This is a genomic window from Treponema sp. OMZ 790, assembly GCF_024181285.1.
Taxonomy (GTDB): domain Bacteria; phylum Spirochaetota; class Spirochaetia; order Treponematales; family Treponemataceae; genus Treponema_B.
Genome location: NZ_CP051201.1, coordinates 865,073 through 921,373 on the forward strand (window position 1 = coordinate 865,073; position 56,301 = coordinate 921,373).

Sequence of the window (56,301 nt, forward strand, 5' to 3'; positions counted from 1 at the left end):
TGACACAGATGAAACAATAGAACATATTGATAACGATGTGAAAAATATTTCTGAAAATAATATTGCTATTTGTTGTCGTGCTTGTAATTCCAGTAAAGGAAATAGATTGTTACATGAATGGTTGAATACAAATTATTGCAAAAAGAGAAATATCAACATTGAAACTGTTTCAGATGTGATTAAAAATATCTTGTGGTAACATTTATGAAGAATCCAGTTAAGCTAAATTTGTATGGATTCTCTTATGATGTAACCCTTTTTTTGTATTTGTAAAATCAGTTCATAATATGCTAACATAAAAACTATAGATTTGTATAGCATATAATTATTGCTGGTCTGAGAGATTTTGAAGATATAATAATTCAAAATAATCTCGTTATTATGGAAATAAAACCTAACACCCGCTTCAACCTGACATTTGTTTTGTCACGAAAGTTGCTGGAAGCGGTCGCTGCTAACGCAGTTCCCTTTTTTATGCAACTTTCGCGCCAACTTTGCCTTAACGCTTACGCTTCGGCAAAGACACAAATGCAGGTTAAGCGAATGTTGAACGGACGCTGTGCGTCCGTTCAACGGGGCGGCGGAACATCCGCCTGTTGTCCGGCGCATAGCGCCGTCCAACACGCGAATTAAGCTGACGGCGAAGCTCAAAAGCCTTTCGGCTTTCTCGCTTCTTGCAGCTTATCCGCCGCCCCGTTAGACTGATGCCTTACGGCGTAAGGAGCTTTAAATGATGTTATTTGATGAGGACGTGTCTTTAAATGATGGTATATCGTTAGCTGATATGATTTCGATTTATAGAAAAGCAGGATGTCCACAAAAGACAGAAACATTTTTCCTGCATAATATTGACGAAATACGGGCTAAAAAGTACAGATCATTTTCTGCACCTTTGCAAAAGGATATTGATGCTTTAAAAAAAGACGATAAGGTCGAACTTTTTTATGAATATTTTGATTCTAACAAAAATATAAATGAAAGATTTATAGTTCAAATAAAGGAACGGGATGGAAACATTTTTTGTGGAAGGTTGCTTAATGAACCATTGTATAGTGATGTAATAGAAGGACAATATATTTGTTTTATGAAATATAATATATCCTGTATTATTGGAAAGCTTGATTATGATTTAAACTCGACAGGAACTATCAGTTATGAATCATTCAAAAAAAAGATGATCAATATCGCTATTAAGATTAAAGAACTAGAATCAAAAAGTGATAGTGGCTGGAGATTTTTATATGGAAATGAAACGGAAGAGTATTTAAAAAATAAAGAAAATACACATGAATTTACTCTTGATGAAATTTTGTATATAGAACCACTGCTTGAGCATGTATTAGGAAAAGAAAATAAAATCTATATATATGAGAAATCAATAAATGATTTTATAGCAGTTTCTGAGAAAGAGATATGTGATGAAATAAAAAATCATTATATAAAAAAAATCTAACAATTGTTTCAAGTTGACATTACCTTTTGCTCGTGTTTTTGCTATCACTCGGCTATGCCTCGTTCCTTACGCAAAAACGCGCACCAAACCTTCGTTTCGCTCAGGTACGGCAATACAGCTTAAACAAATGTTAGATTGACCTGCCTAAAGGCAGGCAGGTGCGGAACCGACCTATAACATTTATTTCGATCAAAAAATAAATTTATAAAATCGTAGGAGGATTTTATGGCAAAAACAACAATAAAGCCTGGAAACCCATACGCAGGAGAAGGCGGACGGATGCCGTCTACAACAGGCAATCCAAGCGGCGGTAATCGCGGAAATAATCCGCCAAGTAGTGGAAAAGGCTCTTCTTCCGGAAATTCGGGCAAGAAATAATCGTTATTTAGAACAACAGATAAATAATGATTAGTTGATAGCTTTACGGCGGAGTAAACCCGCCGTTTTTATAATATACTTGTAAATATACTTGATTTTTGTAATAAAATGTTTTATACTTGTGTATAAGAGGTGCGAATATGCCGCAATTATCATTGTATGTTACGCAAGAGCAGCTTCTCAAAATTGAAAACGAAGCTCATGCAGAAAAAATGTCGCTTTCAAAATGGGCCGTAAGCAAAATTATGGAAAGAATAGAACCGCATTATCCGGAGGGCTGGGCTGATTTGTTCGGTTCTGTTGCTGATTCGTCATTCACCAGACCTGATCAGCCAAAGCATGAAAAGCGAGAGACTTTTTAATGTATTTTATAGACACAAATACTTGCATTTACTTTATGAATGGCAAGTTTCCATCTGTTCGGGAAAGATTCTTGTCGGTTTCACCGAAAGAGATAAAAATTTCTTCAGTAGTAAAAGGAGAACTTTTGCTAGGCGCATTTAAAAGCCGGACAAGGGAAAAGACTACAGAGAAAGTGGAAAAATTTTTAAAACCGTTTGAAATTGTGGATTTTACAGACAAAATGTCTTATGAGTATGCAAAAATCCGAAAAGATTTGGAGCTTGCAGGTACACCGATAGGTGCAAATGACTTACTTATTGCCGCCGCCGCAGTATATCAAAAAGCGACTCTTATTACTCACAATGTGGCTGAATTTTCAAGAGTAACCGATTTGAAAATTGAAGATTGGGTAGAAGAATGAAAACCTAACACTCGCTTCAACCTGACATTGCGGACAAGCCGCAAATGCAGGTCAAGCGAATGTTAGACCGATGCCTTACGGCACGATAAACTGTAACCGTGAAAAATAGTATGTATTATTTTATAAATTAAAGCGTAAAATCCAAATTAAAAGCTTAGGTTCTCTGAATAAAGTTGTGTTTTATTATAATATTTACTTAATTAAGGAAAATAAAACTTTTATCTGAGAATTTTAAAACTCATTAAGTAAATCGACAAAATAAAAGTCTTTCGGACGGTCTGGTAATTATAATAATTAACTTAGTAAGTAAAATAAAATTTTATCTTAGGATTTTAAAACTTATTAAGGAAATCAATGAATTATAAGTCCTTCGGACGGTCAGGGTATTTATAACAATTATTTGCTAAGTAAAGTAAAATTTTAGCCTTATAGTAAAATTGTTGATTTTTTAAATTTAATGATGAAAAGCTGTATAGGTTAAAAAATAAAGTCTAATTGTTAAGAATAAGCTTATATTTTTAAGATAATATTATTTATAAAAGTTTAGTTTTGTAAATAATAAAGCTTTATAGTAAAATTTTAAGTTTATTTATTAAATATAGTAAAAAAAAGCAAAATAGTGTAAAATTAAAAGCACAATTGTTAATATAAGCGGTTAAATAAAATAAAAGTGTCTAACACTCGCTTCAACCTGACATTGCGGAGTAGCCGCAAATGCAGGTTAAGCGAGACGTTAGAATGACGCTTCGCGCGGAGCAAAAAATAATATTACAATCATATGGACTGGGAAAATATTTAATTTCTGATAAAATTAGTGGCAAAATGGACAATTTTATAAGAAAATGATTTTTCGTTATATGATATGTAAAAGTAGAATGATATTCTATGGACAATTAGATAGTATTTATAATGATTTTATTATTGGTGACTATGTAATTATTTCAGTTGCTATATTATTTGATTGTCTTGAAACAAAAAGCGTTATAACATGCGATTAAGATAGTTAAATGGTTACAGTGGATATACTTTATAGGCAACTTGCAATATTTGTTGCCGATATGCCTAATCCTTATAATAAATGGTCATCAAAATCCCTTAATCAAGGTTTCGCATACCGGAAAGGATCTGTTTCATTTGATACAATTGAAGACGGTGAGTTTAAAATATTTATCAATGAAAAAGATAATTTAAAGATTAATGATATAATTCGAAAAATAATTGTTCCGTTAAAAACCAAAAATGGTTTTGAGCTTGGGTCAATTATTTCCACGATTAAAATTGATGCAAAACCAGGAGATTATTCAATTGAATATAGTCTTTATAAAAATAAAATAATTCATATCCAAATACGAAAAGAAGTTATCAGCCCAAAAATACTAATAATGCAAGATAAAGATGATATACAAGATATAGAACTTTTTTTGAATGAAGAAAAAGCTTAAAAAATATTCTAACACCCGCTTCAACCTGACATTGCGGAGGAGCCGCAAATGCAGGTTAAGCGAATGTTAGGTTGACCTGCCTGAAGGCAGGCAGGTGCGGAACCAGCCTATAACATTTATTTCGACTGAAAAATAAATTTATAGGAGATTTTTATGGACGAATTTGTAGAACGCCTTGCAGGTATAGGAATTCCAGCATTGGTTTTTATAATCGTAATGAGTAGTACCGGTCTTGCAGGTGCAGCAGCAGTAACATCGACATTGGCATTACTTGGTCCCGGTGGAATGATAGGTGGAGTTATAACATTAATAGTTATAGGAGCCGGTTCTTCAGTAATAGCCAAATATGGGTATGAAACTATTATTTCTGCAACTTGTAAAAAAATAATGGAAAAAGAACATCTTTCAAAAGATGATATGTGTGCAAGGATAGATTCATATTATATTACTAAAGGCTTACGAGAAAAAATAAAAGCAAAAATTAGAGAATCATAAGTTTTGGTTTTCTCCCTATGATTATATGAAAATTCATAGGAGTTTTACTGTTTTATTATAAAAAAGTATTTATTATAGACATAAAGGTATTATTATGGTATAATAAAACCATTAAGGAGATGCATATGCCGCAAATAGTACCAATTCGCGACTTAAAAAATACGAGTGCGATTTCAAATCTTTGTCATGAAACAAATGAGCCGATTTTTATAACAAAAAATGGCTATGGTGATATGGTTATTATGAGTATGGAAACATATGAAGGAAATGCTTTTTTTAATGATCTTTATAGTAATTTGGAAGAAGCAGAAATAGATTTGCAAAACGACAGGGTTTCCGATATTGATGAGGCTATAGAGGAGATAAAAAGTCGCTATGATTTATGATATTCAAATCACTGATAAGGCAAAGAGAGATTTGAATGAAATTGTAAAATATATAAAAGAAATACTTGTAAATCCAGACGCTGTATCAAGTTTATTAGATGATTTTTTTAGACAAAAATCTTTTTTAGCTGAAAATCCATATATGTTTCCTCGATGTTCTATTTTGAAATTACATAAGAAAGGGTATCATCGTTTTATATTTAAGAATAATTATATAGCATTATATTTAATTGATGATAATAAAAAAGTAGTTACTATAATGCATATATTTTATGCAAAACGTGATTATGGAAAATTATTATAAATACCTAACACCCGCTTCAACCTGACATTTGTTTGTCATAAAACTTGCTTAATGTGCCTTTTCGGCACCGCAAGTTTTACGCCAACTTTGCCTTGCGCTTCGCGTCGGCAAAGGTACAAATGCAGGTCAAGCGTTAGTTAAGCAGACCCTTCGGGCGGAAGATAATATGAATGAAGAATATTTATCACGAATTAAAAAAGCTCAAAATGAAGATGCGAAAATGCAGGTATTCAGTGAAATAATCGTAGAGAATACACTAAAAAGTAAAAACATTGAATATACTAAAGATAAAAAAATAAATGGAAATAAGGATGTGGATTTTCAAGTTAATTATGACAATTGGATTTACAATATTGAAATAAAGACACCTGGATTTATTAGGCGATTAAATACGGATATATTGTATTATTCTGTTGATTATCGTATAGATAATTTTGATCATAATCTAATTAAAACCGAGATTATTCCAAATTTATATAATAAGACTTCTGATAAGATGAATTATAAACAATACAGTATATTAACAAGGGAGGATTATCGACTTGAAGAATATTTGAAACTAATGAAAAGCAAAATAAATAAGGCTGATCATACTACGAATGTATTATTTATTTCTTTATATGACAGTCAGCATCTATGTGAATATTTCAAATTACTTGCTGATACCAATTCTTTAATAGACAGAATACTTAAGCATCGAGAATATGAAGATATTCACATAATCATTTTAGTTTGTTTTATAAAAAAAATTAAAGATAGTTCATATAATGATGAATTGTGTTTGGATGGAACAGATTGTTTCTTTTATGAAAATATGCATTCAAATCAGTATCATAAAGATGAATATATTTCAAAGCATACAAATCTTCTAAACATATTTCCCAATTTTACACTTTTTTTTAATTCTGAGTATGAAAAGTATAGATGTGCTGAGCTATCAGCTCAAAGGCTATTTCCAATACATATAATAGAATATTTAAAAAATAACCAGTATGTAAAATTTCAAGAAGATAATATCGAAAAATATATTGGATCAACTTTTCAATGTTCAATTAAAACAATGTTTCTGGAAAACAGCAATATAAGATATATATTTATTAGAGATGCCTAACACCCGCTTCAACCTGCCATTGCGGATGAGCCGCAAATGCAGGTTAAGCGAATGTTAAGCAGACCCTTCGGGCGGAAGATAATATGAATGAAGAATATTTATCACGAATTAAAAAAGCTCAAAATGAAGATGCGAAAATGCAGGTATTCAGTGAAATAATCGTAGAGAATACACTAAAAAGTAAAAACATTGAATATACTAAAGATAAAAAAATAAATGGAAATAAGGATGTGGATTTTCAAGTTAATTATGACAATTGGATTTACAATATTGAAATAAAGACACCTGGATTTATTAGGCGATTAAATACGGATATATTGTATTATTCTGTTGATTATCGTATAGATAATTTTGATCATAATCTAATTAAAACCGAGATTATTCCAAATTATATAATAAGACTCTGATAAGATGAATTATAAACAATACAGTATATTAACAAGGGAGGATTATCGACTTGAAGAATATTTGAAACTAATGAAAAGCAAAATAAATAAGGCTGATCATACTACGAATGTATTATTTATTTCTTTATATGACAGTCAGCATCTATGTGAATATTTCAAATTACTTGCTGATACCAATTCTTTAATAGACAGAATACTTAAGCATCGAGAATATGAAGATATTCACATAATCATTTTAGTTTGTTTTATAAAAAAAATTAAAGATAGTTCATATAATGATGAATTGTGTTTGGATGGAACAGATTGTTTCTTTTATGAAAATATGCATTCAAATCAGTATCATAAAGATGAATATATTTCAAAGCATACAAATCTTCTAAACATATTTCCCAATTTTACACTTTTTTTTAATTCTGAGTATGAAAAGTATAGATGTGCTGAGCTATCAGCTCAAAGGCTATTTCAATACATATAATAGAATATTTAAAAATAACCAGTATGTAAAATTCAAGAAGATAATATCGAAAATATATTGGATCAACTTTTCAATGTTCAATTAAAACAATGTTTCTGGAAAACAGCAATATAAGATATATATTTATTAGAGATGCCTAACACCCGCTTCAACCTGCCATTGCGGATGAGCCGCAAATGCAGGTTAAGCGAATGTTAGGCGGATTGCCCAATGGGCAACGAGAAAAAAATGAAAAAAATATATTCATTATAGGATTTATGTTTATGGGATTAATATCATGTTTTGTTAAAACAAGAGAAGAAAAATTTTGGAGTTGGTTTTGTAAAAAATCACAATTAATATATAATTATGAGGCAAGTCAAGAAGAAATTTTTGATGAACTTCAAATTCAATTACATAAAATAAATCCCGATCTAACATTTGAAATTAGTTCTGTAAAAAATGGAAAAAGAGAGTTTATAATTAGTGCAGATGGAATATTAGATGCATTTCCTGCAGTAGAAAAATTGTATTCATTAAAACCGGAATTATCAGAATGGACTTTTATTGAATTCCGCCCGAGAAGAAAAATAGAGAATTCAATTAAAATAGGAGATAAAGAACTTCATCCAAATGATGTAAGATTTATGTTTATAAACGATGAAGATAAAAGTAAAGTAGGGATTGTTCTTTTTTGCAATGGATATACTGAGAATGAATATGACATTTATAGTCGAATTGGTTTTTTATTTCTTGATGAATGTCTAGGAGAATATGATGTAGAAAAATTTATTGGAACAATAATAATACAAGGTTTTGATAGTGAATATTTTAACGATTCAATAAAAATAGATTTTTTAGCAACTGAGTTTGATAAAATAAAAGCAAATATAATTAAATAGTATCTAGTTCGATTTGAAAATAACGCCTAACACCCGCTTCAACCTGACATTGCGGACGAGCCACAAATGCAGGTTAAGCGAATGTTATGTGGGCACCCCTTAGGGTGCAAGGATTAAAATAAGAAAAATGAAATTAGTTTTTTCAAATATTTATTTTTATTCCATTTTAGATGAAGAAAGTTTTGAATTTTATTTAAAAAATATATCAAATAAAATTGAACGAATTGGTTCTAAAATAATTATTCAAATAGAAAAAAAATCTTTAACAAAAGAAAAGCTAAGAAATATTTTTGGTTTAATAGAAAGATATTGTATTACCGTTGACAATATAGAAGACTTAATTTCAAATAAAAATAAAGACTACATTCTTAATCCTGCTATGTTTTGGTATAAATATTTTACTAAAAAATAAACTAATGACTTAGATAATTAATATTTATTCTATTTCTATTATTCTATTGATTGTTTTATTTTGATTTTTTTATTAATTTTGTAATTTATTATTTACTAAAAAAATAAATAAATGTTGTATAGCTCAACAAGGTGAATTGCATAATATTAAAAGGCTAGAAAAAATAAAAAATACAATTATTATATTTTTATTATGTCTATGTGTAAAAACATATTTTATAGATAAAAGTAGTGAATTTAGAAAAATTCAAATATTATAACTAGTGCGTTAGAAGAATATAATGATTATATAGGAGAAGAAGTTTTCAATTATAGAGGAATTTGGAAAGGAGTTTATATAATTGAATATAATACGAAATAACACATAACACCCGCTTCAACCTGACATTGCGGACAAGCCGCAAATGCAGGTTAAGCGAATGTTAGACGGATTGCTCATAGAGCAACAAAAAGGAAAAAATGAATAGATTTTATAAAGTTTTCAATTTAGGTTTATTTATATATAATCTTTTTATAATCGTTGGAATAGCGTTAGCGGTAAGTGCATCAAATGTTGATTTTATGATGTATTATTTAGCTCTTAACGGCGATAGGGTATTTTTTCAATGGAGTATTATATTTATTTTATTTTTAATTGCATTTTTGTTTTATCTTAAAAATAGTGTTAATAGAAAAATGTAATATTTTCAATAACTGTAATAAACTATTATCTTACGTATCTTTGCATGTTTACACATACACCTGATGTTTTCACATTCTCTGATGTAATATTTTTCACAAAAAGATTTTTTTTGCATATGCCTTTAATGTATTACTAGTTTATTTTGCAAGGATTATCATATATCATTGCAGCAATAGTAAAGAATAAAAAACAATTACGGGAATTTAGAATAAACACTTGATTAAGTGTTTATCGACTAATTTTTTTATGGGTAAGTTTATTACCTTTTTTATTATTTGATGAAACTAATGCAATACATTTAAAAGAATTTATTATTGGACTTATATTAGTTGCTTTAATTTGCTTTATTATTAGTTTTATGATAGAATTACCAATAGATTTTATTTTAAGCAAGGACTTATCTAAAGGCGAGCGTTAGACACTCATCTTCGGTAGAGATAATAGTATGAAAACAATAATTTATAAAACACCAGAAATAGATTTCTATACTTATTTAAATGATTGGCTTCCATTCGTTTGTGACGATCCATCAAAATATAATTTTGCATTAACTGAAGTTGAAACAAATTGTAACCAATATTTACTTGATGAATGGAAACTGCAAAAAGAAAGTATTGAATATTGGATCCCGGGAACTGAATTAGAAAGACTTTCAAAGGAGACAAAAATACAATTTATTTGGGCTGTATTTTCAGCGATACCAAAAAAATATTCAATCGAAGAACTTTCAGTAGATAATAATTTTTACATAGATGGAAATAGTAATATATGCAAAGATGTAAATACAAAATATATACATGAAGCAATATTTGAAATTGTAGCATTTGATAGTTCTTTTTTTATAATACAATCAGACGATAATGAGATACATAATAGATTTAAAGAAAAATATGAGAATGCAAAAGACATAAAAGAAATCGTCTAACACCCGCTTCAACGCTGACATTTGTTTTGTCATAAAACTTGCTTAATGTGCCTATACGGCACCGCAAGTTTTACGCCAACTTTGCCTTACGCTATACGCTTCAGGCAAAGACACAAATGCAGGTCAAGCGAATGTTAGACCGATGCCTTACGGCACGATAAACGGTAACTTTGAAAATGGAGTGCATTTTTTGTAAATTAAAGCGTAAAACCCAAATTAAAAGCTTAGGTTCTTTGAGTAAAGTTGTGTTTTATTATAATGGCTACTTGGATAAGGAAAATAAAACTTTCATCTTAGTTTTTTTAACTTGGTAAGGAAATCAACGAGTTAAAAGTCCTTCGGACGGTCTGTGTTTATAATAATTATTTTCTAAGGAAAATTAAAATTTATCTAAGTATTTTAAACTCGTTAAGGAAATCGACAAAATAAAAGTCCTTCGGACGGTCTGGTAATTATTATAATTATTTGTTAATGAAAATACAATTTTAGCTTTATAGTAAAATTGTTGATTTTTTAATTTAATGATGAAAAGCTGTATAGGTTAAAAAATAAAGTCTAATTGTTAAGAATAAGCTTATAATTTTAAGATAATATTATTTATAAAAGTTTAGTTTTGTAAATAATAAAGTTTTACAGTAAAATTTTAAGTTTATTTATTAAATATAGTAATAAAAAGCAAAATAGTGTAAAATTAAAAGCATAATTGTTAATATAAGCGATTAAATAAAATAAAAGTGTCTAACACCCGCTTCAACCTGACATTGCGGAGGAGCCGCAAATGCAGGTTAAGCGAATGTTAGACAGATGCCTAACGGCACAATTAACTGCAACTTTGAAAAAGTAGTGTGTATTTTTTTGTAAATTAAAGCGTAAAACCCAAGTTAAAAGCTTAGGTTCTTTGAATAAAGTTTTGTTTTATTATAATATCTATTTTGATAAGGAAAAATAAACTTTCATCTGAGGATTTTTAAACTCGTTAAGGAAATCAACAAAATAAAAGTCCTTTGGACGGTCTGTGTTTATAATAATTATTTTCTAAGGAAAATAAAGTTTTATCTGAGTGTTTTTAAACTTTTTAAGGAAATCAACGATTTAAAAGTCCTTCGGACGGTCTGTGTTTATAATAATTATTTTCTAAGGAAAATTAAAATTTATCTAAGTATTTTAAACTCGTTAAGGAAATCGACAAAATAAAAGTCCTTCGGACGGTCTGTGTTTATAATAATTATTTTCTAAGGAAAATTAAAATTTATCTAAGGGCACCTCTAAAAACCCCCTTTAAAAAAGATTAAAAAGATGATAAAATGAGGTATGAAACAAAAAGGATTATTTGATGAAGAAGATCGTTTAAGAGTATTAAGCAAGTTAGGAGATAGTCTTGAAAAATTAAACGAAAAAATAAATTGGGAAATATTCAAACCACTATTAAAAAAAGCATTAACCAAAGAGCCAAAAGGTTTAGGCGGAAGACCTGCATACGATTATGTACTGATGTTTAAAATAATAATCTTACAAAATTATACAACATAAGTGATGATCAAACGGAATATCAAATAAACGATCGGCTATCCTTTATGAGATTTTTAGGATTGGAATTAAAAGATAAAGTACCCGATGCAAAAACAATATGGCTTTTAAAGAAAAACTCATTGAAGGAGAGTATCAAAAAGTTATTTGAAAAGTTTGGAAAAGAATTAGCTAGAAATAACTTAATAGGAAAGAGGGAACGATAATAGATGCGACAATAGTAGAAGCTCCGATACAGCATAACAGCAAAGATGAAAATGAACAAATCAAAACGGAAAAATCCCTGAACAATGGCAAGAAGCAAAAATAAGGCAAAATTATCACAAAAAGACTGTGATGCTAGGTGGACAAAGAAGCACAAACGTAGCTATTACGGTTATAAAGATCATATAAAAGTAGATAAAAAAAGTAAGCTTATATTGAAAGCGACGGTAACAGCAGCCAATGTTCATGATAGTAGAGAGTTAAAAAATTTAGTTGAAAGGGAAGATGAAAGATTATACGCAGATAGTGCCTATATAGGAGAAGAAATAGACAGGATTTTAAAAGCGAAAGGAATAGAAGGGCAAATTTGTGAAAGAGGAGCAAGAGGAAAACCTCTTACTAAAAACCAAAAAATCGGTAACAGAAAAAATCAAAAATACGGGCGAGAGTAGAACATGTATTTGGCTTTATGATAAACTCAATGAAAGGTATCTATGTAAGAACGATAGGATTAGCTCGTGCAACATTTTCGATAATAATGATGAACTTAACATACAACTTATGCCGATATTGCTATCTAAAGAAATAAAATGAGGGAGCATATAGGTAATAAAATGAAAAGTAAGGGAACTAAGATAAAGAATCCAAGTTTTACACTAGACAATTTATAAAAAAGCTACTAAAATAATAAATAGGTACACTAAAAAATAGGTTTTTAGAGGTGCCCCTAAGTATTTTAAACTCGTTAAGGAAATCGACAAAATAAAAGTCCTTCGGACGGTCTGGTAATTATTATAATTATTTGTTAATGAAAATAAAATTTTAGCTTTATAGTAAAATTGTTGATTTTTTAATTTAATGATGAAAAGCTGTATAGGTTAAAAAATAAAGTCTAATTGTTAAGAATAAGCTTATAATTTTAAGATAATATTATTTATAAAAGTTTAGTTTTGTAAATAATAAAGCTTCATAGTAAAATTTTAAGTTTTTTTATTTATTAAATATAGTAATAAAAAGCAAAATAGTGTAAAATTAAAAGCATAATTGTTAATATAAGCGATTAAATAAACTAAAAGTGTCTAACACTCGCTTCAACCTGACATTGCGGAGTAGCCGCAAATGCAGGTTAAGCGAATGTTAGACCGATGTCTTACGGCACGATTAACTGTAACTTTGAAAAATGGGATGCATTTTTTTGTAAATTAAAGCGAAAACCCAAATTAAAAGCTTAGGTTCTTTGAATAAAGTTGTGTTTTATTATTATCTACTTGGATAAGAAAAATAAATTTTTATCTAAGAATTTTAAAACTTGCTAAGTAAATCAACAAAATAAAAGTCCTTCGGACGGTCTGGTAATTATAATAATTAACTTGTTAAGAAAAATAAACTTTTGTCTTAGGGTTTTAAACTCGTTAAGGAAAACAACAAATAAAAGTCCTTCGGATGGTCTGGTAATTATAATAATTAACTTGGTAAGGAAAATAAATCTTGTATCTTAGGATTTTAAAACTTATTAAGGAAATCAATGAATTATAAGTCCTTCGGACGGTCATGGTGATTATAATAATTAACTTGTTAAGGAAAAATAAAGTTTTATCTTAGGATTTTATAACTCGTTTAGTAAATCAACAAAATAAAAGTCCTTCGGACGGTCATGGTAATTATTATAATTATTTGCTAAGTAAAGTAAAATTTTAGCTTTATAGTAAAATTGTTGATTTTTTAATTTAATGATGAAAAGCTGTATAGGCTAAAAAAAGTCTAATTGTTAAGAATAAGCTTATAATTTTAAGATAATATTATTTATAAAAGTTTAGTTTTGTAAATAATAAAGCTTCATAGTAAAATTTTAAGTTTTTTTATTTATTAAATATAGTAATAAAAAGCAAAATAGTGTAAAATTAAAAGCATAATTGTTAATATAAGCGATTAAATAAACTAAAAGTGTCTAACACCCGCTTCAACCTGACATTGCGGAGTAGCCGCAAATGCAGGTTAAGCGAATGTTAGGTTGACCAGCCTAAAGGCAGGCAGGTGCGGAACCGACCTATAACATTTATTTCGATCTAAAAATAAATTTATAGGAGGCCAAGTATGGCTAGAAAGTATCATGAGTGTCTCGATGATATTGGTAATCGGATTATTGAAGTAGGATATCGAAAGGCTAAGTTAAATGGAACAAAACCAATTGATGAAATTAACAAACGTTGGGAATCTATGTTTGGTACGATATATAAACATACCCCAAAGCGACCTAAGACAGATGGTTTATCTAATTTACTTTCAAAAGTCTTAGAAAAGTTTTAGGAGGTGTTTTATGTCTGATACTACAACTTGTATAAAATGTGGAGCTGAAGGAGCATACTTTGATGGTTGGTGTTATGTTTGCGAGGAATGTGGTTACGAATGGGGTGATCAAGAAATAGATGATGATGATGATGATGATGATGATGATGATGATGATGATGATGATGATGATGATGATTAGGTAAGTTTATTTACCTCTGTATGATTACATTATGATATGATGTAATCATACAGTTTCTGGGTAGAGTAATTTTTTTATCGATATTAGCAATGACTTTCGAATTTAAATTATTAAGATGCAATTAAAGTATTATGTAGTAAGCTTTTTATAGAAGCATACAAGATTTATTAAAATAAATAAGTAAATTAATATTGAAGTATATATAGAATTAAATTATTATAGAAATAGTATTACATTATATAAAAACTTAATATTATTTAAATTTAGAAAAATAAAGTTAAATAATAGTATAAAAAATGAAAGTAATTAATGAATAATACTTTTATATGTTTTGATATATTATTATAAAATATAAGAATTGCAATGGATAAGTAAAGAGTTATAAAAATTTTATATATTAAATATAAATGAATGTATGAAGTATTATAATAATTATTTTAAGTAAAAATGGGGTAGAATTATTTTTTTTTCTAAAATTATAGTATATTATTAAATAATTATATACCTAACACCCGCTTCAACCTGACATTGCGGACAAGCCGCAACGCAGGTTAAGCGGTAGTTAGACAGATGCCTTACGGCACAATTAACTGCAACTTTGAAAAAATGGTGCGTGTTTTTTGTAAATTAAAGTGTGTAAAACCCAAATTAAAAGCTTAGGTTCTTTCGAGTAAAGTTGTGTTTTATTATAGTGGCTACTTGGATAAGGAAAATAGAACTTTTATCTGAGAATTTTAAAACTAGTTTAGGAATTCAACGAGTTAAAAGTCCTTCGGACGGTCTGGTAATTATAATAATTACTTTCTAAGGAAAAATAACTTTTATCTGAGTGTTTTTAAACTTTTTAAGGAAATCGACGAGTTAAAAGTCCTTCGGACGGTCATGGTAATTATTATAATTATTTGCTAAGTAAAGTAAAATTTTAGCTTTATAGTAAAATTGTTGATTTTTTAATTTAATGATGAAAAGCTGTATAGGCTAAAAAAAGTCTAATTGTTAAGAATAAGCCTATGATATTTTATAAAAGATTAGTTTTGTAAATAATATAGAATTATAGTTAAATAAATAGTTTTTAGTATATGCGTTAAGTAATATGAAAGTTATATATGCAAATAATAAAGCTTTATAGTAAAATTTTAAGTTTTTTATTTATTAAATATAGTAATAAAAAGCAAAATAGTGTAAAATTAAAAGCACAATTGTTAATATAAGCGATTAAATAAAATAAAAGTGTCTAACACCCGCTTCAACCTGACATTGCGGAGGAACCGCAAAGCAGGTTAAGCGAATGTTAGATTGACCTGCCTAAAGGCAGGCAGGTAATGGAACCAATCAAAACATTCCTTCGACAAAAAATAAAATGATTGCAGTAAAAAAGGATACTGCAAGAAGGAAGGATTAAAGATGAAACAGAAAAAAATAGTTTCAATGATTGGAACGCTTATATTAGCACTGATAAGCGTTGTATTAGTTGTTGGCTGCTCAACAGTAAGACCTATAGAAACAACAGCACAATTTCCAGCTGATGGAAGTAAGTATGTTATATTAGGTAGAGTAGAGTATAAAGGTAAATTGTCAGGATCCGGAGGTGGATACACAAAATTGCTTGAAGTTGCAAAAGAAATGTATCCTAAGGCTGATGATGTTGTTAATGTAGTCATTGATGGACGAGGAAAGAAAGGTAATTATGATTACATAATTCTTTCAGGTATAGCAATTGACTATGTTGAAGTAAAGTAGAATATTCATAGGAATAAAAAAGTAGTTTACATATAAAAGTTCCATAAAACGTGTAAACTACTTTTTAGCTATGTATTTAAAAATAATTTAGTAAAGAAATCTAACACTCGCTTCAACCTGACATTGCGGAGGAACCGCAAATGCAGGTTAAGCGAATGTTAGATTGACGCTTCGCGCAGAGGAAAAAATGGGAAAAATAATTGATTTTTTTGAAAAGAATGTAAAGCTCATTTTAGGAACTATTTTTGTTGTTTGCATCTTGAATTGTATTATTTGTATTTGCAAAGATATAAAACTACCAGAAGTATTATTAGGTTTTGTAATAAGTATCGGATTTTTCTTTATTGCATGGGGAATAACTTTTGTAGTTTTAGGTTTTCAAAAAATTAATCCATTCTGCCCAGAAGCAATTTTTAAGTTTTTTTGTTACTTCATTATAATAATGAGTGCACTTGGTATTATCTTTGGAATAATAAATGATACAATTCTTTGTTTAATCAAAGATAAAAACGATGTATTTCCTTTTGCATATTCTACATGTCCATTAGGTTTTATTTATGGAAGCATTTTTTTATATAGAAAAACTTTTGGTAAAGATAAAGAAATTGATGTGAAAATAAATATCGAAATTCCAGATGAAAGTAAAAAGAAAAAAATCATAAAATATGCTGTAATATTTGTAATTGGTTTTATTGGTGCTATAATTGTATGTATCTCTGCTTTTTCATTATTTAAAAACTCTGAGCCATATAAGTATTCACTGGAGCTTATTGAAAATAATCAGGATGTTATGGAATATCTTGGAGAAGAATATAAACTTCCAATTATAATTAGCGGTTCTATAAGTACAAATCAAAATGGAACAGGAAAAGCATCTCTTTCGTACAAAATAAAAGGGAAAAATGGTATTTCAAGAGTATATATCGATGCTGAAAAAGAAAATGGAATTTGGAAATATAACAAAGTGATTTTTTATAAAGAGAAAGGAAAAGCAGATTCAATAGATTTGCTTTTAAATAAAGAATAATAACCTAACACCCGCTTCAACCTGCCATTTGTTTTGTCATAAAACTTGCGTAATGTGCCTATACGGCACCGCAAGTTTTACGCCAACTTTGCCTCGCTATACGCGTCGGCAAAGCCGCAAATGCAGGTCAAGCGAATGTTATGATGACGCGCTAACGCGCGCAAAAAAGAAAAACATATTAAATGCAAAGAAATATTTATATGAAAGTAGTATATGAAACTAATGGAAAAGGATTTCTTGGTTGGATAGAAAATCTCCCTGGTGCCTATGTTCGAGGAAAAACAATAGAAGAAGCACGAAATAAATACGAAAGAGAAATTAAAGAATATAAACAATGGTTGGATATAGAAGTTAGTGAACTTGGTAAAATTTATGAAATAATTGTACATAGTGATTTGATGATTGAAGATGCTGATAGTAATGTTATTCTTGAAGTAGAGAAGAAAGAGTATGAGAATGAAAATGATTTTTATCATGAATGTGAGTTAGCATTGTTATCAGCAAAAAAGGTTGATAGTGTATATAGCAAATGTAAGAACAAAAATGTAATCGATGATAGTAAAGTGAGGAAAACATTTTATGGAAATGTATATTCTACAATATTTGAACAATATAAACATATATGTAATGTACAAAAATATTACTTAGGACAAGTAGATTTAGAAGCCGATATTGATCTTGATATCATAAAAGGAAGAAAAAATTGTATTGATGAATTAATAAAAAAATACAAAGAAGATGGAAATAGAGTATTTAAGAATGATGAAGAAGATTGGTCTATTAGAAAAGTGCTGCGGCGATTGATTTGGCATGATAGAATTCATGCCAAATCAATGGAAAGAATGGAATATAATATTACTAATAAACAAATTTAACATTCACTTATAAATTATCAGTGCATTAGAACAATAGTAATAATTTAAGTTTTGATTTATAAAAATTTAGGTATATGCGGGGATGTGCGGTAATAAAAGGCGATTATTTGATAGATAAAAGAAAAAATTAGCATATATTCATTTAATATATTAAATATTTTTATTTATCTATTGACAAATATGCACTATAATGCATATAATATAATTATGTGGAAAGTTAATGTAACGGAAGAATACGAAGAATGGTATAAATCTTTGGATAAGGATAGTATGTCAGAGTTGTACTATTTGACAGAACTTTTGAGATTAAATGGTCCTGAATTAAGCCGTCCATATGCGGATATTATCCATGGTTCAAAGAAGATAAAAAATTTAAAAGAATTAAGAGGCCGAACTTCTGAAACAGTTTTAAGAGTTTCTTTTTTCTTTGATAAGGAAAGAAAAGCAATTTTGCTTATAGGTGGGGATAAAAAAGGTGTAAATGAAAAGAAGTTTTATAAAGATTTAATAAAACGATCGGAAGAAATTGCTGAAAAATATGGATATATTTAGGAGGTTAATATGAAAGATGCGTTTGAAATGATGGAAAGATATATGAGTGAGGAAGAAGTAAATAAAGCAAAATTGAAAGCAGAAAGAGAAAATTTTTCAATCAAATTAGCTAGGATTAGAGAATTACAGGAACTTACTCAAAGCGAGATTGCAAATTTTAGTCAATCATCTGTTTCAAGATTAGAAAAAAGAAAGGATATAAAGCTATCAACACTTATTGATTATATTGATAGTATTGGAATGGGACTAGAAATAAAAATATATCCTAAATTAACTAATTCAAAAGTAAAAGAGGAAGTTTTATTAAGAACATAAGATATCCTAACATCCGCTTCAACCTGACATTGCGGAGTAGCCGCAAATGCAGGTTAAGCGAATGTTAGACCGATGCCTTACGGCACGATAAACTGTAACTTTGAAAATGGAGTGCATTTTTTGTAAATTAAAGTGTAAAACCCAAATTAAAAGCTTAGGTTCTTTGAGTAAAGTTGTGTTTTATTATAATGGCTACTTGGATAAGGAAAATAGAACTTTTATCTGAGAATTTTAAAACTAGTTTAGGAATTCAACGAGTTAAAAGTCCTTCGGACGGTCTGGTAATTATAATAATTAACTTGGTAAGGAAAATAAATCTTGTATCTTAGGATTTTAAAACTTATTAAGGAAATCAATGAATTATAAGTCCTTCGGACGGTCATGGTGATTATAATAATTAACTTGTTAAGGAAAAATAAAGTTTTATCTTAGAATTATAAAACTCGTTTAGGAAATCAACGAAATAAAAGTCCTTTGGACGGTCATGGTGATTATTATAATTAATTTAGTAAGTAAAATTAAAGTTTTAATGTTTGATTTTTAAAGATTTAGTAATTAAAAGCTATATAGGTTAAAAAATAAAGTCTAATTGTTAAGAATAAGCTTATAATTTTAAGATAATATTATTTATGAAAGTTTAATTTTGTAAATAATAAAGATTTATAGTAAAATTTTAAGTTTTTTTATTTATTAAATATAGTAATGAAAAGCAAAATAGTGTAAAATTAAAAGCATAATTGTTAATATAAGCGATTAAATAAAATAAAAGTGTCTAACACCCGCTTCAACCTGCCATTTGTTTTGTCACGAAAGTTGCTTGACGGTCGTCTACGGCTCCCTTTTTTATGCAACTTTCGCGCCAACTTTGCCTTACGCTATACGCGTCGGCAAAGCCACAAATGCAGGTTAAGCGAATGTTAGACGGATTAAATATGGAGAAATTATGCAGAATATAGCCATTGTATTAGTTGATTTTGATAATATTGATTATTCATTACGAACAGACTTACACCTGTTAGAAAACAGGTTGTTTTCAGCAGTATCGAAGATACAAAAATATGATGAGATAAATCTTCGGTTTTACGGTGGCTGGGATTATCAGAAGAAAGTATCTCGTTCCGCAGCATCAATTTCACCTTGGATTCATAGTTTTCCACACGTTATTAATCATACTGTGCTAAATGCAGAAATTGCAAGGTCATTGGCTTTTGAGAAAGTTAATCTTCCATTCACATATAGGTGTAGAAAAAAAAGAATAAATATTCAAGTTGATACATCACAAATTTGTGTTTCAAATAACACTTGTGATCTGTTTCGTATAAATCAAATTTTTGCGAATAAAAAATGCTCAAAATTGGGTTGCAACAAGTTATTAAATGAAGCGTTTCTGATTAATGAACAAAAACTGGTTGATACAATGATTGCTACAGATTTGCATTATTTTTCTACGCTATATAAAGATCACATTTTTTTAGTATCATCAGATGATGACTTTGTTCCCCCCATTCGATATTTATGTAATATGGGGTACAATATTAAAGTCATTCATACTCACCCGGTGCCATATCGCTATAAAAAAGATTATACCAAAAATATAGAGTCATTTATTGATGAAAGGAGCTTATGATGGATCATGATAAATTTATTGAAGTAGTATCTAACTTTTCAGTTTCAGAGCCTAGTATCAAAAAAGATGATATTTTATTAGAACTTGCAAGTGGTGAAATAATTAATATTAAAATTAAACTTTCAGAAGATAGTTCTGTTGAAAAAGTGATTGATGAAAATAATACTGAATTTACTCCAGAAGTATGGATATCTGAACGATTAGGAAGATTATCAACATTATCTCGATCAATGTTATCAACTTTAAGAAATAATATTGCTTTTGTATCTCCTGAAGTTGATTATGATCTTCATTGGGCTATCAGTGATCAACCAGAAGAAGGATTCTCCAGTGCATGTGATATCTTAAAAAAGATTGTTGATACAAAAAATCCATGGGAAAGCCATATCCTTTATATTACGTCTAATGCAGGTGAGGGAAAGACAACTGTCCTTGAAAAAATGGCTCTTGATTATGCTAAAGACTATAAACCAGGGAAAGGTAAATTAATTGTACCGATAGCACTGTCTGGGAAACCATTTATAAGATTTGATGATCTAATAATAGGAACATTAGCTAATCGATTTAAGTTTACCGGTTTCTTCTATGATTCTTTCATTTCTCTTGTTAAAATGAATATGATTATTCCGGCTTTTGATGGATTCGAAGAAATGTTTGTAGAATCTCCCTCAGGAGCTGCTATTAGTGCAATGATCGAGTTTATTAAAGAAATAAAAGGAAAAGGAACTGTATTAGTTGCTGCCAGATCTGCTTATTATGAATATCAAAATCTTACAACCCAAGCTAAATTATATGATGCTATATCTTCATATCCAGTTGCTTTCTCGAAAATAAAAATAAGAAGATGGAATGAAAAGCAGTTTGTGGATTATGGCAAAGGATGTGGATTTATAACAGAGGATTCATTATCACTATATTCATCGATAAAGGGAATATTTGGTGAAAACCATCCTATATTAACGAGAGCTGTACTAGCCAGTAAACTATATAGTTCATTTGAAGAAACAAAAAATATCAATGACTTATTATCAACAGCTTCAAGTGACTATAATGAATTTTATTATAAATTTGTTTATGCAATAACTGCACGAGAAGCGAACAAGTGGCTAACAAAGAAAACAACTATTTCCATTCCTGTGTTAACTCTTGATCAACATATAAAATTGTTATCTATGATTGCACGTGAGATGTGGACTGCTCGTTCTGAAATTTTAAATAAGGATGTAATCGATATGCTGGCTGATCTTTTTATCGAAACAGAGAAATTAGGTGCAGACGAGGCCTGGCAAATAAAAAACAGAATTAGAGATCATGCAATACTCAGAATGACTGATTCAAATAAAAACTACTTTGAATTTGATCACGAAGATTTTTATCACTTTTTCTTGGGAGAAATGCTAAGTGGCCTCATTATAAATAAAGACTACAGCGATCTTTTTAATATCATGAGACGAAATAGATTACCAAAGGGAGCTCTAGATGCTTGTGTATATAAATTGCATAATAGAATACCAGAAAACATACTTTCGGACATCAGTGAAAAAGCCCAGCAGGAACAGCGATCATCTTATGCTAGAGAGAATGCTTCTTATTTAATGCTATTATTAAATAATTTATTAAATAAGCATGTAGAAATATCGGGTATTAGTTTTGAAGCAGAGCCATTAAACAGTATAAACATTTCTGATGTTTGTTTTAATGAATGTATTTTTACTGCTCTAAAAATATCAAAAATAAAAGAAAAAGTTATGTTTAACAACTGTAATATCATTAAACTAGAAATCGATTCTAGTGATAAAAACAATGTGCAAATAATTGGAAGTACAGCTATTAATTCACTTCACAACATACTTGAAGATGTTGTCGAGTATTCTCCAAGTATGATTAGATCAATATTACAATCTAAATACGGTTTTTCTTTTATTAGGAAAGAAAATTCTCTTTTTGAAGAAATAGAAGTAGCACAATCAGATGAATTGATTCAATTATTTGAAAAAATTATAAGAATGTTTTTTAACCGGATTGAGATCAATTCTGATATTCTTAAACTAAAACTCGGTACTGCAAAGTATAAAATATTTTGGGAAAATATTTATCCGAAAATTAAAGATATTGTATTAGATGAAGTGCCGTACAGAGGAGGTGGTACACAAAAACGGATCAGAATAATATGTCGTATGGAAATAATACAAAAAGCTTTAGAGACAGCAGAAGGAGATTTTGAAAAACTAATAACATTTATTTCGAATACTAAAAAGAAAACTGTCTAACACCCGCTTCAACCTGACATTTATTTTGTCACGAAAGTTGCTTGGACGGTCGCCTACGGCTCCCTTTTGATGCAACTTTCGCGCCAACTTTGCCGCCGCTATGCGCGTCGACAAAGGCACAAATGCAGGTTAAGCGAATGTTAGATGGATGCCTAACGGCACAATTAACAAAAGTAGGGTGTATTTTTTTGTAAATTAAAGTGTAAAACCCAAATTAAAAGCTTAGGTTCTTTGAGTAAAGTTATGTTTTATTATAATATTTACTTGGATAAGAAAAATAAATTTTTATCTAAGAATTTTAAAACTTGCTAAGGAAATCAACGAGTTAAAAGTCCTTCGGACGGTCTGGTAATTATGATAATTACTTTCTAAGGAAAAATAACTTTTATCTGAGTGTTTTTAACCTTTTTAAGGAAATCGACGAGTTAAAAGTCCTTCGGACGGTCTGTGTTTATAATAATTGCTTTCTACAGAAAATTAAAATACATCTAAGTATTTTAAACTCGTTAAGGAAATCAATAAAATAAAAGTCCTTCGGACGGTCATGGTAATTATAATAATTAACTTGTTAAGTAAAATAAAACTTTTATCTAAGGATTTTAAAACTAGTTAAGAAAATCAACGAAATAAAAGTCCTTCGGACGGTCACGGTAATTATTATAGTTATTTGTTAAGTAGTAATAAAATTTTAGCCTTACAGTAAAATTTTAAGCTTTTTTTATTGAATATGTAGTAATAAAAGCGAAATAGTGTAAGATTAAGAGGATAATTGTTAAGATAAGTGGGATAGGTAAAATAAAATCATCTAACACCCGCTTCAACCTGACATTGCGGACGAGCCGCAAAGCAGGTTAAGCGAATGTTAGACGGACGCCCCAAATTGGGGCGCAGAAAATAAATTTACCCATTCAATTTGCCTTTTTTGTTGTTTAAATACAGGCATAGAATATTGAAAAATGGAGAATTAATAAATGAATGAAAGCAGAATAAAAATTTTGAAAGAAGAAAATATTAACAAAGCACTTTTTAAGCTGGGTATTCCTATGGTTATCAGCTTGTTAGTAGCAGCTTTATATAATGTTGTAGACACATACTTTGTGTCTGGATTGGGAAAAGAGGCTGTTGCCGCTGTTTCTGTTGCATTTCCAATTCAACTTATTTTTCTAGGTATAGGCTTAACATTTGGTGCAGGAGCAGGTTCTTATATATCAAGATTACTTGGAGGCAATAATAGAAAAGAAGCAAATGTTGTAGCTACAGTTTCTCTATTTTCCAGTATGATTTTAGGAATAATAACATCTATTGCATTGTTTGGTTATTTAGAGAGTGTTTTGAGATTCATGGGCGCAATTCCCTCTATTATGGAACTTTCAAAATCCTATACAGACATATTTATAGTGGGTGGTGTTTTAGGAGCAATCAATGTAACACTTGGGAATTTGGCTGTTGCACAAGGAGCTGCTAAAATTTCTTTAAGAGCTATGATTATAGGCTCTGTATCAAATATGATTTTAGATCCAATATTCATATTCGGATTGAATTTAGGAGTAAGAGGTGCTGCTATTGCAACACTAATAGCTAGAGTGATAACAAGTATGATATATGTTATTTACTTTATAGGAGATAAAAATTTAATTGAAATAAAAGTATATAATTTCAAGCCTACTATTGCGATTTACAAAGAGATCTTGAAGATAGGAATTTCCATGTTAATACTTCAGCTCTTGCAAACCATATCCATGAGCAAAATATCCTATGCCGTTTCTTTCTATGGCGAAGAAGCAATTGCTGCAATGGGTATTGTTCTTAGAATTGTAACATTGGGAGCAAATATTGTATTTGGATATATGAAAGGTTTGCAACCCTTAGCAGGTTTTAATTATGGAGCAAAAAATTATGGACGAGTGCAAGAAGCTATAAAAGCGAGCATTAAATGGACAAATATATTTTGTGTAGCGTGGACTCTGGTAATCTATGTATTTGCATCAAATATATTATCTATATTTGGAACTGATGAAGGCGTGATAAGTATAGCAATTCCGGCATTAAGAGCGGGTGTAATAATGTTTGTAACATTTGGATTCCAATTTAGCTACTCTACATTGTATTTATCTATAGGAAAAGCATTAGACGGAGTATTTTTAAATTCATTAAGACAAGGAATTGTATTTATACCTATCATTTTATTGTTGCCTAAATTTATGGGATTGAATGGTGTGATATATGCTCAAGCAATCTCAGATTTATTGACAACGATAATCACAATTCCTTTTGCTGTTAGTGTTCATAAAAAATTGAAATTGAAAACAAAGGGAAATTTATCATTTTGAGATAGATATAGCAGAAAAAATTAAGAAGCGTCTAACACTCGCTTCAACCTGACATTTGTTTTGGCACGAAAGTTGCTTAAGGCGGTCATTGCTAACGCAATTCTCTTTTTTATGCAACTTTCGTGCCAACTTTGCTGACGCTATACGCTTCGGCAAAGACACAAATGCAGGTTAAGCAAATGTTAGATTGACCTGCCTAAAGGCAGGCGGGTAACGGAACCAATCGAAGCATTCTTTCGACGAAAAATAAAAATAATTGCAATGAAAAAAGACATTGCAAGAAGGAAGGTCGAAATGAAACAAAAAAGATTGGTTTCAATGATTGGAATGTTGGTAGTACTTATTAGTGCTTTATTTATGATTACAGGGTGTCCCAATAAACCTTTAGGAAAACCTCAATATACAAAAGAAAATTTTGTATTAAAATTTAAGAATGAAAGCGGCAAAAAGTGTTATGTAGAAATAAGTGGTCGCTCATACTCTACAGAAACAGTTATTGCTAATGGTGAAAACTGGGAGAGTTCTTTTGATTTTCCGCCTGTATTAAAAACTGAAATACCTAGTGATGGCACCGAAAAATCCATAACTGTTAAGGATGTTGTTGTAAGTGGAAAAAGTCCTAATCTAGGCTACTTCTATAATCCAAGATTTACCATTGAAGTGATATCTGATAGTTCTATGTATAGGGGTAAGCTGGAGGATTTTAATAGTAAATCAAAAACTCAATATACAGGAGGAACTTTCCACATAAAATTAGACGGAAATACCTTTAAACTTGATTTTATAAATTAAAAACATAAGAGGAAAGTATAGCTATGAGTAAAGGTAAGCCAATAAAACCGGCTGATACTCAATCAAATATGCAAAATCCGAATAAGGGTACAGCCGGTACAAATCGTCAGTATGACCAAAATTAAGGTAATCCTGGCGAACAGCTAATCCAAATAGAAAAGGGAAGTAATTTTAGTATATGTAGTAATAAGTTCCGTGATTATTACATATACCATTTATTTATTGGTTAATAATAAATCTAACACCCGCTTCAACCTGACATTGCGGAGTAGCCGCAAATGCAGGTTAAGCGAATGTTAGACAGATGCCTTACGGCACAATTAACTGCAACTTTGAAAAAATGGTGCGTGTTTTTTGTAAATTAAAGTGTGTAAAACCCAAATTAAAAGCTTAGGTTCTTTCGAGTAAAGTTGTGTTTTATTATAGTGGCTACTTGGATAAGGAAAATAGAACTTTTATCTGAGAATTTTAAAACTAGTTTAGGAATTCAACGAGTTAAAAGTCCTTCGGACGGTCTGGTAATTATAATAATTACTTTCTAAGGAAAAATAACTTTTATCTGAGTGTTTTTAAACTTTTTAAGGAAATCGACGAGTTAAAAGTCCTTCGGACGGTCATGGTAATTATTATAATTATTTGCTAAGTAAAGTAAAATTTTAGCTTTATAGTAAAATTGTTGATTTTTTAATTTAATGATGAAAAGCTGTATAGGCTAAAAAAAGTCTAATTGTTAAGAATAAGCCTATGATATTTTATAAAAGATTAGTTTTGTAAATAATATAGAATTATAGTTAAATAAATAGTTTTTAGTATATGCGTTAAGTAATATGAAAGTTATATATGCAAATAATAAAGCTTTATAGTAAAATTTTAAGTTTTTTATTTATTAAATATAGTAATAAAAAGCAAAATAGTGTAAAATTAAAAGCATAATTGTTAATATAAGCGATTAAATAAACTAAAAGTGTCTAACACCCGCTTCAACCTGACATTGCGGAGGAGCCGCAAATGCAGGTTAAGCGAATGTTATGCTCACATGCTACTGGTGTGGTTGCTAAAGAAAAAGTACGAGACTTTCGTCGCTTGTAAAAAAAGTAATTTTAGATGGAGATTAAATGATATTTAAAGAAATCAAAAAAGGTTCAACATGGGTTGAAGTTGATTATATGGCAACATGGAAATATGGATATGATTTTATTCTGGATGCCGTTCAAGTTTTAATCGATATGGATTTCAAAGATAATACCCAAAAAGCAGCTACTTTTTTTATTGCTGGAGCCCCCGATGAAGATCATATCGAGGAATTAAGAAAATCAAACCTTAAAGTAAGAGAATGTCCTGTATTTCAAAAAGAATGCGGGGGAATTTCGATTGCAGGAAGCAGCTCATTTATGGAGGTCTCATTTCAAATTTGTTTCTTTAACCAGACTAATGTTATTAAATTGTTTTGTCCGGTAAAAGAATACTTCGAAAAAAATGGCGATCGGGTCTTTGATAACTATCTTAATAGTATTGAAATAAAAGCATATTGTGCAGATACAGAAAGAAGAATAAGAGACGAATTGAAAATAAATTAAAGAAATAAGGCACATAACATCGTTTTCAAAGCCGACAAACCGGTCAAGCCGGTTTGCGGTTTAAAACAATGTTAGATTGACCTGCCTAAAGGCAGGCAGGTAATGGAACCAATCAAAACATTCCTTCGACAAAAAATAAAATAATTGCAGTGAAAAAAAGGACACTGCAAGAAGGAAGGATTAAAGATGAAACAGAAAAAAATAGTTTCAATGATTGGAGCATTAGTTTTAATAATTAGTGCAGTAGTGTTAATTACAGGTTGTCCTAATAAGCCGGCGGAATATACAAAAGAAGATTTCGTTTTAAAATTTAAAAATGAAAGCGGTCAAAAGTGTTATGTGGAAATACACGGTTGGTCATACGATAAAATCAATGTTCACGTTAGTTTTCCTGATGTGTTAAAAACTGAAATACCTGTAGGCAGTGAAAAAAATATAACTGTTAAAGATGTCGTTGTAAGCGAAAAAACTTCTAAACGAATTGAGCCATATAATCAACATTTTATGATCTTAGTGGTGTCTGACAGTCCTATGTATAGCGGCAAATGGCACAATTTTGATAGTAAATCCAAAACTCAATATACAGAAGGAACTTTCCATATAAAACTAGAAGGAAGCACCTTTAAGGTTGATTATACAAACTGATAATCAATCAAATATGCGAAAACCCAATAAGGTATAGCTGGTACAAATCGTCAGTATGACCAAAATTAAGGTAATCCTGGCGAACAGCTAATCCAAATAGAAAAGGGAAGTAATTTTAGTATATGTAGTAATAAGTTCCGTGATTATTACATATACCATTTATTTATTGGTTAATAATAAATCTAACACCTGCTTCAACCTGACAAACGGGACTGAGCCCGTTTGCAGGTTAAGCGGATGTTATACGGACGCCCGCTGGGCGCTGTGATGGGATAATAAATGAGAAAAATTACAATTATATTTATATTATTTTGTATAGTATTTGTTTCATGTTCACAAAAACAAATTCCATTTAACAAAAAACAATGGGTGAGAGAAAAAAATCGATTTTATATGACCGATTCGCTTATTAAAAATTTAAATGAAGATAAACCGAAAAGAGCTGAAATATTTGATTTGCTTGGAACACCAGAACTTGAAGGACGAATTAAAGATACAGAAGTCTCTTATTGGTTAAAATCTGATGGTTTTCTTGCTATGTGGGAATTATATATTTATTTTGATGATAATGGAAACTTTGAATCCGCTGTGGTTGCATATGCCGATTAAAAAACAAAGAAGTATCTTTTCAGTAAGTCAAGATCGCTGAAAAAATAAATTGAACTTTAAGATTCAGCTTAAAAAGCTTTCTTACATCACATACTCACCGCTTTTATGAAATATTTTGTGTGAAATATTTTGTGTTGACAAATACATAAAATAGTATGTATAATATAGATGTATATGACATTTGAATGGGATGAAAATAAAAACTCTGAAAACATACGGAAGCATCAGGTTTCTTTTGAAAAAGCGCAGGATACTTTTTTTGATGCAAACCGTATGATTTTAGAAGATATAAAGCATTCCAGTTCTGAAAAACGTTATTTTTGCATTGGAAAAACAGACGAAGGAATTTTGACAGTGCGTTTTACAATACGCGGTCAAAATATTAGGATTTTCGGCGCAGGCTATTGGCGCCAAGGAAAGAAACTCTATGAAGAGCATTTACAGTAACCCCGAAAAAGCAGTAATGGAAGCATTGGATTCTGCCATTATTAGTGGCGGATTTTCTTCCTTCACCAGCAGAGCTTATAAAAACAACAAAGAAAAATAACAATCTCAATAGATTCTGATTGTATTAGTTTTTTCAAAGCAGAAGCAAAGAAAAATAATACAAAATATCAGACTATGATGAATGAAGTACTTTCTCAGTATGCAAAGCATTATGCGGTAAATTGAATTGTAGAATAGAACAATCGTATAACACCCGCTTCAACGCTGACATTGCTGTGCAATGCAGGTTAAGCGAATGTTATACGGATGCCTGAAGGCACAATTAACTGCAACTTTGAAAAAGTAGGGTGTTTTTTGTAAATTTAAGGCTTAAAACTAAAATTAAAAGCTTAGGTTCTGTGAGTAAAGTTTTGTTTTATTATAATATCTACTTGGATAAGTAAAAATAAGCTTTCATCTGAGTATTTTAAACTCGTTTAGGAAATCAACGAAATAAAAGTCCTTCGGACGGTCTGGTAATTATAATAATTAACTTACTTAGGAAATAAAAATGAGTCTTATAATAATATTTTTTTTATTGATAATTTATATTCCGTTTCTTTTTATTAAAGATGAAAAAAGTAAATTATATTTCAGAATAATTGTGATAATATCAAATATATGTTTAATGCTTTTATCAATATTTTCTTTTCAATTATTAAGATGTTTAAGTGTTATTGGAGTACTTATATACTTTTATTTATGTATGCTAGTTATAATTTTAAACATCTTATTTGTTATAACAAACATTATAAAACTAAAAAATAAGGGATTATTTTTTAATACCAATTGCGTTTTCTATTTTCTTTAGTTTTTGATTATAAAAATCAGTTATCGGAAAGAATTGCTTTAAAATTGAATTTAAAAATATAAAAATGAGCTTGATAGTTATATTACGAATAATGTAAAAATGAAAGTATACGAATATTTGATAATTATGTAGGAATTATATGGGATCCTGGTTTTAGATACATATAGTGTTATAATTTATGATAAAATAATAATTTAGATATTTTATATGATTCATCTGAAGATATGTTTGAGGATAAAGAAATGTATAATGAATTTAAAAAAGCTTTTGAATATGAAAAAATTGTTAATTTAATAAAAATTGAGGATAACTATTTTAGATGTAATATACATCAGTAAACGATTGCGTATAACACCCGCTTCAACCTGACATTGCGGAGGAGCCGCAAATGCAGGTTAAGCGAATGTTAGATGGATGCCTAACGGCACAATTAACAAAAGTAGGGTGTATTTTTTTGTAAATTAAAGTGTAAAACCCAAATTAAAAGCTTAGGTTCTTTGAGTAAAGTTATGTTTTATTATAATATTTACTTGGATAAGAAAAATAAATTTTTATCTAAGAATTTTAAAACTTGCTAAGGAAATCAACGAGTTAAAAGTCCTTCGGACGGTCTGGTAATTATGATAATTACTTTCTAAGGAAAAATAACTTTTATCTGAGTGTTTTAACCTTTTTAAGGAAATCGACGAGTTAAAAGTCCTTCGGACGGTCTGTGTTTATAATAATTGCTTTCTACAGAAAATTAAAATACATCTAAGTATTTTAAACTCGTTAAGGAAATCAATAAAATAAAAGTCCTTCGGACGGTCATGGTAATTATAATAATTAACTTGTTAAGTAAAATAAAACTTTTATTCAAGGATTTTAAAACTAGTTAAGAAAATCAACGAAATAAAAGTCCTTCGGACGGTCACGGTAATTATTATAGTTATTTGTTAAGTAGTAATAAAATTTTAGCCTTACAGTAAAATTTTAAGCTTTTTTTATTGAATATGTAGTAATAAAAGCGAAATAGTGTAAGATTAAGAGGATAATTGTTAAGATAAGTGGGATAGGTAAAATAAAATCATCTAACACCCGCTTCAACCTGACATTGCGGACGAGCCGCAAAGCAGGTTAAGCGAATGTTATGTGGATGCACCAGTGGTGCACGATGTTGAATTATAGGAAAATATATGGGTATAAGTGAAATTTTTTCCAGCGAATTGTATAATGTAGAGAAATTTTATGAATATTTCTCTGAAGAAGATATAAAAAACATCCCGTTTGATTTATATAATTTAATTGATATAGAACAAAAATATGAAAATCAATTTATATTTCAAAATTTTGTTGTGTTTTTTTCTGATTTATATGTTAGTTTAAATATTAATGATAAGGATTTTAAATATATAGATTCAAAATTGGATGAAATTGATTTTTCTCAGAAGTTTTCAGCATATTTGTATTCTGATTTTTTAATAAAGAAAGAAGGGGCAATTTTTGTATTTGCAAAAATGAGAAAGAAAAGTAACTGTAAATACTTAGAAACAGCATTTATTAATGAATATTATAAAAAAAATCCTATATTAACTGCTAGATGCCTTAGGGAATTATTCTACTTGGGAAGTAATAAAGCAAATGAATATGAAAAATTACTTTTTGAAAATATTGATGTAATTAATTTTATTACAATTATTTTGCTTTATGATAAAGATCTTAGTGAAAGAGTATTAGAATTATATAAAAATGAAGAATTTTTAAAAAATATAAAAATTAGCGACATTGAAGATTTTATTATGAGTTTTGAAATATTCATAATAAATTTGTTGGGTGTAAATAAGATAAAAGATTTTAAAAGAGATGAATATATAAATAGTTTTAATTACTATATAAAAATATATGGTTCTTATGAAGTAAAAGATTTTAATTCATTTTATAAAAAAAGTTTTCAGGAATTGAAAATTAACACATAACACCCGCTTCAACCTGACATTGCGGAGTAGCCGCAAATGCAGGTTAAGCGGTAGTTATGTGGACTGCCCTCCGGGCAGCATTCGTTAAGCGTGAAAGTTTATAACCTTCTATAATTTAAATAATAAAATCTATTGGAGCTTTTTACTTTCTCTTGGGACTATATAAAAAATAAATTTTGTGATAGAATATTAGCTGAGGTAAAGAGATGATAAATGTTTTTATTGATGAGATTACGCCTTGTCTCAGTGATGCTAAAACAGGCGAGCTCGTTCAAACAGAGGTTATACAAATTATTCGAAAATCTTTTTTGAAAAAGTATAATAAGAAAAATGGATGGTATACAGACTGGGATAAACTTATCGATGATAATGAAGTTTATGCTCTCGTCGTGGAAGGCTCTGTTGATATACAAGGACTGGTTTCTATTGTAAAAGATGAGGATGCAAAAGCATGTTATATTTCATGGATGTGTGCGAGTCCTGAAAATAATCATCAAATTACAAAAGAAATTAGATATAAAGGTGTTGGCGGACATTTGTTTGCTATTGCTGCGAAAAAATCAATCGACTTTGGTTTTGACGGAATGATGTACGGATTTGCAGCGAATAAAATTTTACTTGATCATTATGTCGAAAAATTTAATGCTGAATTTATCGGAATTCTTCATCCGTTTCAATTTGCAATAGATGAAGAAAATGCAAAAAATATAATGGAGGTTTATACTTATGATTGGACTGATGAAAAATTATAAAGAAAGTTTAAAAGATACACCGCAACCAATATTGTTGTCTGAAATGAAAAATAGCATCGATTTGAAAGCGTTATTTTCTTATGCAAAAGCAAACAATATGAAAGTTTCTGAATTATCAGAAACTGATAAGAAAAAATTTGTCAAGACTAGAGGTCTATTATAGTTTAAATGTAATGTAAATGAACTAGTATTTAAATACTAAAAACACATAACACTCGCTTCAACCTGACAATTGTTTTGTCACGAAAGTTGCTTAGAGGCGGTCATTGCTAACGCAATTCCCTTTTTTATGCAACTTTCGCGCCAACTTTGCTGACGCTTACGCGTCGGCAAAGACACAAATGCAGGTTAAGCGAATGTTATGTGGACTGCCCTTCGGGCAGCTTCTTTCATGGGTAATAGTCTTAAAATCAAAAATAATGTATAATACCTAGTAAAAATTAATTTTCGGGTGTAAAAATGCAAAATACTAAGTCCATAAGATTTATAGATTTATTCGCCGGAATTGGAGGTATTCGAATTCCATTTGATGAACTTGGATATAGTTGTGTCTTTTCTTCCGAATGGGACAAAAATGCCTGTAAAACGTATACTGCAAATTTTGGTGATATTCCCTGCAGGTGATATCACAAAAATACCGGCACAAAATATTCCTACCCATGATATCCTCTTAGCGGGTTTCCCTTGTCAGGCTTTTTCAATTATGGGAAAAATGCAGGGGTTTAATGATACTCGAGGAACGATGTTTTTTGAGATTGAAAGGATTCTCTCTTATCATAAACCTAAAGTAGTTTTATTGGAAAATGCAAAACAACTTACAACTCATAACAAAGGAAATACTTTTTAAAGTTATTTTACAAAGGCTTACTCAATTAGGTTACCATTTGAAATATCAAGTATTAAATGCTCTTGATTTTGGTTTGCCGCAAAAAAGAGAAAGAATAATAATTATTGGTTTTTTGGATAAAAATCAATCAAATAAATTTAATTTTGATTTTGAAAAAAAAAGATTACAGTCTTGAAAATATCTTGGAAAATGAAAATCAAATTGATAATAGTTTCTATGCCTCTCCTGAAATTCGGAAAAAACGTCTAGCAATGACTGAAGACAAAATTAAATTTTTCCCTTCTGTATGGCATGAAAATAAGTCCGGTAACATATCAATTTTAGATTATTCATGTGCATTAAGAACTGGAGCATCATATAATTATCTTTTAGTAAATGGAGTACGCAGATTTACTCCAAGGGAATTGCTTAGATTACAGGGATTCCCAGATACTTATAAAATTGTTGTTTCTACACAAGAAATTAGACGGCAGACAGGAAATTCTGTAGCTGTACCAATGATTAGAATGGCAGCAAAGAAAATAGATTTAATTTTACGAGGAGAAGAAAATGGAGCAACATCCGAAACTTCGAGATTCCAAAAGACTGACAACAAAAGAATTATATCCGCTTAATATTTTCCCAAATAATTTAATAACTGAAATTGGAAGTTATTTTGTTTATCTCTTATATATAGGACGAACTGACATCACTGGAGCCGATTGGAGTAATGCTTTTGCGCAAGCGATAAAAGGTATGCATTTAGACTCTCCTGTTGGTATTGCTGATGTTGTGCTAAATAAAAATTGCTGGTCAATGAAAACAGTCAAAAATCCTTCTCCTTTTTCTGCAAAAAACATTCGTCTTATAAGCGGTCGTTGCTCTCCGGATTATTCATATGGAATTACCGACCCGCATAAAGATGTTCAGAAAACGGGAGAAGCTGTTTTAGGAATTTGGAATGAACGAGTAAATATTGCAAATGATCATTATAGTCAATTACGAACTTCTATATTGGTGCGGAGTAATGATTTACTTTCATATAGTTTGTTTGAAGAAGAAACTCTTAGGTATAGAACAACAGATTATCATTGGGATGTAAATAAAAACGGAAATTTAATTGAGTTAGATAAAAGAGAAAGACTTTGTTTTACATGGCAACCCCATGGTTCACAATTTACAATACATACAGAAATTCCTGATAGTGCTGTAAAATTCACGATAAAACAACCTCCGAAACTTGAAAGAAAGGATATTTTAGAAAAAATTCATTTTGACAATTCTTGGATAACAATTATAAAATAGATATCACATAACACTCGCTTCAACCTGACATTGCGGAGTAGCCGCAAATGCAGGTTAAGCGAATGTTAGTTGGACATTGCTAGCGCAATGCATTTTTTGGATTACTGTACTAATTATCGTTTTTTGTGTAAAATTACAAAAAGGATTTATTCATAAGACACTATGATAACAACGAATATATTATCGGGAGATTGTCTGGAAAAACTAAAAGCATTACCCAACTCTTCCGTCGACCTTATTGTTACCTCACCTCCTTATGCCGATCAGCGGAAAAATACGTATGGCGGTATAAAACCGGAGAAATATGTATCATGGTTTCTTCCGATTGCTGCGGAGCTTTTTAGAGTTTTGAAAAATGACGGTACTTTTATTCTCAATATAAAAGAAAAGGTTCAAAACGGGGAACGCAGCACGTATGTTCTTGAATTAATCTTGGAAATGAAAAAGCAAGGCTGGTTATGGACAGAAGAATTTATTTGGCACAAAAAAAACTGTTATCCCGGAAAATGGCCGAACAGGTTTAGGGATGCGTGGGAGCGTTTGTTACAATTCAATAAAATAAAAAAATTTAATATGTATCAAGAAGCTGTAATGGTTCCTATGGGAGATTGGGCAAAAAATAGGCTTAAAATTATCGGAAGTCGATAAAATACGGGACAACTCAAAAGTCGGAAGCGGTTTTGGAAAAATATTTCAAATTGGCTTGAAAGAGATAGGGCATATCCAACCAATGTCCTTCATTTAGCCACTGAATGCGGTAACAAAACCATAGTGCTGCATTCCCTGAAAGTTTGCCTGAATGGTTTATAAAATTATTTACTCAAGAATATGACACTGTCTTGGATCCTTTATGGGATCGGGTACGACAGTCTTTGTTGCAAACCGTATGAACCGTCATGCGATAGGAATTGATATTGTAGATGAATACTGTGAAAAGGTACAAAAGAAAATCAATGAACAAGAGATAATGTTGTTTGAACGTGAGGTTAACTATGGGTAGTTTGAGCATAGATGACGTAAAAATATATGTTGAAAACCATATTGGTACCTTTCATAAAAAGAGAATAAGCAGTTTAGATAATTTAAAACTATCGACAATCTTAAAAAGAAAGAATCCGTATCTTTTTAAAGCAAAAAATATTTTAACTGCCGAACAGATTGTATCCGGATTTTTAAATGCTCATATTTCCTCAAATGAAGAAACAATCTTTGGCGACTGGCTTGAAGGACTTGCTCTTTTCATTAACTCTAAAGTGTATGGAGGTTATAAATCCGGTATACAAGGTATTGACCTTGAATTTGATGATAAGAATACACGTTATATTGTCAGTATAAAATCGGGTCCTAATTGGGGTAACAGTTCTCAAATTAAGAAAATGATTGCCGATTTTAAAACAGCTAAAAAGACATTACGGACAAGCAACTCTCAGTTACATATTGTTGCAGTGAACGGCTGCTGCTACGGTAAAGAAAAGAATTATGATAAAGGTGATTATTTTAAATACTGCGGTCAGCAATTTTGGGAATTTATTTCAGGAGATGAAAATTTATATATTGATATCATTGAACCGTTAGGATTTAAAGCAAAAGAAAAGAGTGATGAGTTTATGCAGTCATATACACAGATGATAAATAAATTTACCGGAGAATTTATCCAAAACTATTGTTTATCTTCCGGTGAAATCGACTGGAATAAAATAGTAAAATTTAATTCTGCAAAAGAAAAATAAAAATGGTTATCAACTAACACCCGCTTCAACCTGACATTGCGGAAGAGCCGCAAATGCAGGTCAAGCGTTAGTTAGATGGATGCCTAACGGCACAATTAACAAAAGTAGGGTGTATTTTTTTGTAAATTAAAGTGTAAAACCCAAATTAAAAGCTTAGGTTCTTTGAGTAAAGTTATGTTTTATTATAATATTTACTTGGATAAGAAAAATAAATTTTTATCTAAGAATTTTAAAACTTGCTAAGGAAATCAACGAGTTAAAAGTCCTTCGGACGGTCTGGTAATTATGATAATTACTTTCTAAGGAAAAATAACTTTTATCTGAGTGTTTTAACCTTTTAAGGAAATCGACGAGTTAAAAGTCCTTCGGACGGTCTGTGTTTATAATAATTGCTTTCTACAGAAAATTAAAATACATCTAAGTATTTTAAACTCGTTAAGGAAATCAATAAAATAAAAGTCCTTCGGACGGTCATGGTAATTATAATAATTAACTTGTTAAGTAAAATAAAACTTTTATCTAAGGATTTTAAAACTAGTTAAGAAAATCAACGAAATAAAAGTCCTTCGGACGGTCACGGTAATTATTATAGTTATTTGTTAAGTAGTAATAAAATTTTAGCCTTACAGTAAAATTTTAAGCTTTTTTTATTGAATATGTAGTAATAAAAGCGAAATAGTGTAAGATTAAGAGGATAATTGTTAAGATAAGTGGGATAGGTAAAATAAAATCATCTAACACCCGCTTCAACCTGACATTGCGGACGAGCCGCAAAGCAGGTTAAGCGAATGTTAGGTTGATGGTTTTACTAGAGCTGCTGGATTGGAGGTATATAATGAAACGCACTTTCTTACTAATCATGACTTTGCTCGCACTCGCAGCGGTTTCTGCGGAAGAACAAAAATGTTTCGGTGAAAAACCGCACGCCGACACCGTGGGCGACATAGTGTTTGCAGACGGCACAGCGATGGCGTGGCGAGAGGGGCTTTCCTTCACCGATGAGCAAAAAGCGGCTGCAATCGCAGTCATCTTTTATGTGGGAACGGAATGTTCCAACGACGGGCGAAAGCGGATACTTGGTGTGGGATTAGTCCACTCTAATGATTATGTCAGATGGTGTGATAGTGATGCATGGGCATACTGCGAATATATTAAACCGATAGAATGCTCCATAAACGGCTATATCGGTAAATACACTTTTGAAGGAGATACCGACGGAAGCGATAACCTTGAACAAATCGGTGCATGCCTTTCTACGCGGGCTCAGAATCTTACGGACGACGAAGTCGCTTATTGGTATCCGGCAGGAAGACCTTTTGATGATACGGAAAATGAAAGCCTTTACCCTGCATTCTACTTTGCAAAAAACTATGCAAAACAAAGCAAAAGTCATGTCTACGGAACGCGCTACGAGAAAGGCTGGTATCTTCCATCGATTGCGGAACTGTTCCAGATATGGAAAAACAAAGAAACTGTGGACGCTGCGATACGGCTTTGCGGAGGAGATGAATTTGGAGAATGGCATTATTTGTCATCGACACAATTTATCGACAAAACAGATTATACTCACGAACTCTACTTCTTTACGGGAAGTGAGCATGGAAGAGAAAAAGACTTTGGAGAATTTGTCTGCGCAATCCGCGAATTTGACGGACGGTAAAATATGGAGCTGAAGTGTTTGCAAACGAAGAAATACAACTATAAGGCCGGTAAAATAACAGCCTAACAATCTAACAATATTTTCAAAACCGAGAATTCAAGGTTTTGTTTGCGTTACGGTTTAAAACAATGTCAGACGGACGCCTCCGGCGTGCTGATTTTTAGGAGAGAAAAAATGAAAAAAATAATTGTATTTTTATTCTTAATATTTACTTCAATCCCGGCTTTTGCTTATGACTATAGAGAAATTATTTTCGGAAATAATTATAAAAATATCAAAGAATGTACGGATGACAAAATATTAAAATATTTTAAAAGTCAAAAAAGCATAAAAGATGGGGATGATGGAGATAAATATGTACGTCTTTTTGAAGAAAATTATGAAAACGGAACTATCTACCGTCTTTTAACAAGTTATGAAACTTTGAATGATGAAAATCTATCAAAAATATATGAAAATAAAACGAGACTCAGACAATGGGTTTATATAAAAGTTAATGGGAATTTTCATGAAATATCATCTGAATATATTTATATACTGATATCAGGAGACGGCACGGTAAGGAGCTGGGATGAAGACAATTATGGCAATGTATCCGTTATAGAGCGAAATAATAAAATCATAGGAATACTGGAATTCAACACTGCCAAGCGTGAAATATTTTATTCTGATATTTCAGATGAAGGTGAAACTGATGATTCGGATAACTATAAAATCCGGGAGACAACCGAACGTTCTACTTCAGCAAATTTTAAATATTGGAAAGATTTACAAAACGGAGCTTTTTATGAAAACCGGTCGGGAGATGAATGTTTACATTTAATAAGGGAAGATGCGGAAATTCCTGTAATTAATATCAATTATTCATATCCGCTTATTGATAAAGTACGTCCGTTTAAATATACAATTCAAAATGCTTTTGACGGCAATCCCGCAACGAGTTATGTAGAAGATACGGAAGATGACACAATAAAAATTTCATTATATTCAAAAAATCTTAGTTCAAAATGCATAAAAATGAAAATCATAAATGGCTATGCACAAAATGAAAGGCTTTATAAAAACAATAATCGAATAAAAGTTATTGATTCATTGAATGAAAAATCTGCGGCAGTTATCTTAAAAGATGAAAATCTTGAACCGCAAATTGTAAATTGGATTGATTATGGTTTTTATGTAAAGGAACTTTATAAGGGAAAAAAGTATAATGATACATGTGTTGCCGAATTGGATTTTCAATCGGAAAATGGAAATTGGATATTTGAAAACTAATCATCTAACACCCGCTTCAACCTGACATTGCGGACAAGCCGCAAATGCAGGTTAAGCAAATGTTAGACAGATGCCTAACGGCACAATTAACTGCAACTTTGAAAAAAATAGGGTGTATTTTTTAATACATAAAAGTGTAAAATCCAAATTAAAAGCTTAGATTCTTTGAGTAAAGTTATGTTTTATTATAATATTTACTTGATTAAGGAAAAGAAAACTTTCGTCTGAGGGTTTTAAACTCGCTAAGGAAAACAACAAATAAAAGTCCTTCGGACGGTCTGGTAATTATAATAATTAACTTGTTAAGGAAAAATAAAGTTTTATCTTGGGATTTTATAACTCGTTTAGTAAATCAACAAAATAAAAGTCCTTCGGACGGTCATGGTAATTATTATAATTATTTGCTAAGTAAAATAAAATTTTAGCCTTATAGTAAAATTGTTGATTTTTTAAATTTAATGATGAAAAGCTGTATAGGTTAAAAAAAGTCTAATTGTTAAGAATAAGCTTATAATTTTAAGATAATATTATTTATAAAAGTTTAGTTTTGTAAATAATAAAGCTTTATAATAAAATTTTAAGTTTATTTATTAAATATAGTAATAAAAAGCAAAATAGTGTAAAATTAAAAGCACAATTGTTAATATAAGCGATTAAATAAACTAAAGGGCACCTCTAAAAACCCCCTTTAAAAAAGATTAAAAAGATGATAAAATGAGGTATGAAACAAAAAGGATTATTTGATGAAGAAGATCGTTTAAGAGTATTAAGTAACTTAGGTGATAGTCTTGAAAAATTAAACGAAAAAATAAATTGGGAAATATTCAAACCACTATTAAAAAAAGCATTAACCAAAGAGCCAAAAGGTTTAGGCGGAAGACCTGCATACGATTATGTAATGATGTTTAAAATAATAATCTTACAAAATTATACAACATAAGTGATGATCAAACGGAATATCAAATAAACGATCGACTATCCTTTATGAGATTTTAGGATTGGAATTAAAAGATAAAGTACCCGATTCAAAAACAATATGGCTTTTAAAGAAAAACTCATTGAAGCGAGTATCAAAAAGTTATTTGAAAAGTTTGGAAAAGAATTAGCTAGGAATAACTTAATAGGAAAAGAGGGAACGATAATAGATGCGACAATAGTAGAAGCTCCGATACAGCATAACAGCAAAGATGAAAATGAACAAATCAAAAATGGAAAAGTCCCTGAACAATGGCAAGAAGCAAAAAATAAGGCAAAATTATCGCAAAAAGACTGTGATGCGAGGTGGACAAAGAAGCACAAACGTAGCTATTACGGTTATAAAGATCATATAAAAGTAGATAAAAAAAGTAAGCTTATATTGAAAGTGACGGTAACAGCAGCCAATGTTCATGATAGTAGAGAGTTAAAAAATTTGGTTGAAAGGGAAGATGAAAGATTATACGCAGATAGTGCTTATATAGGAGAAGAAATAGAGAGAGTTTAAAAGCAGAAAGGAATAGAAGGACAAATTGTGAAAGAGGAGCAAGGGAAACCTCTTACTAAAAACAAAAATCAGTAACAGAAAAAATCAAAAATACGGGCGAGTAGAACATGTATTTGGCTTTATGACAAACTCAATGAAAGGTATCTATGTAAGAACGATAGGATTAGCTCGTGCAACATTTTCGATAATAATGATGAACTTAACATACAACTTATGCCGATATTGCTATCTAAAGAAATAAAATGAGGGAGCATATAGGTAATAAAATGAAAAGTAAGGGAACTTAAGATAAAGAATCCAAGTTTTACACTAGACAATTTATAAAAAAGCTACTAAAATAATAAATAGGTACACTAAAAAATAGGTTTTTAGAGGTGCCCTAAAAGTGTCTAACACCCGCTTCAACCTGACATTGCGGAGTAGCCGCAAATGCAGGTTAAGCGAATGTTAGGTTGACCTGCCTGAAGGCAGGCAGGTGCGGAACCAGCCTATAACATTTATTTCGACTGAAAAATAAATTTATAGGAGATTTTTATGGACGAATTTGTAGAACGCCTTGCAGGTATAGGAATTCCAGCATTGGTTTTTATAATCGTAATGAGTAGTACCGGTCTTGCAGGTGCAGCAGCAGTAACATCGACATTGGCATTACTTGGTCCCGGTGGAATGATAGGTGGAGTTATAACATTAATAGTTATAGGAGCCGGTTCTTCAGTAATAGCCAAATATGGGTATGAAACTATTATTTCTGCAACTTGTAAAAAAATAATGGAAAAAGAACATCTTTCAAAAGATGATATGTGTGCAAGGATAGATTCATATTATATTACTAAAGGCTTACGAGAAAAAATAAAAGCAAAAATTAGAGAATCATAAGTTTTGGGTTTTCTCCCTATGATTATATGAAAATTCATAGGGAGTTTTACTGTTTTATTATAAAAAAAGTATTTATTATAGACATAAAGGTATTATTATGGTATAATAAAACCATTAAGGAGATGCATATGCCGCAAATAGTACCAATTCGCGACTTAAAAAATACGAGTGCGATTTCAAATCTTTGTCATGAAACAAATGAGCCGATTTTTATAACAAAAAATGGCTATGGTGATATGGTTATTATGAGTATGGAAACATATGAAGGAAATGCTTTTTTTAATGATCTTTATAGTAATTTGGAAGAAGCAGAAATAGATTTGCAAAACGACAGGGTTTCCGATATTGATGAGGCTATAGAGGAGATAAAAGTCGCTATGATTTATGATATTCAAATCACTGATAAGGCAAAGAGATTTGAATGAAATTGTAAAATATATAAAAGAAATACTTGTAAATCCAGACGCTGTATCAAGTTTATTAGATGATTTTTTTAGACAAAAATCTTTTTTAGCTGAAAATCCATATATGTTTCCTCGATGTTCTATTTTGAAATTACATAAGAAAGGGTATCATCGTTTTATATTTAAGAATAATTATATAGCATTATATTTAATTGATGATAATAAAAAAGTAGTTACTATAATGCATATATTTTATGCAAAACGTGATTATGGAAAATTATTATAAATACCTAACACCCGCTTCAACCTGACATTTGTTTGTCATAAAACTTGCTTAATGTGCCTTTTCGGCACCGCAAGTTTTACGCCAACTTTGCCTTGCGCTTCGCGTCGGCAAAGGTACAAATGCAGGTCAAGCGTTAGTTAGGCGGACAGCTCTACTAGAGCTGCTTTGGGATAGGAGGAAATATGGCACGGGCAAGAAATAAAGATGATTTGCTTAAATTTGCAGCGGAAAATTATTCAAAATTGATGGATATTATTTCTAAAATGACTGAAAATCAAATGAACACGCTTTTTGATTTTTCCGGCGATAAAAGCAAAAAAGAAGCTCATTGGGAGCGCGATAAAAATGTTAGAGATGTCTTGATTCATTTGTATGAATGGCATCAACTTATGTTGAAATTCATAGAAAATAATGCTGACGGAAAAAGTAATATTCCGTTTTTGCCGGATGAGTATTCTTGGAAAACCTATGGAGCAATGAATGTCATGTTTTGGAAACGGCATCAGAATACAAGTCTTGAAAGTGCAAAAGCAATGCTAGCGGAAAGTCATAAAAAGATTCTTGCACTGGCTGAGAAATATTCAAATGAAGAGCTTTTTACGAAAAAATATTTTTCATGGACAGGAACAACTGATTTAGGTTCATATTTTGTAAGTACGACTTCAAGTCATTATGACTGGGCTATAAAAAAGATAAAATTGCATTGTAAAAAAATTGTATAAAAGTAAATATACACGAGAAATGTGCTAAAGATTGCAGAGTAGTGATGCATTCCTGTTATTTTTTATGTCATGGTAATATAGTAGAAAAATTATCAGAATAATAGTATAATCATAGGCGGTAAGGAGGTTGTTGATGGTAGAAACAGCTCTTAAAAAAAAAGCGATGGATTATTTTGCAATGCTTGATAACGAACAGGCACGGATGGTTATTTCATATATGGAAACAATTGAATGTTCCTCTGAAAAGCGAAATCGTACTCTTGCCGACCTAAAGGGTAAAATTCAGTTTGCTGATGGATATGACTATAAAGCAATGCGGAGTTCTTAATGGTTTTAGTAGATACTTCTGTGCTGATAAACTTTTTTCGTGGCAGGGAAACTGTTGGTACAGCATATTTTGAAAAATTGCTTGAGGAACAAAAACATTTTTGTATCAATGAATTTATTTATCAAGAGATTTTGCAGGGCTCAAAAGACGAAAAAGAATTTGCTATTTTGAAATCTTATTTAATTGATGTACCGTTATATTCGCTAAAACTCGGTATTCAATCCTTTTAAAATGCTGCTTGGTTGAATTTCCGTTGTCGTAGAAAAGGTGTTACAATTCGTAGTACGGTAGATTTGCTGATTGCAGAAACTGCGATTGAAAATAATATTCCGCTTCTACATGATGATGACGATTTTGCAAATATGGCTCGAATTATTACGGAGTTAACGCTGGCTGTGTAGATAAAAACGCCTAACACCCGCTTCAACCTGACATTTGTTTTGTCACGAAAGTTGCTGGGGGGGGGCGCTCGCTGCTAATGCAGCTCCCTTTTTATGCAACTTTCGCGCCAACTTTGCCTTACGCTATACGCGTCGGCAAAGGCACAAATGCAGGTTAAGCGAATGTTAGATTGATTGACGGCAATGCCGTCAACATTGGTGCAAGAATATGAGAAAATCAATATTTGAAACTGTCATTCATAGTAACATAAAAAATATTTGGAAAATAATAACCGATAATGAACATTATTCGTGGCGGAGTGATATTTCAGAAATAAAAATTATTGAGCCTCATCATAAATTTATAGAAGTATCAAAAAATGGCATACAAACAGTTTTTACAATAACAGCAATAAAACCATATAGTTTGTATGAATTTGATATGGAAAATAAATATTTTAGAGGACATTGGATTGGTCATTTTTATGAACTTTCAGAAAAAGAAACAAAAATAGTGTTCACAGAAATCTTGAATATAAAAAATCCTATTATGGAAATACTTTCATATATATGTATGAATTTAAAAAGTATGCAGAAAAAATATGTTTCGGATTTGATTAAAGAATTGGAAAAACAAAAAGTATCAACTACTTGAAATTATACATATAATGCGTATAATAAGATTAGATATAAAATGACGGTAAAAGAAATAGAAAAGATACTAAAAGCAGATGGTTGGTATTTTGTGGCATCAAAAGGTTCTCATAATCAATATAAACATGCTGTAAAATCAGGAAAAGTTACGGTACCGAATCATAGGGGAGATATACCAATAGGAACAGTGAAAGCAATTTTAAAGCAGGCAGGTCTGAAATAAGGATGATGGAGGAATATAAGATGAAATTAGCATATCCGGCAATTATAACATATTGTGAGGAAGATAATAGTTATAGCGTAGAATTTCCCGACTTGAAAGGCTGTGTTTCCGGAGGATTTTCTCTTATAGAAGCGATAGAGATGGGAATAGATGCGGCATCGGGTTGGATTTTAACGGAAATCGAAGAAGGAAATGCTGTACCGAAAGCAAGTGAGCCTAGAAAAATAAAACTACCTGATGATAAGAGTTTTATAAATATGCTTATTTTAGATATGGATTCGTACAGTGAAAAATATTCAACTAAATGCGTGAGAAAAAATATAACGCTTCCTAAATGGGTGAATACGCTTGCAGAAAAAAATAATGTGAATTTTTCACAATTATTACAGAATACGATAGTAGAAAAATATGTAGGTGCTATGTAAAAGTATCTAACACCCGCTTCAACCTGACATTGCGGAGTAGCCACAAATGCAGGTTAAGCGAATGTTAGACAGATGCCTAACGGCACAAATAACTGCAACTTTGAAAAAGTAGGGTGTATTTTTTTGTAAATTAAAGTGTAAAACCCAAATTAAAAGCTTTGGTTCTTTGAGTAAAGTTATGTTTTATTATAATATTTACTTGATTAAGGAAAATAAAACTTTTATCTAAGGATTTTAAACTCGTTAAGTAAATCAACGAGTAAAAGTCCTTCGGACGGTCATAGTAATTATAACAATTATTTGCTAAGTAAAGTAAAATTCTAGCCTTATAGTAAAATTATTGATTTTTTTAAATTTAACGATGAAAAGCTGTATAGGTTAAAAAATAAAGTTTTATTGTTAAGAATAAGTTATAATTTTAAGATAATATTATTTATAAAAGATTAGTTTTGTAAATAATATAGAATTATAGTTAAAATAATAGTTTTTAATATATGCGTTAAGTAATATGAAAGTTATATATGCAAATAATAAAGCTTTATAGTAAAATTTTAAGTTTTTATTTATTAAATATTGTAATAAAAAGCAAAATAGTATAAAATTAAAAGCATAATTGTTAATATAAGCAGGATAGGTAAAATAAAATCATCTAACACTCGCTTCAACCTGACATTGCGGACAAGCCGCAAATGCAGGTTAAGCGAATGTTAGATGGATGCCTAACGGCACAATTAACAAAAGTAGGGTGTATTTTTTTGTAAATTAAAGTGTAAAACCCAAATTAAAAGCTTAGGTTCTTTGAGTAAAGTTATGTTTTATTATAATATTTACTTGGATAAGAAAAATAAATTTTTATCTAAGAATTTTAAAACTTGCTAAGGAAATCAACGAGTTAAAAGTCCTTCGGACGGTCTGGTAATTATGATAATTACTTTCTAAGGAAAAATAACTTTTATCTGAGTGTTTTAACCTTTTAAGGAAATCGACGAGTTAAAAGTCCTTCGGACGGTCTGTGTTTATAATAATTGCTTTCTACAGAAAATTAAAATACATCTAAGTATTTTAAACTCGTTAAGGAAATCAATAAAATAAAAGTCCTTCGGACGGTCATGGTAATTATAATAATTAACTTGTTAAGTAAAATAAAACTTTTATCTAAGGATTTTAAAACTAGTTAAGAAAATCAACGAAATAAAAGTCCTTCGGACGGTCACGGTAATTATTATAGTTATTTGTTAAGTAGTAATAAAATTTTAGCCTTACAGTAAAATTTTAAGCTTTTTTTATTGAATATGTAGTAATAAAAGCGAAATAGTGTAAGATTAAGAGGATAATTGTTAAGATAAGTGGGATAGGTAAAATAAAATCATCTAACACCCGCTTCAACCTGACATTGCGGACGAGCCGCAAAGCAGGTTAAGCGAATGTTAGATTGACCTGCCTTGAGGCAGGCATGAGCGGAACCAATCAAAGCATTCTTTCGATGAAAAATAAAGATAATTGCAATTAAAAGGAAATTGCAAGAAGGAAGGTCGAAAGATGAAACAAAAAAGATTAGTTTCAATGGTTGGAGCATTAGTTTTAACAATTAGTGCAGTAGTTTTAATTACTGGTTGTCCGCAGGCTAATGGCGGAATATCAACAAAAAGTATAGTAGAGTTTGATTCTACAAGTGTAAAATGCAAAAAAATAAATTCATATCCTTATAGGGATGTAACAAGTGGAAGCCAAATACAAGAAAAGGATGAATTGCTGTTTGAAGCGATTTTGCCTTCAGATAAAATTGTCGAGAATTGGTATATCAATGATGTTAAACAAGAACATAAAACTAATTCGGTAATGTCATATAGGGTAGAGGCTTCCGATATTATAGGTGGAAATCTTAAAGTTAGGTTTACAACTAAAAATCCTGTAAAAGGAAATATAGAGTTTGATACTGCAAGCATAAAATGCAAAAAAACGAATTCATCCCCTTATACGGATGTAACAAATGAAAGCCAAATACAAGAAAAGGATGAATTGCTGTTTGAAGCGATTTTGTCTTCAGATAAAATTGTCGAGAATTGGTATATCAATGATGTTAAACAAGAACATAAAACTAATTCGGTAATGTCATATAGGGTAGAGGCTTCCGATATTATAGGTGGAAATCTTAAAGTTAGGTTTACAACTAAAAATCCTGTAAAAGGAAATATAGAATTTGATACTGCAAGTATAAAATGCAAAAAAAAGAATTCATACCCTTATATAGATGTAACAAGTGGAAGTCAAATACAAGAAAAGGATAAATTGATGTTTGAAGCGATTTTACCTACAGGTAAAGTTGTTGAAAACTGGTATATCAACGATGTTAAGCAGGAGTATGAAACTAATTTGGTAATGTCATATAGGGTAGAGGCATCCGATATTGTTGATGGAAAGATTAAAATTCGCTTTGTTTTTAAATAGATACGGAGGAATACTATGAGCAAAAATAAACCAATAAAACCGACTGATAATCAATCAAATATGCAAAATCCCAACAAGGGAACATCCGGAACAAATCGCCAGTATGACCAAAATCAAGGTAATCGTGGCGGGCAGCTTAATCCAAATAAAAAAGGGAAGTAATTTTAGTATATGTAGTAATAAGTGCCGTGATTATTACATATACTATTTATTTATAGTTAATAAAAAGAAAATCTAACACCCGCTTCAACCTGACATTGCGAGTCAAGCTCGCAAATGCAGGTTAAGCGAATGTTAGACAGATGCCTAACGGCACAATTAACTGCAACTTTGAAAAAAATAGGGTGTATTTTTTAATACATAAAAGTGTAAAATCCAAATTAAAAGCTTAGATTCTTTGAGTAAAGTTATGTTTTATTATAATATTTACTTGATTAAGGAAAAGAAAACTTTCGTCTGAGGGTTTTAAACTCGCTAAGGAAAACAACAAATAAAAGTCCTTCGGACGGTCTGGTAATTATAATAATTAACTTGTTAAGGAAAAATAAAGTTTTATCTTGGGATTTTATAACTCGTTTAGTAAATCAACAAAATAAAAGTCCTTCGGACGGTCATGGTAATTATTATAATTATTTGCTAAGTAAAATAAAATTTTAGCCTTATAGTAAAATTGTTGATTTTTTAAATTTAATGATGAAAAGCTGTATAGGTTAAAAAAAGTCTAATTGTTAAGAATAAGCTTATAATTTTAAGATAATATTATTTATAAAAGTTTAGTTTTGTAAATAATAAAGCTTTATAATAAAATTTTAAGTTTATTTATTAAATATAGTAATAAAAAGCAAAATAGTGTAAAATTAAAAGCACAATTGTTAATATAAGCGATTAAATAAACTAAAAGTGTCTAACACCCGCTTCAACCTGACATTGCGGAGTAGCCGCAAATGCAGGTTAAGCGAATGTTAAGCAGACCCTTCGGGCGGAAGATAATATGAATGAAGAATATTTATCACGAATTAAAAAAGCTCAAAATGAAGATGCGAAAATGCAGGTATTCAGTGAAATAATCGTAGAGAATACACTAAAAAGTAAAAACATTGAATATACTAAAGATAAAAAAATAAATGGAAATAAGGATGTGGATTTTCAAGTTAATTATGACAATTGGATTTACAATATTGAAATAAAGACACCTGGATTTATTAGGCGATTAAATACGGATATATTGTATTATTCTGTTGATTATCGTATAGATAATTTTGATCATAATCTAATTAAAACCGAGATTATTCCAAATTTATATAATAAGACTTCTGATAAGATGAATTATAAACAATACAGTATATTAACAAGGGAGGATTATCGACTTGAAGAATATTTGAAACTAATGAAAAGCAAAATAAATAAGGCTGATCATACTACGAATGTATTATTTATTTCTTTATATGACAGTCAGCATCTATGTGAATATTTCAAATTACTTGCTGATACCAATTCTTTAATAGACAGAATACTTAAGCATCGAGAATATGAAGATATTCACATAATCATTTTAGTTTGTTTTATAAAAAATTAAAGATAGTTCATATAATGATGAATTGTGTTTGGATGGAACAGATTGTTTCTTTTATGAAAATATGCATTCAAATCAGTATCATAAAGATGAATATATTTCAAAGCATACAAATCTTCTAAACATATTTCCCAATTTTACACTTTTTTTTAATTCTGAGTATGAAAAGTATAGATGTGCTGAGCTATCAGCTCAAAGGCTATTTCCAATACATATAATAGAATATTTAAAAAATAACCAGTATGTAAAATTTCAAGAAGATAATATCGAAAAATATATTGGATCAACTTTTCAATGTTCAATTAAAACAATGTTTCTGGAAAACAGCAATATAAGATATATATTTATTAGAGATGCCTAACACCCGCTTCAACCTGCCATTGCGGATGAGCCGCAAATGCAGGTTAAGCGAATGTTAGGTTGACCTGCCTACGGCAGGCAGGTGCGGAACCGACCTATAACATTTATTTCGACTTAAAAATAAATTTATAGGAGGTCCAGAATGGACGCAAATAAAATTGATATGTTTTTTGTATCAAATGGGAAAAAATTGCCTAGCGAAAAAGCAGCAATTATTCGGGAAAAAATGGCAACTATCGATGATTCAAGATATGCTACAATAAGTTCAGTTGAGATGAAAGATCCCACAACAATGTTACTTATAAGTATTTTTCTTGGCAAATTTGGCGTTGATAGATTTATGCTGGGTAATACCGGGATGGGAATTCTGAAATTATTGACAGCAGGATTGTGTGGAGTTCTTTGGCTAATAGATGTGATACAGATTAGCGGAAAAACAAAGGACTATAATTACAATGCATTAATGCAAATATTATAAAAAAATGGCCAACTATAAATAGTTGGCCTTACAAATAAGAACTATATAATATGACCTGTATAGTAAGAGCGTTATTTAAATGCCCTTGCCCTACATGTGGTGTTACACGGGCAATGATTAGTTTATTAAAGAGTGATATAAAAAATTATTGTGATTATAATATAATGGGAGTTCCATTGTGTATTGCAACAATACTGATGGTTTTAGGGGAAAGGAAGAATAATAAGGCATATCAAAAAGTCAGTGGGTGCATATTCATAATTAACATAGTATATTATATTTATAGACTATATAGCGGAAATATTCCATAAAATAGAGACCTAACACTCGCTTCAACGCTGACAAACGGGACTGAGCCCGTTTGCAGGTTAAGCGAGAAGTTAGGTGTATAATATGGAGCCTTGGGTAAAAATAGGATAAAATATTGGAAGAGAATGAATTAATACAAAAAGTAAAAGAATATACATATTATCTTACATATGAATATTTGGAAGAAGTATGCAAGGACTTGTTACAAATTAAAGATATAAATCTTTTCTTTGAAAAATGTTATGAAAATGATGCTATTCATGAATGGAAAAGTCCTTGTTCATTTATTTGTGATTCAGTAACTCATTCACATAAATATCGAGAACTAATATTAAAAAAATATGAAAATGATTGTATTTATAAATTTTGTGAAAAAATGCTATTTGATTCTTCATATACCAGACGAAGAGAAGCATTGAGTATAATCTGTGATACTTTAGATATTCATAGAATAAAATGTAAAAAAGTACTGGAAGAGTATTTTCTTTTTGTAATAGAAAATGATCCGCTACTTTTATATGATTATATAATGGATTTTACGTGGTTATATGCTGATGAAATTAGAATTAGGAAAAATCTCTATTCAAAAATCTTAAATCTGAATAATGAATTTGCTAATCTTACATTATTAGAATCTTTAGATAGTCTAATCGTACCTTTTTTTAGTAGAAGTGGATTACTAAAATACAAAATTTTATCAAAATTAACAAGAGATAAAAGTAGATGTGTAAATTCATTTGCTGAAAGAATAAAAAAGAATATGCTTATTAGAAATTATAATAAACACATTGAAACAAAAACATATATTCTAGCAAATGCAAAGTTAGAATTCATTAATATAATGTTTATGAATAAAACTGAAACTTATAATAAAGATGATTTTATAAATTTTTATTTTAATTATGTAATGGAAAACACCTAACACCCGCTTCAACCTGACATTGCGGAGTAGCCGCAAATGCAGGTTAAGCGAATGTTAGGTTGACCTGCCTACGGCAGGCAGGTGCGGAACCGACCTATAACATTTATTTCGACCAAAAATAAATATTTATAGGAGAAAATTTATGATGTATGTTAGTATTGGAGATTACAGGTTTAATGAACCTTTTCCTGATTCTAGATGTGGTAGTTGTTATCATCTAAAAAAAATAAAAGGTGATAGTAAATATCAATATCAATGTTCTGCAAATACGGGATGTAAAGCCGCTCAACTAGCACAAGGTAAACCTTATGAAGGAAATTGTGCAGAATATGAAAAACCTGAACAAGCAATACTTGATAATAAACCTAAACCCAAATTTATCAAATTGCTTATTACAGGTTTAATTTTGTCTATTGTTTATGCAATAGCAATAATTATTTATGGCAAGATTAAAAATGGAGTTGATATAAATGCTCCATTTATTCTGACATTTGTTACAGGTATTCCTATTGGTACTATTACTTTTACACTTTTACGGTTGATAAAAAATGTTGTAAATAAAATTGCAACAACTATGGGGCAATCGTTTAAAGCTGGCGGTAATTTATTAGGATGGATTATTGCAACATTTCTACCATATGTATCGCCAATTATTGTCTATTTTATTATGGCAGGTGTGTTTGGTGTGAAATTATTTTAGAATAAGGAATTTTAAAATATATTAACTAAATAGTTAAGAAAATATTAGTAAGGTTCAGATGCCTTATTGATGTTTATTTATGTTATGGATTTAGATATGATATAAATATTTTAATATTATATTTATATCTAAATAGAATTATTAAATATGGAACCTAACACTCGCTTCAACCTGACAAACGGGACTGAGCCCGTTTGCAGGTTAAGCGAATGTTAGGTTGACAAGCTAACCGCTTGCGGAAAGACTTGTACTTAATCTGCAAATATATTAATTTGTATAGAAATTTATATATTAATAAAGTCTAAAACTGAAAATATAATTCTTAGATTTGCTAAGAATGAAAACAGCTTAATATATGCTAAAATAAAAAGTTAGCTATGGAGTTTATTTGAAATTTGTTAAATAAATAAAAGTTTCGTTTTTCATAATTTAAGCATATGCTTGACAATATATCCTTATAAATATATACTTTTGATAGGGATATTTTATGGGTAAAACTGTTATAAGTGAAAATCGTCGTTTTGAATGGGATGAAGAAAAGAATGAAATCAACTGTAAAAAACATGGTTTCGGGTTTGAAGAGATAACGGATGTCTTTGATGATCCATATTTTCTTGTCCGATATGATAAAAATCATTCTGTTGATGAAGAAAGATGGAATGGTATAGGTTGTATAAATGGAATGTTGGTTCTTGTAACTACTTTTACGGAACGTGAACGAATTAGAATTATTTCAGCTCAAAGAGCAGATAATGATTTGAAGGAGGTCTATTATGATTACATCAAAAAAATTAACGGCTGAACGAATTGCAGAAATTGAGAAATTCCCTATTACCTATGATGAAGATTCTCCGAAATTCTCAAAGGAAGAATTACAGGAATTTGTTCCGTATCATAAAGAGTATTTCGACATAACACCAAAAAAGGTATCAATTTCATTTAAAATTGATGCTGATATTCTTGCAATGATGAAGGCAACCGGTAAAGGTTATCAGACAAGAATAAACAAATGTCTTAGAGATGCTGTTTTCGAAGGTAGATTTTAACCTAACACTCGCTTCAACCTGACAAACGGGACTGAGCCCGTTTGCAGGTTAAGCGAATGTTAGAGCGACGCCTTCGGCGCGGCAGAAGAGAAATATATGACTGATAACAAAATAATTGTTAAATATCTTGATAGCTCTACAGAAAAATTAGAATTTGTTTATGAATATATTAATACCAGTAGATACCAAGATGAGCTTATCAAAGACTATAATTTGTGGAATCAAATTTGTAGTTCGCTTTATGTAATTAATGATACTATATTAGCTATTAAAAGTTATCTTAGTAAGAAATATCCAAAAGATATTGGGCGAAAATACTTGTATACATATGGTATTCTCCAAGCACTGTTTACACAGCAAGATGCAGTAATTAATTTAACAGAATGTTTTAATGTCGAGACCAAAGTATGTGATGTATTTAGAGAAATCCGTAATTTACGAAACATTTCAATAGGTCACCCAACCAAGCTGGAAAGAAGAGAGGGTGTGTATTATGGATATATTTCAAGAATAACATTATCAAAATTCAGTTTGAATTATATAAAACCGATCAGGTAAAGAAACGAGACCAATTTATCACAGTTAAATTGGTAGAATTGATAAAAAGCAAGCGATTGAAATAAATACCATAATTAGTTCATTATCAGAATATTTAATTGAACTGGATACCAAACATAAGTGTCAATATAAGGAAAATAAAATGGAAAATGTATTCCCAGACAACATGAGGTACTATTTTGAAAAATTGGTGAAGGTTTATATTCTTCAGATTATGTAAAAGATGATTTTGCATTAAGCATGTTGAATTGCGTAAAACAACATTATGATGAATTTAAACAGAAATTAATTGAGCGGAAGGAATTTAGTGAATACATAGAGTGCGATTGGAATCAATATAATCATGCGCTTGAAAAGGTTGAAGGCTATCTCAAAAAGAACGATAAATTTATGAATGGAACAGATGCTAGAATTTATCTGTTTTATTTACGTGAAGTGCATAAGAGTTTTGTAGCTATTGCCAAAGAAATTGATGAAGAGTATGAAAAAATCTCTAACACCCGCTTCAACGCTGACAAACGGGACTGAGCCCGTTTGCAGGTTAAGCGGATGTTAGATTGACCTGCCTAAAGACAGGCAGGTAACGGAACCAATCAAAGCATTCTTTCGACAAAAAATAAAAATAATTGCAATGAAAAAAGGCATTGCAAGAAGGAAGGTCGAAAGATGAAACAAAAAAGATTAGTTTCAATAATTGGAATGTTGGTTGTGCTTTTCAGCACATTATTTATGATTATAGGGTGCGGGAATAAACCTTTTAACTATGTAAAGGAAAATATTTCACTTAAATTTAAAAATGAAACCGGTAAAACCTGTTATGTGGAAATATCAGGTTTTTCTTCCAGCCCCAATGGCGATGAAATAGCATTTCCAGCTGTATTAAAAACCGAAATACCTGCTGATGGTACAGAAAAAACGATTACTGTAAAAGATGTAACGGTGATCGCTAAAAATTCTGACCATACCCATAATTGTAAAGTGAAGTTCTCAATGGAGACAACTTCCATTGATGCAAATGTTCGAACAAGTTATAAATCATTTTACGCGGACACAAAAGATCAATACAGCAATGGAATCTTTCATATCAAAAAAGAAGTACAAGGCGGAAACCAGCAACTTATTGTTGAATTTACGAACTAAGTTTAAGTTGCTAATTAAATCCCGATAAAAGGGAAAATAATTGAGTACAGTAATGCAATAAAAAGTTCCGTAACTTATTGTATGAACTGCTTAAAAATACATCTAACACCCGCTTCAACCTGACATTGCGGAGGAGCCGCAAATGCAGGTTAAGCGAATGTTAGACAGATGCCTAACGGCACAATTAACTGCAACTTTGAAAAAGTAGTGTGTATTTTTTTGTAAATTAAAGCGTAAAACCCAAGTTAAAAGCTTAGGTTCTTTGAATAAAGTTTTGTTTTATTATAATATCTATTTTGATAAGGAAAAATAAACTTTCATCTGAGGATTTTTAAACTCGTTAAGGAAATCAACAAAATAAAAGTCCTTTGGATGGTCATTGTAATTATAATAATTATTTTCTAAGGAAAATAAAGTTTTATCTGAGTGTTTTTAAACTTTTTAAGGAAATCAACGATTTAAAAGTCCTTCGGACGGTCTGTGTTTATAATAATTATTTTCTAAGGAAAATTAAAATTTATCTAAGTATTTTAAACTCGTTAAGGAAATCGACAAAATAAAAGTCCTTCGGACGGTCTGGTAATTATTATAATTATTTGTTAATGAAAATAAAATTTTAGCTTTATAGTAAAATTGTTGATTTTTTTAATTTAATGATGAAAAGCTGTATAGGTTAAAAAATAAAGTCTAATTGTTAAGAATAAGCTTATAATTTTAAGATAATATTATTTATAAAAGTTTAGTTTTGTAAATAATAAAGCTTCATAGTAAAATTTTAAGTTTTTTTATTTATTAAATATAGTAATAAAAAGCAAAATAGTGTAAAATTAAAAGCATAATTGTTAATATAAGCGATTAAATAAAATAAAAGTGTCTAACACTCGCTTCAACCTGACATTGCGGAGTAGCCGCAAATGCAGGTTAAGCGAATGTTATACGGACGCCCGCTGGGCGCTGTGATGGGATAATAAATGAGAAAAATTACAATTATATTTATATTATTTTGTATAGTATTTGTTTCATGTTCACAAAAACAAATTCCATTTAACAAAAAACAATGGGTGAGAGAAAAAAATCGATTTTATATGACCGATTCGCTTATTAAAAATTTAAATGAAGATAAACCGAAAAGAGCTGAAATATTTGATTTGCTTGGAACACCAGAACTTGAAGGACGAATTAAAGATACAGAAGTCTCTTATTGGTTAAAATCTGATGGTTTTCTTGCTATGTGGGAATTATATATTTATTTTGATGATAATGGAAACTTTGAATCCGCTGTGGTTGCATATGCCGATTAAAAAACAAAGAAGTATCTTTTCAGTAAGTCAAGATCGCTGAAAAAATAAATTGAACTTTAAGATTCAGCTTAAAAAGCTTTCTTACATCACATACTCACCGCTTTTATGAAATATTTTGTGTGAAATATTTTGTGTTGACAAATACATAAAATAGTATGTATAATATAGATGTATATGACATTTGAATGGGATGAAAA

At 30.1% G+C, this 56,301-nt stretch carries 72 protein-coding genes and 1 pseudogene (2 of these 73 only partly in view); all 73 read left to right on the forward strand.

All coding sequences use genetic code 11. The annotated features are described in order from the left end of the window. Window positions 1-199: the 3' portion of an HNH endonuclease gene (locus E4O01_RS04005; protein ID WP_253694563.1), read on the forward strand. The gene continues 83 nt to the left of window position 1, outside the view; 199 of the gene's 282 nt are visible here — the last part of the coding sequence; its start codon lies beyond the left edge, outside the window; the stop codon is at window positions 197-199. Between the two features lie 531 nt (window positions 200-730). Further along, window positions 731-1,453 (forward strand): immunity protein Imm33 domain-containing protein, encoded by a 723-nt coding sequence (locus E4O01_RS04010; RefSeq protein ID WP_253694564.1) that lies wholly within the window; start codon window positions 731-733, stop codon window positions 1,451-1,453. 225 nt (window positions 1,454-1,678) lie between these two features. Continuing rightward, window positions 1,679-1,831, forward strand: coding sequence for a hypothetical protein (locus E4O01_RS04015; protein ID WP_253694565.1), 153 nt, complete (start codon window positions 1,679-1,681; stop codon window positions 1,829-1,831). A 140-nt stretch (window positions 1,832-1,971) separates the two neighbouring features. Beyond that, window positions 1,972-2,193 (forward strand): hypothetical protein, encoded by a 222-nt coding sequence (locus E4O01_RS04020; protein WP_253694566.1) that lies wholly within the window; start codon window positions 1,972-1,974, stop codon window positions 2,191-2,193. After that, window positions 2,193-2,594 (forward strand): type II toxin-antitoxin system tRNA(fMet)-specific endonuclease VapC, encoded by a 402-nt coding sequence (locus E4O01_RS04025; RefSeq protein WP_256484111.1) that lies wholly within the window; start codon window positions 2,193-2,195, stop codon window positions 2,592-2,594. The genes E4O01_RS04020 and E4O01_RS04025 overlap by 1 nt, the downstream gene beginning before the upstream one ends. A 1,007-nt stretch (window positions 2,595-3,601) precedes the next feature. Next, on the forward strand, window positions 3,602-4,036 hold the full coding sequence (comJ, locus tag E4O01_RS04030) for a competence protein ComJ (protein WP_253687609.1): 435 nt from the start codon (window positions 3,602-3,604) through the stop codon (window positions 4,034-4,036). Window positions 4,037-4,189: 153 nt separating this feature from the next. Then, window positions 4,190-4,531 (forward strand): hypothetical protein, encoded by a 342-nt coding sequence (locus E4O01_RS04035; protein WP_253694568.1) that lies wholly within the window; start codon window positions 4,190-4,192, stop codon window positions 4,529-4,531. A 119-nt stretch (window positions 4,532-4,650) separates the two neighbouring features. Next, window positions 4,651-4,917, forward strand: coding sequence for a type II toxin-antitoxin system Phd/YefM family antitoxin (locus E4O01_RS04040; protein WP_371819633.1), 267 nt, complete (start codon window positions 4,651-4,653; stop codon window positions 4,915-4,917). Continuing rightward, the gene (locus E4O01_RS04045; protein WP_253694570.1) at window positions 4,907-5,221 is read left to right on the forward strand and encodes a type II toxin-antitoxin system RelE/ParE family toxin; all 315 of its coding nucleotides are present in this window, start codon (window positions 4,907-4,909) and stop codon (window positions 5,219-5,221) included. Before E4O01_RS04040 ends, E4O01_RS04045 begins: the two co-directional genes overlap by 11 nt. 166 nt (window positions 5,222-5,387) lie before the next feature. After that, complete coding sequence (locus E4O01_RS04050) at window positions 5,388-6,332, forward strand: hypothetical protein (protein WP_253694573.1); 945 nt, start codon at window positions 5,388-5,390, stop codon at window positions 6,330-6,332. Window positions 6,333-6,415: 83 nt separating this feature from the next. Continuing rightward, the gene (locus E4O01_RS04055) at window positions 6,416-6,739 is read left to right on the forward strand and encodes a hypothetical protein (protein WP_253730174.1); all 324 of its coding nucleotides are present in this window, start codon (window positions 6,416-6,418) and stop codon (window positions 6,737-6,739) included. A 666-nt stretch (window positions 6,740-7,405) separates the two neighbouring features. Then, a complete protein-coding gene (locus tag E4O01_RS04060; protein WP_253730175.1) occupies window positions 7,406-8,095 on the forward strand; it encodes a hypothetical protein in 690 nt (229 codons plus the stop codon). A 127-nt stretch (window positions 8,096-8,222) separates the two neighbouring features. Next, window positions 8,223-8,507 carry a hypothetical protein gene (locus E4O01_RS04065; protein ID WP_253694575.1) on the forward strand — a complete coding sequence of 95 codons (285 nt, stop codon included), beginning with the start codon at window positions 8,223-8,225 and terminating at the stop codon, window positions 8,505-8,507. A gap of 1,126 nt (window positions 8,508-9,633) precedes the next feature. Beyond that, window positions 9,634-10,113, forward strand: a complete 480-nt coding sequence (locus E4O01_RS04070; protein ID WP_253694576.1) for a hypothetical protein — start codon at window positions 9,634-9,636, stop codon at window positions 10,111-10,113. Between the two features lie 1,311 nt (window positions 10,114-11,424). Beyond that, complete coding sequence (locus E4O01_RS04075) at window positions 11,425-11,643, forward strand: transposase (protein WP_253730176.1); 219 nt, start codon at window positions 11,425-11,427, stop codon at window positions 11,641-11,643. A 44-nt stretch (window positions 11,644-11,687) separates the two neighbouring features. Then, window positions 11,688-11,846, forward strand: a complete 159-nt coding sequence (locus tag E4O01_RS04080) for a transposase (protein ID WP_253730177.1) — start codon at window positions 11,688-11,690, stop codon at window positions 11,844-11,846. Window positions 11,847-11,930: 84 nt separating this feature from the next. Further along, complete coding sequence (locus tag E4O01_RS04085) at window positions 11,931-12,296, forward strand: transposase (RefSeq protein WP_371922613.1); 366 nt, start codon at window positions 11,931-11,933, stop codon at window positions 12,294-12,296. Window positions 12,297-12,325: 29 nt separating this feature from the next. Further along, the gene (locus tag E4O01_RS14745; protein WP_231577530.1) at window positions 12,326-12,433 is read left to right on the forward strand and encodes a hypothetical protein; all 108 of its coding nucleotides are present in this window, start codon (window positions 12,326-12,328) and stop codon (window positions 12,431-12,433) included. Window positions 12,434-13,938: 1,505 nt separating this feature from the next. After that, window positions 13,939-14,151, forward strand: coding sequence for a hypothetical protein (locus E4O01_RS04090; RefSeq protein ID WP_253694578.1), 213 nt, complete (start codon window positions 13,939-13,941; stop codon window positions 14,149-14,151). A gap of 10 nt (window positions 14,152-14,161) precedes the next feature. Beyond that, window positions 14,162-14,332 (forward strand): hypothetical protein, encoded by a 171-nt coding sequence (locus tag E4O01_RS04095; protein WP_253694579.1) that lies wholly within the window; start codon window positions 14,162-14,164, stop codon window positions 14,330-14,332. Between the two features lie 1,404 nt (window positions 14,333-15,736). Then, on the forward strand, window positions 15,737-16,072 hold the full coding sequence (locus tag E4O01_RS04100; protein ID WP_253687591.1) for a hypothetical protein: 336 nt from the start codon (window positions 15,737-15,739) through the stop codon (window positions 16,070-16,072). Between the two features lie 187 nt (window positions 16,073-16,259). Continuing rightward, on the forward strand, window positions 16,260-17,099 hold the full coding sequence (locus E4O01_RS04105) for a cytochrome c oxidase assembly factor Coa1 family protein (RefSeq protein ID WP_253694580.1): 840 nt from the start codon (window positions 16,260-16,262) through the stop codon (window positions 17,097-17,099). Between the two features lie 200 nt (window positions 17,100-17,299). Continuing rightward, complete coding sequence (locus E4O01_RS04110; RefSeq protein WP_253694581.1) at window positions 17,300-17,974, forward strand: hypothetical protein; 675 nt, start codon at window positions 17,300-17,302, stop codon at window positions 17,972-17,974. A 207-nt stretch (window positions 17,975-18,181) separates the two neighbouring features. Continuing rightward, window positions 18,182-18,526 (forward strand): type II toxin-antitoxin system RelE/ParE family toxin, encoded by a 345-nt coding sequence (locus tag E4O01_RS04115; RefSeq protein ID WP_253686726.1) that lies wholly within the window; start codon window positions 18,182-18,184, stop codon window positions 18,524-18,526. Window positions 18,527-18,535: 9 nt separating this feature from the next. Continuing rightward, window positions 18,536-18,841, forward strand: a complete 306-nt coding sequence (locus E4O01_RS04120) for a helix-turn-helix domain-containing protein (protein WP_253677613.1) — start codon at window positions 18,536-18,538, stop codon at window positions 18,839-18,841. A 943-nt stretch (window positions 18,842-19,784) separates the two neighbouring features. Next, window positions 19,785-20,468 carry an NYN domain-containing protein gene (locus E4O01_RS04125; RefSeq protein WP_253694582.1) on the forward strand — a complete coding sequence of 228 codons (684 nt, stop codon included), beginning with the start codon at window positions 19,785-19,787 and terminating at the stop codon, window positions 20,466-20,468. Next, complete coding sequence (locus E4O01_RS04130; RefSeq protein ID WP_253694583.1) at window positions 20,465-22,738, forward strand: NACHT domain-containing protein; 2,274 nt, start codon at window positions 20,465-20,467, stop codon at window positions 22,736-22,738. The genes E4O01_RS04125 and E4O01_RS04130 overlap by 4 nt, the downstream gene beginning before the upstream one ends. 971 nt (window positions 22,739-23,709) lie before the next feature. Then, on the forward strand, window positions 23,710-25,068 hold the full coding sequence (locus E4O01_RS04135; RefSeq protein WP_253694584.1) for an MATE family efflux transporter: 1,359 nt from the start codon (window positions 23,710-23,712) through the stop codon (window positions 25,066-25,068). Window positions 25,069-25,362: 294 nt separating this feature from the next. Next, window positions 25,363-25,860, forward strand: coding sequence for a hypothetical protein (locus tag E4O01_RS04140; RefSeq protein ID WP_253694585.1), 498 nt, complete (start codon window positions 25,363-25,365; stop codon window positions 25,858-25,860). Between the two features lie 1,115 nt (window positions 25,861-26,975). Continuing rightward, complete coding sequence (locus E4O01_RS04145) at window positions 26,976-27,437, forward strand: hypothetical protein (RefSeq protein WP_253694586.1); 462 nt, start codon at window positions 26,976-26,978, stop codon at window positions 27,435-27,437. A 186-nt stretch (window positions 27,438-27,623) separates the two neighbouring features. After that, window positions 27,624-28,082 carry a hypothetical protein gene (locus E4O01_RS04150; protein WP_253694587.1) on the forward strand — a complete coding sequence of 153 codons (459 nt, stop codon included), beginning with the start codon at window positions 27,624-27,626 and terminating at the stop codon, window positions 28,080-28,082. Between the two features lie 279 nt (window positions 28,083-28,361). Then, window positions 28,362-28,691, forward strand: coding sequence for a hypothetical protein (locus tag E4O01_RS04155; RefSeq protein ID WP_253694588.1), 330 nt, complete (start codon window positions 28,362-28,364; stop codon window positions 28,689-28,691). Window positions 28,692-28,865: 174 nt separating this feature from the next. Beyond that, entirely contained in the window at window positions 28,866-29,138 is a 273-nt protein-coding gene (locus E4O01_RS04160; protein WP_253694589.1) for a BrnT family toxin, read from the forward strand. A 96-nt stretch (window positions 29,139-29,234) separates the two neighbouring features. Then, window positions 29,235-29,363 (forward strand): BrnA antitoxin family protein, encoded by a 129-nt coding sequence (locus E4O01_RS14750; protein WP_371922623.1) that lies wholly within the window; start codon window positions 29,235-29,237, stop codon window positions 29,361-29,363. A 1,800-nt stretch (window positions 29,364-31,163) separates the two neighbouring features. After that, entirely contained in the window at window positions 31,164-31,943 is a 780-nt protein-coding gene (locus tag E4O01_RS04165; RefSeq protein ID WP_253694591.1) for a hypothetical protein, read from the forward strand. Between the two features lie 206 nt (window positions 31,944-32,149). Further along, entirely contained in the window at window positions 32,150-32,695 is a 546-nt protein-coding gene (locus E4O01_RS04170) for a hypothetical protein (protein WP_253694592.1), read from the forward strand. Then, entirely contained in the window at window positions 32,670-32,858 is a 189-nt protein-coding gene (locus E4O01_RS04175; RefSeq protein WP_253694593.1) for a hypothetical protein, read from the forward strand. Before E4O01_RS04170 ends, E4O01_RS04175 begins: the two co-directional genes overlap by 26 nt. Before the next feature lie 296 nt (window positions 32,859-33,154). Further along, window positions 33,155-33,319: a DNA cytosine methyltransferase gene (locus E4O01_RS14755; RefSeq protein WP_371819613.1), complete on the forward strand. Its 165-nt coding sequence runs from the start codon at window positions 33,155-33,157 to the stop codon at window positions 33,317-33,319. Then, a complete protein-coding gene (dcm, locus tag E4O01_RS04180; RefSeq protein ID WP_371819614.1) occupies window positions 33,270-33,542 on the forward strand; it encodes a DNA (cytosine-5-)-methyltransferase in 273 nt (90 codons plus the stop codon). Before E4O01_RS14755 ends, dcm begins: the two co-directional genes overlap by 50 nt. Then, window positions 33,499-33,717, forward strand: coding sequence for a DNA cytosine methyltransferase (locus E4O01_RS14760; RefSeq protein ID WP_371819615.1), 219 nt, complete (start codon window positions 33,499-33,501; stop codon window positions 33,715-33,717). Before dcm ends, E4O01_RS14760 begins: the two co-directional genes overlap by 44 nt. Further along, window positions 33,647-34,156 carry a DNA cytosine methyltransferase gene (locus E4O01_RS04185; RefSeq protein WP_253694594.1) on the forward strand — a complete coding sequence of 170 codons (510 nt, stop codon included), beginning with the start codon at window positions 33,647-33,649 and terminating at the stop codon, window positions 34,154-34,156. Before E4O01_RS14760 ends, E4O01_RS04185 begins: the two co-directional genes overlap by 71 nt. Continuing rightward, window positions 34,092-34,826, forward strand: a complete 735-nt coding sequence (locus E4O01_RS04190; protein ID WP_253694595.1) for a hypothetical protein — start codon at window positions 34,092-34,094, stop codon at window positions 34,824-34,826. The genes E4O01_RS04185 and E4O01_RS04190 overlap by 65 nt, the downstream gene beginning before the upstream one ends. Window positions 34,827-34,988: 162 nt before the next feature. Then, on the forward strand, window positions 34,989-35,474 hold the full coding sequence (locus E4O01_RS04195) for a DNA-methyltransferase (protein WP_253730178.1): 486 nt from the start codon (window positions 34,989-34,991) through the stop codon (window positions 35,472-35,474). Between the two features lie 202 nt (window positions 35,475-35,676). Further along, complete coding sequence (locus E4O01_RS04200; RefSeq protein ID WP_253730179.1) at window positions 35,677-35,826, forward strand: DNA methyltransferase; 150 nt, start codon at window positions 35,677-35,679, stop codon at window positions 35,824-35,826. Continuing rightward, entirely contained in the window at window positions 35,819-36,556 is a 738-nt protein-coding gene (locus E4O01_RS04205) for a PmeII family type II restriction endonuclease (protein ID WP_253694617.1), read from the forward strand. Before E4O01_RS04200 ends, E4O01_RS04205 begins: the two co-directional genes overlap by 8 nt. Window positions 36,557-37,391: 835 nt before the next feature. Further along, entirely contained in the window at window positions 37,392-38,216 is an 825-nt protein-coding gene (locus E4O01_RS04210; RefSeq protein ID WP_253694599.1) for a hypothetical protein, read from the forward strand. 174 nt (window positions 38,217-38,390) lie between these two features. Then, on the forward strand, window positions 38,391-39,488 hold the full coding sequence (locus E4O01_RS04215) for an NADase-type glycan-binding domain-containing protein (protein ID WP_253694600.1): 1,098 nt from the start codon (window positions 38,391-38,393) through the stop codon (window positions 39,486-39,488). A gap of 721 nt (window positions 39,489-40,209) precedes the next feature. Beyond that, the gene (locus E4O01_RS04220; protein ID WP_253694601.1) at window positions 40,210-40,428 is read left to right on the forward strand and encodes a transposase; all 219 of its coding nucleotides are present in this window, start codon (window positions 40,210-40,212) and stop codon (window positions 40,426-40,428) included. Next, the gene (locus E4O01_RS04225) at window positions 40,425-40,484 is read left to right on the forward strand and encodes a hypothetical protein (protein ID WP_231577633.1); all 60 of its coding nucleotides are present in this window, start codon (window positions 40,425-40,427) and stop codon (window positions 40,482-40,484) included. The genes E4O01_RS04220 and E4O01_RS04225 overlap by 4 nt, the downstream gene beginning before the upstream one ends. Before the next feature lie 40 nt (window positions 40,485-40,524). Beyond that, entirely contained in the window at window positions 40,525-40,971 is a 447-nt protein-coding gene (locus E4O01_RS04230; RefSeq protein WP_253730180.1) for a transposase, read from the forward strand. A gap of 534 nt (window positions 40,972-41,505) precedes the next feature. Then, the gene (locus E4O01_RS04240; protein WP_253694568.1) at window positions 41,506-41,847 is read left to right on the forward strand and encodes a hypothetical protein; all 342 of its coding nucleotides are present in this window, start codon (window positions 41,506-41,508) and stop codon (window positions 41,845-41,847) included. Between the two features lie 128 nt (window positions 41,848-41,975). Further along, window positions 41,976-42,272, forward strand: coding sequence for a type II toxin-antitoxin system Phd/YefM family antitoxin (locus E4O01_RS04245; RefSeq protein ID WP_253730181.1), 297 nt, complete (start codon window positions 41,976-41,978; stop codon window positions 42,270-42,272). Further along, window positions 42,265-42,537: a type II toxin-antitoxin system RelE/ParE family toxin gene (locus tag E4O01_RS04250; protein WP_253730182.1), complete on the forward strand. Its 273-nt coding sequence runs from the start codon at window positions 42,265-42,267 to the stop codon at window positions 42,535-42,537. Before E4O01_RS04245 ends, E4O01_RS04250 begins: the two co-directional genes overlap by 8 nt. 182 nt (window positions 42,538-42,719) lie before the next feature. Beyond that, complete coding sequence (locus tag E4O01_RS04255) at window positions 42,720-43,259, forward strand: ClbS/DfsB family four-helix bundle protein (RefSeq protein ID WP_253694603.1); 540 nt, start codon at window positions 42,720-42,722, stop codon at window positions 43,257-43,259. A gap of 133 nt (window positions 43,260-43,392) precedes the next feature. Beyond that, entirely contained in the window at window positions 43,393-43,587 is a 195-nt protein-coding gene (locus E4O01_RS04260; protein ID WP_253694604.1) for a hypothetical protein, read from the forward strand. Further along, a pseudogene (locus E4O01_RS04265) lies at window positions 43,587-43,988 on the forward strand (PIN domain nuclease). The gene E4O01_RS04260 and the pseudogene E4O01_RS04265 overlap by 1 nt, the downstream one beginning before the upstream one ends. A 208-nt stretch (window positions 43,989-44,196) precedes the next feature. Beyond that, window positions 44,197-44,622 (forward strand): hypothetical protein, encoded by a 426-nt coding sequence (locus E4O01_RS04270; RefSeq protein ID WP_253694605.1) that lies wholly within the window; start codon window positions 44,197-44,199, stop codon window positions 44,620-44,622. A gap of 39 nt (window positions 44,623-44,661) precedes the next feature. Further along, complete coding sequence (locus E4O01_RS04275; RefSeq protein WP_253694606.1) at window positions 44,662-44,844, forward strand: type II toxin-antitoxin system HicA family toxin; 183 nt, start codon at window positions 44,662-44,664, stop codon at window positions 44,842-44,844. Window positions 44,845-44,864: 20 nt separating this feature from the next. Next, on the forward strand, window positions 44,865-45,269 hold the full coding sequence (locus E4O01_RS04280) for a type II toxin-antitoxin system HicB family antitoxin (protein ID WP_253694607.1): 405 nt from the start codon (window positions 44,865-44,867) through the stop codon (window positions 45,267-45,269). 1,539 nt (window positions 45,270-46,808) lie between these two features. Beyond that, on the forward strand, window positions 46,809-47,717 hold the full coding sequence (locus E4O01_RS04285; RefSeq protein WP_253694608.1) for a hypothetical protein: 909 nt from the start codon (window positions 46,809-46,811) through the stop codon (window positions 47,715-47,717). A gap of 15 nt (window positions 47,718-47,732) precedes the next feature. After that, window positions 47,733-47,879, forward strand: a complete 147-nt coding sequence (locus E4O01_RS04290; RefSeq protein WP_253679525.1) for a hypothetical protein — start codon at window positions 47,733-47,735, stop codon at window positions 47,877-47,879. A gap of 829 nt (window positions 47,880-48,708) precedes the next feature. After that, window positions 48,709-49,293, forward strand: a complete 585-nt coding sequence (locus tag E4O01_RS04295; protein WP_253730183.1) for a hypothetical protein — start codon at window positions 48,709-48,711, stop codon at window positions 49,291-49,293. Between the two features lie 499 nt (window positions 49,294-49,792). Continuing rightward, window positions 49,793-50,128, forward strand: coding sequence for a TM2 domain-containing protein (locus E4O01_RS04300; RefSeq protein ID WP_253730184.1), 336 nt, complete (start codon window positions 49,793-49,795; stop codon window positions 50,126-50,128). Window positions 50,129-50,178: 50 nt separating this feature from the next. Beyond that, window positions 50,179-50,439, forward strand: a complete 261-nt coding sequence (locus E4O01_RS04305; protein ID WP_256484110.1) for a DUF2752 domain-containing protein — start codon at window positions 50,179-50,181, stop codon at window positions 50,437-50,439. Between the two features lie 113 nt (window positions 50,440-50,552). Continuing rightward, window positions 50,553-51,359 carry a hypothetical protein gene (locus tag E4O01_RS04310; protein WP_253694610.1) on the forward strand — a complete coding sequence of 269 codons (807 nt, stop codon included), beginning with the start codon at window positions 50,553-50,555 and terminating at the stop codon, window positions 51,357-51,359. A gap of 142 nt (window positions 51,360-51,501) precedes the next feature. Then, entirely contained in the window at window positions 51,502-52,059 is a 558-nt protein-coding gene (locus E4O01_RS04315) for a hypothetical protein (RefSeq protein WP_253694611.1), read from the forward strand. A gap of 487 nt (window positions 52,060-52,546) precedes the next feature. After that, window positions 52,547-52,861: a BrnT family toxin gene (locus E4O01_RS04320; RefSeq protein WP_253687623.1), complete on the forward strand. Its 315-nt coding sequence runs from the start codon at window positions 52,547-52,549 to the stop codon at window positions 52,859-52,861. Continuing rightward, complete coding sequence (locus E4O01_RS04325; protein ID WP_253687624.1) at window positions 52,833-53,105, forward strand: BrnA antitoxin family protein; 273 nt, start codon at window positions 52,833-52,835, stop codon at window positions 53,103-53,105. Before E4O01_RS04320 ends, E4O01_RS04325 begins: the two co-directional genes overlap by 29 nt. Before the next feature lie 96 nt (window positions 53,106-53,201). Next, entirely contained in the window at window positions 53,202-53,663 is a 462-nt protein-coding gene (locus tag E4O01_RS04330; RefSeq protein ID WP_253730185.1) for a hypothetical protein, read from the forward strand. Between the two features lie 240 nt (window positions 53,664-53,903). After that, entirely contained in the window at window positions 53,904-54,191 is a 288-nt protein-coding gene (locus tag E4O01_RS04335) for a hypothetical protein (RefSeq protein WP_253694555.1), read from the forward strand. 138 nt (window positions 54,192-54,329) lie between these two features. Then, window positions 54,330-54,803: a hypothetical protein gene (locus E4O01_RS04340; RefSeq protein ID WP_253694613.1), complete on the forward strand. Its 474-nt coding sequence runs from the start codon at window positions 54,330-54,332 to the stop codon at window positions 54,801-54,803. A 971-nt stretch (window positions 54,804-55,774) separates the two neighbouring features. Further along, the gene (locus E4O01_RS04345; protein WP_253694588.1) at window positions 55,775-56,104 is read left to right on the forward strand and encodes a hypothetical protein; all 330 of its coding nucleotides are present in this window, start codon (window positions 55,775-55,777) and stop codon (window positions 56,102-56,104) included. 174 nt (window positions 56,105-56,278) lie between these two features. Further along, on the forward strand, window positions 56,279-56,301 hold the 5' portion of the coding sequence (locus E4O01_RS04350) for a BrnT family toxin (RefSeq protein WP_253694589.1). 250 nt of this gene lie beyond the right edge of the window; only the first 23 of its 273 coding nucleotides appear in the window; its start codon is at window positions 56,279-56,281; its stop codon lies beyond the right edge, outside the window.

What these genes read in the sequence shown, in the direction of transcription:
- E4O01_RS04010 (WP_253694564.1), top strand. Translation starts at nt 731, where the DNA reads ATGATGTTATTTGATGAGGACGTGTCTTTAAATGATGGTATATCGTTA.
- E4O01_RS04015 (WP_253694565.1), top strand. Translation starts at nt 1,679, where the DNA reads ATGGCAAAAACAACAATAAAGCCTGGAAACCCATACGCAGGAGAAGGC.
- E4O01_RS04020 (WP_253694566.1), top strand. Translation starts at nt 1,972, where the DNA reads ATGCCGCAATTATCATTGTATGTTACGCAAGAGCAGCTTCTCAAAATT.
- E4O01_RS04025 (WP_256484111.1), top strand. Translation starts at nt 2,193, where the DNA reads ATGTATTTTATAGACACAAATACTTGCATTTACTTTATGAATGGCAAG.
- comJ (WP_253687609.1), top strand. Translation starts at nt 3,602, where the DNA reads ATGGTTACAGTGGATATACTTTATAGGCAACTTGCAATATTTGTTGCC.
- E4O01_RS04035 (WP_253694568.1), top strand. Translation starts at nt 4,190, where the DNA reads ATGGACGAATTTGTAGAACGCCTTGCAGGTATAGGAATTCCAGCATTG.
- E4O01_RS04040 (WP_371819633.1), top strand. Translation starts at nt 4,651, where the DNA reads ATGCATATGCCGCAAATAGTACCAATTCGCGACTTAAAAAATACGAGT.
- E4O01_RS04045 (WP_253694570.1), top strand. Translation starts at nt 4,907, where the DNA reads ATGATTTATGATATTCAAATCACTGATAAGGCAAAGAGAGATTTGAAT.
- E4O01_RS04050 (WP_253694573.1), top strand. Translation starts at nt 5,388, where the DNA reads ATGAATGAAGAATATTTATCACGAATTAAAAAAGCTCAAAATGAAGAT.
- E4O01_RS04055 (WP_253730174.1), top strand. Translation starts at nt 6,416, where the DNA reads ATGAATGAAGAATATTTATCACGAATTAAAAAAGCTCAAAATGAAGAT.
- E4O01_RS04060 (WP_253730175.1), top strand. Translation starts at nt 7,406, where the DNA reads ATGTTAGGCGGATTGCCCAATGGGCAACGAGAAAAAAATGAAAAAAAT.
- E4O01_RS04065 (WP_253694575.1), top strand. Translation starts at nt 8,223, where the DNA reads ATGAAATTAGTTTTTTCAAATATTTATTTTTATTCCATTTTAGATGAA.
- E4O01_RS04070 (WP_253694576.1), top strand. Translation starts at nt 9,634, where the DNA reads ATGAAAACAATAATTTATAAAACACCAGAAATAGATTTCTATACTTAT.
- E4O01_RS04075 (WP_253730176.1), top strand. Translation starts at nt 11,425, where the DNA reads ATGAAACAAAAAGGATTATTTGATGAAGAAGATCGTTTAAGAGTATTA.
- E4O01_RS04080 (WP_253730177.1), top strand. Translation starts at nt 11,688, where the DNA reads ATGAGATTTTTAGGATTGGAATTAAAAGATAAAGTACCCGATGCAAAA.
- E4O01_RS04085 (WP_371922613.1), top strand. Translation starts at nt 11,931, where the DNA reads ATGGCAAGAAGCAAAAATAAGGCAAAATTATCACAAAAAGACTGTGAT.
- E4O01_RS14745 (WP_231577530.1), top strand. Translation starts at nt 12,326, where the DNA reads ATGAAAGGTATCTATGTAAGAACGATAGGATTAGCTCGTGCAACATTT.
- E4O01_RS04090 (WP_253694578.1), top strand. Translation starts at nt 13,939, where the DNA reads ATGGCTAGAAAGTATCATGAGTGTCTCGATGATATTGGTAATCGGATT.
- E4O01_RS04095 (WP_253694579.1), top strand. Translation starts at nt 14,162, where the DNA reads ATGTCTGATACTACAACTTGTATAAAATGTGGAGCTGAAGGAGCATAC.
- E4O01_RS04100 (WP_253687591.1), top strand. Translation starts at nt 15,737, where the DNA reads ATGAAACAGAAAAAAATAGTTTCAATGATTGGAACGCTTATATTAGCA.
- E4O01_RS04105 (WP_253694580.1), top strand. Translation starts at nt 16,260, where the DNA reads ATGGGAAAAATAATTGATTTTTTTGAAAAGAATGTAAAGCTCATTTTA.
- E4O01_RS04110 (WP_253694581.1), top strand. Translation starts at nt 17,300, where the DNA reads ATGAAAGTAGTATATGAAACTAATGGAAAAGGATTTCTTGGTTGGATA.
- E4O01_RS04115 (WP_253686726.1), top strand. Translation starts at nt 18,182, where the DNA reads ATGTGGAAAGTTAATGTAACGGAAGAATACGAAGAATGGTATAAATCT.
- E4O01_RS04120 (WP_253677613.1), top strand. Translation starts at nt 18,536, where the DNA reads ATGAAAGATGCGTTTGAAATGATGGAAAGATATATGAGTGAGGAAGAA.
- E4O01_RS04125 (WP_253694582.1), top strand. Translation starts at nt 19,785, where the DNA reads ATGCAGAATATAGCCATTGTATTAGTTGATTTTGATAATATTGATTAT.
- E4O01_RS04130 (WP_253694583.1), top strand. Translation starts at nt 20,465, where the DNA reads ATGATGGATCATGATAAATTTATTGAAGTAGTATCTAACTTTTCAGTT.
- E4O01_RS04135 (WP_253694584.1), top strand. Translation starts at nt 23,710, where the DNA reads ATGAATGAAAGCAGAATAAAAATTTTGAAAGAAGAAAATATTAACAAA.
- E4O01_RS04140 (WP_253694585.1), top strand. Translation starts at nt 25,363, where the DNA reads ATGAAACAAAAAAGATTGGTTTCAATGATTGGAATGTTGGTAGTACTT.
- E4O01_RS04145 (WP_253694586.1), top strand. Translation starts at nt 26,976, where the DNA reads ATGATATTTAAAGAAATCAAAAAAGGTTCAACATGGGTTGAAGTTGAT.
- E4O01_RS04150 (WP_253694587.1), top strand. Translation starts at nt 27,624, where the DNA reads ATGAAACAGAAAAAAATAGTTTCAATGATTGGAGCATTAGTTTTAATA.
- E4O01_RS04155 (WP_253694588.1), top strand. Translation starts at nt 28,362, where the DNA reads ATGAGAAAAATTACAATTATATTTATATTATTTTGTATAGTATTTGTT.
- E4O01_RS04160 (WP_253694589.1), top strand. Translation starts at nt 28,866, where the DNA reads ATGACATTTGAATGGGATGAAAATAAAAACTCTGAAAACATACGGAAG.
- E4O01_RS04165 (WP_253694591.1), top strand. Translation starts at nt 31,164, where the DNA reads ATGGGTATAAGTGAAATTTTTTCCAGCGAATTGTATAATGTAGAGAAA.
- E4O01_RS04170 (WP_253694592.1), top strand. Translation starts at nt 32,150, where the DNA reads ATGATAAATGTTTTTATTGATGAGATTACGCCTTGTCTCAGTGATGCT.
- E4O01_RS04175 (WP_253694593.1), top strand. Translation starts at nt 32,670, where the DNA reads ATGATTGGACTGATGAAAAATTATAAAGAAAGTTTAAAAGATACACCG.
- E4O01_RS14755 (WP_371819613.1), top strand. Translation starts at nt 33,155, where the DNA reads ATGCAAAATACTAAGTCCATAAGATTTATAGATTTATTCGCCGGAATT.
- dcm (WP_371819614.1), top strand. Translation starts at nt 33,270, where the DNA reads ATGCCTGTAAAACGTATACTGCAAATTTTGGTGATATTCCCTGCAGGT.
- E4O01_RS14760 (WP_371819615.1), top strand. Translation starts at nt 33,499, where the DNA reads ATGCAAAACAACTTACAACTCATAACAAAGGAAATACTTTTTAAAGTT.
- E4O01_RS04190 (WP_253694595.1), top strand. Translation starts at nt 34,092, where the DNA reads ATGGAGCAACATCCGAAACTTCGAGATTCCAAAAGACTGACAACAAAA.
- E4O01_RS04195 (WP_253730178.1), top strand. Translation starts at nt 34,989, where the DNA reads ATGATAACAACGAATATATTATCGGGAGATTGTCTGGAAAAACTAAAA.
- E4O01_RS04200 (WP_253730179.1), top strand. Translation starts at nt 35,677, where the DNA reads ATGGGATCGGGTACGACAGTCTTTGTTGCAAACCGTATGAACCGTCAT.
- E4O01_RS04205 (WP_253694617.1), top strand. Translation starts at nt 35,819, where the DNA reads ATGGGTAGTTTGAGCATAGATGACGTAAAAATATATGTTGAAAACCAT.
- E4O01_RS04210 (WP_253694599.1), top strand. Translation starts at nt 37,392, where the DNA reads ATGAAACGCACTTTCTTACTAATCATGACTTTGCTCGCACTCGCAGCG.
- E4O01_RS04215 (WP_253694600.1), top strand. Translation starts at nt 38,391, where the DNA reads ATGAAAAAAATAATTGTATTTTTATTCTTAATATTTACTTCAATCCCG.
- E4O01_RS04220 (WP_253694601.1), top strand. Translation starts at nt 40,210, where the DNA reads ATGAAACAAAAAGGATTATTTGATGAAGAAGATCGTTTAAGAGTATTA.
- E4O01_RS04230 (WP_253730180.1), top strand. Translation starts at nt 40,525, where the DNA reads ATGGCTTTTAAAGAAAAACTCATTGAAGCGAGTATCAAAAAGTTATTT.
- E4O01_RS04240 (WP_253694568.1), top strand. Translation starts at nt 41,506, where the DNA reads ATGGACGAATTTGTAGAACGCCTTGCAGGTATAGGAATTCCAGCATTG.
- E4O01_RS04245 (WP_253730181.1), top strand. Translation starts at nt 41,976, where the DNA reads ATGCCGCAAATAGTACCAATTCGCGACTTAAAAAATACGAGTGCGATT.
- E4O01_RS04255 (WP_253694603.1), top strand. Translation starts at nt 42,720, where the DNA reads ATGGCACGGGCAAGAAATAAAGATGATTTGCTTAAATTTGCAGCGGAA.
- E4O01_RS04260 (WP_253694604.1), top strand. Translation starts at nt 43,393, where the DNA reads ATGGTAGAAACAGCTCTTAAAAAAAAAGCGATGGATTATTTTGCAATG.
- E4O01_RS04270 (WP_253694605.1), top strand. Translation starts at nt 44,197, where the DNA reads ATGAGAAAATCAATATTTGAAACTGTCATTCATAGTAACATAAAAAAT.
- E4O01_RS04275 (WP_253694606.1), top strand. Translation starts at nt 44,662, where the DNA reads ATGACGGTAAAAGAAATAGAAAAGATACTAAAAGCAGATGGTTGGTAT.
- E4O01_RS04280 (WP_253694607.1), top strand. Translation starts at nt 44,865, where the DNA reads ATGAAATTAGCATATCCGGCAATTATAACATATTGTGAGGAAGATAAT.
- E4O01_RS04285 (WP_253694608.1), top strand. Translation starts at nt 46,809, where the DNA reads ATGAAACAAAAAAGATTAGTTTCAATGGTTGGAGCATTAGTTTTAACA.
- E4O01_RS04290 (WP_253679525.1), top strand. Translation starts at nt 47,733, where the DNA reads ATGAGCAAAAATAAACCAATAAAACCGACTGATAATCAATCAAATATG.
- E4O01_RS04295 (WP_253730183.1), top strand. Translation starts at nt 48,709, where the DNA reads ATGAATGAAGAATATTTATCACGAATTAAAAAAGCTCAAAATGAAGAT.
- E4O01_RS04300 (WP_253730184.1), top strand. Translation starts at nt 49,793, where the DNA reads ATGGACGCAAATAAAATTGATATGTTTTTTGTATCAAATGGGAAAAAA.
- E4O01_RS04305 (WP_256484110.1), top strand. Translation starts at nt 50,179, where the DNA reads ATGACCTGTATAGTAAGAGCGTTATTTAAATGCCCTTGCCCTACATGT.
- E4O01_RS04315 (WP_253694611.1), top strand. Translation starts at nt 51,502, where the DNA reads ATGATGTATGTTAGTATTGGAGATTACAGGTTTAATGAACCTTTTCCT.
- E4O01_RS04320 (WP_253687623.1), top strand. Translation starts at nt 52,547, where the DNA reads ATGGGTAAAACTGTTATAAGTGAAAATCGTCGTTTTGAATGGGATGAA.
- E4O01_RS04325 (WP_253687624.1), top strand. Translation starts at nt 52,833, where the DNA reads ATGATTACATCAAAAAAATTAACGGCTGAACGAATTGCAGAAATTGAG.
- E4O01_RS04330 (WP_253730185.1), top strand. Translation starts at nt 53,202, where the DNA reads ATGACTGATAACAAAATAATTGTTAAATATCTTGATAGCTCTACAGAA.
- E4O01_RS04335 (WP_253694555.1), top strand. Translation starts at nt 53,904, where the DNA reads ATGTTGAATTGCGTAAAACAACATTATGATGAATTTAAACAGAAATTA.
- E4O01_RS04340 (WP_253694613.1), top strand. Translation starts at nt 54,330, where the DNA reads ATGAAACAAAAAAGATTAGTTTCAATAATTGGAATGTTGGTTGTGCTT.
- E4O01_RS04345 (WP_253694588.1), top strand. Translation starts at nt 55,775, where the DNA reads ATGAGAAAAATTACAATTATATTTATATTATTTTGTATAGTATTTGTT.